Source organism: Deinococcus arcticus (assembly GCF_003028415.1).
GTDB classification, from domain to species: domain Bacteria; phylum Deinococcota; class Deinococci; order Deinococcales; family Deinococcaceae; genus Deinococcus; species Deinococcus arcticus.
The window spans coordinates 1-50097 of sequence record NZ_PYSV01000021.1 but is presented as its reverse complement, the minus strand read 5'-3'; the positions used below and the strand labels follow the sequence as shown (position 1 = coordinate 50097).

Genomic DNA, 50097 nt, shown 5'->3' with positions numbered 1-50097 from the left:
AGCGTGGTGAAGATGGGTTTGCGGGAACTGGTACGGTCGCTCGGCCGGGAGTCAGCCCGCCTGGGCGACTTGATTGACCTCTTGACGCCGTTCCACACGCACTCCCCAGAAAGTGTCGGGTACTGAGCACGCCCACACTGTTGAGGAGCTGATCACCAACCGGAAGCGCCAGACGTTATATGACTACGCCAGTCGACGTCCTTTTCACTTCGGTGAGCTCAATGATTGGTTCACTGAGGTACAGAAGGCGCACAACATCGAAGCAACAAGAGCGGCCATCGCATTCAATACGACTCTGAATCTTGAAAAATTCAAAGAACGTCGAAATTTCAAGAGACAGCAGTTCCAATGGCTGATGGCCGCCCTGCTGGGCGTCATTGCGGCGGGGACATCCGGCGGCAAACTGGTGAGCCTGTTCTGGGAAGGCGCGGGAGGCCTGCCTCAATCGGAACTCCGGTATGCCCTCGTGGCCATGACGGTTGTTGCCATGGTGTTCCTTGCTGCGTACAAGGGATTTGTGGAGCCAATCGGGGCAGAGACCTGAGCCGGATTCCGGATCATCCGTTCCGGCACCGAAGTTTCGGTGCCTTCACGCCGCTCCGTCCCCGTTTTTCCTTCTGTCTTCGGTGGGGTACACCCGTTCTTCCATCACGGGTGTACCCGAATCCTGATGAGCCGTGCAGGGTGGATGGGCGGCGGCGGAACTGGTGAACGTCCTTGCCCCCGCCCCTGGCCTGCGCCGGGTTGTCGTCCTCAGGTGACCTTCAGAGCGCCGGTTTACTCGTGGGGGGGCGGTTGATCCGGGTCGCAGTAATCAATGGCCGCGCTTTGAAACGTGCCAGTCACAATTTCCCGTTTGAAGGGGTAGCCAACCCGCACGCCTTCCGCCGCACATTCGAGGGTGAAGCGCTCCCCCGGCGCCACCGACGTGTCGCCCAGCCGCAGTGGCCGCTTGGCCTCGTAAATGGCGCAGTAGGGTGTGCAGAAGTAAAAGCCGACGGGCGTGCCACTGCTGGTCTGGGCGATGGCGGCGCCACCCGTCTCCACGGCGCGCCGGATGTCATCCCACAGGGCCACACTTGCGGCTGGATCGGGGTCCAGGGCCCACATCTCGGCAATCACGCGCGCTGCATCCGGGTTGCGTTTCAGGGACGCGGTGGACGCTGGATCGGTCATGGCCCAGGGGTCAAACCCCTTCTCGCCGGGCAGCGGCGTGCGCAGGAAGGGCCCACCTCCCCGTGGGCGCTTGGGCGCGCCTGTGCCCGGCGGGCGCTCATTCATCAGGGCCGGGTAGCTGATCAGTTGGCCGGCCCGGTACAGGGCTTCAATGGCGGCTTTGGCCTGGGTTTCAATCTGCTCATGCAGTTCGGCGGAGGCGTTCGGCCGGTACATGCCCGCGGCGTACTGGGCTTTGGACATGGCTTCGGCAAACTGACCTCGAAGCTTGGCGAGTCTGGCCTGATCGCTGGGGGGCGTGGCCTCCTCCAGGCCGTGCATCGCCGCTTCGGCATGCAGGCGCATGGCCTCCAGCGCCGCCATCATGGCCTCCAGGTGGGGCCGGGGACAGGGCTCCACGGGCGACCAGGCCGGCAGGGCAGCGGGCAGGGTGCCCTGGGGCAGGTCAAAGTCGGGATCATGGGTCGCCTGGCTGGCGTGACCCAGCCAGCGCTGCACCTGCTGGTAATAGGCCTCCACCTGATCAAATGTTACGGGCGGCACGAAGCCCACGGTGCCTGGATCGGCCGTTTCATCGGCCGCCAGCATCTTGTCCCCCAGGGTTTGCAGGGCGAAAGCGTTCCAGGCGCAGGCCAGTTCCAGCCCCACATGGCGCTTGAGGGCAAAGGGACTGACGCCGCCCACCAGCAGGTCGAAGCGGCGGCGTTCCGCCGCGTCCAGCAGGGGATGCACCGCCGCACCCGCCTGCCGGTAGGCGTAGAGGGTCTGCGCGTCGCGCTCGCCACGGGTAAAGGCGCGCATCCGCGCCCAGATGCCTGGAGTCTCCATAACACCTACTGTACGGGGGGCGAGACGGACGCGCGGCAGAAGTTGAAGGCACACCGTGCAGGACCAGGTTTCAGCAACGGCCTTCAGGGCCATTCGCAGCCTGTTTTGCGTCGGTCCCAGACAGACGCCAGGTCGGCCGATGCCTCCTTCCTGCAAAAAGGGGCAGTGGTTTTCCGATACATTGCCCTGCGCCACGGACGTGACCTCCGGTGCTCAGCCGGCGCCTGCCACCTGCCTGGCGATCAAGCGTAGGCGGGGAGAACTTCTTGAGTAGACTGGACCACCTTCCATGACGGCAGATGACCTTTCCCCCAATGCCTCATCACATGGGCTGTCGGCCGAGCTGCTCAACGTCACGCACGCGCTTCGTGTACGCTTTCCCAGACGGCCAGCCGAGATTCGACAACCCACCGAGAATCTGCAAGAAGCCTATGCCCAGGCGCAGGACCTGAGCAACGAATTCCTCTCTCAACTCACGCTCTTCGGCACCCTCTCTGGCGCGCGGGCCACCCCCCGGCCGAACGGCATCAAAAGCTGGGCCCGCACGGAAGAGAAAGGTAACCTGTTCGGTCTGGTGCCACTCGACATCCTGGGGGGCAAATACGTGTTTGGGCAACTCGCCCCCCTATACGCGGCGGCGGCGCGCGTGCATGAGGGCTTTGACGTGCTGGCCTTTCAAGACCGGTTCCTCAAGCCTCAGGCCAGTGGCTACCGCGACCTGCAGTTTGTGGTCTCTGTGCAGGGGCACGCGGCGGAAATTAAGTTCTGTCACGCGGCATTTGATGAGCTGGACGCCTATGAGCACCGCCTGTACGAAATGCGGCGGGTCCTCGAACGCAAGGCAGAACTGTCCGCCATTGAGCGGATTGTCTTGGATACACTCATTGATGCGAGTACACTGATGTACCAGCAGGTCTGGGCCAGCGTCAGTGCAGAGGGAGGCGGTGAGTAGATGACCAAGTTTTATCTGGTGGGCACCGTGCCCGTCAAAATCGAGAAGCGTCCCGACGGTGCGACGGTGGTTCAGGCCTTTAATGTCCAGCTGGGCCGCCTGGAGAACAACTCCCGCTACTACACCATGATCCGCCGCGATGACACCGGACTGGTGCGGGTGATCACAGAAGCGGAGTTTGACGCCCAGGTGGCGGCCCTGCGGCTCAAAGCGTCCTGATCAGCGAACCTTGCGCGGGGGTGGCCTCAGGCCACCCCCGCGTTTACGCCTCACTGAAGGCCAGCACGTCGGCCATGGCGCGCTGAGCGGTCAGCACCAGCCCAGGCTCCGCAATCTTTTCTGCCATGAGGCGCGCCCGCATCAGCCGTTCCGGGGCAGATGGATCCTGAATGCGGGCCAGTTCCCGGCTGTAGTACAGCGTGGCGAGCGTTTCGTATTCCCACAGCGACCGGGCGCGCGCCGCCGCGATGGCCTGTTCATAGCGCGCGCGCCCCAGTTCTTCGTTGCCACGGCGAAATGCGATCAGGCCCTGGGTGGCGCTGAGCGTGAGGCCCAGTTCCGTGTCAGGGGGCAGCGGCTGGGTCCGCGCGAGGTACTGCTGGGCCAGGTCGAGCTGCCCGGCTTCAGCGAGGTAGAAGGCCATGTTGTTCAGCAGCAGGTCCTCGTCCGGGGAGGCGGCCAGCGCCATGCGCGTGAGGTCAATGGCCCGGCTGGGGGTGGGATCAAGCAGGTGCGAGAGATACCCCGCCAGGATCGCGGGTTCTGCGGAAAACGGTTCATCCTGGAACCATGCGAGGTAAGCGGCGCGCGCCGCCTGAAACTGCTGGGCTTCATAGCTGGCCCATCCGGCCGCCTCAAAGTTGCGCGGCACGTCGGGCCACTGGCGCTCATCCAGGTTCAGACGCACTTGAGGGGCCGCCCACTGCACCTGCGCCAGGGCGTTCTCGGTGGGTTGCTCCAGCGCTTGTTGGAGCCGCCGCCGCACGGTTTTGGGTTTGGCGTCCTGGAGTTCCAGGGTGCCGAGGGCCGCGGCCAGCTCACTGATGTGGTGGGGCCGAAATTCCCGGCGGTCCAGCACTTCGCGCGCCCGTTTGATGCTTCGGGGCACCAGGCCCGCCACCATGGCAGCGCTGATCTCGGCGGCCATCAGCCAGGGGTCGTGGGGGGTACGAGGTTGACGCCGGAGCAGATCAACCGCTTCGTCTGGCGCCTGAACGTGCACGTAAAACCGCACGGCCGCCCGGAGCACCAGCCGGTGGTGCGGCGCCAGGCCCACGGCGACCCGCAGGTGCCGCTCGGCCTTGCGGGTCGCGCCCAGGGCGGCGTACATGCGGGCCAGGTCCACGTGGGCCAGTGGGTCGCGGCCAAACGCGTTCAGGTTCGCGCGCAGCCGGCGCACTTCACTGTGCATGTCGTCTGGGGCCAGTTCATCCAGGTTGGCTGTGGGGAGGGAACGCAACCCGGCCAACGGCTGGCCCAGGATGTGCCGGGCGGCCTGCAAGACCCGCGCTGTGGTGTCGTGAGGGTGGCGCAGCAAAAAGGCGGCGGCGGCCTGCGCGCCCTCAACCTGGCGCAGGAGGGTGGCCGCGCCGGTGAGTTCAGCGGCCCGCCCCACGGAAGGGTGTAGGGCAAATGCCGTCTGTAACTCCAACAGGCGGACGCTGGCCTGCGCCCGGACACGCTGCGCTTCCTTGGGCGGCGCAGCGTTCAGGCTGTTGGCTTCGCCCAGCTGGACGGCGGTGGCGGTCTCCCGCCAGCGCGGAAGGACGCGCCGGTCTTCCTGCCGCGGCAACTGGGTCACCGCGCACGCCGCTGGGCCAGCAGGGCCCGCTGCCGCAGCCGGTCAAACAGACTCACGTACCGCTGCACGCCCGTGGGGTCAAGGGTGCCGACGTTGCTCGGGTGCCCGCGCCGGGCAGGCTCTGGAAAGCAGAGTTCCCGGATACAGCGGGCCAGGTCGGGAGTCAGCTCCGGCCCGACCCGGGCCAGCAGATCACGCTCGACCGCCTGCATCGCCCGGCCAAAGGCGCTCAGCAGGTGCGGCACCAGATCCGCAAAGCTGCCTTCCCACTCCCCGCAGAAGATGATGGGCTGAAGGGGCTCGTCCAGCTCAGCGTACAAATACGTATTGAAGTGCTGATGGGTAAACAGGAAGGTGACCAGCCCGCCCAGCATGTAGAGGTCAGCCCATTTGCGCTCCCGCCAGACTTCGGTGGACGGCGCGAAATACAGCACTTCGGGCGGGGCGTACTCCATGGTGCCGGAGAACAGATGCTCGTGGTGGGGGGAGGTGCCGCGGGCGTCCACGGCCCGGCCCAGGTCGCCAATCTTCCAGCCGTCCCCGGGAAACACCAGGACGTTGGCGGGTTTCAGGTCATTGTGGGCGTACCGGGCCCCGTGCAACTGCTGCAGCCCCACCGTGACGTGGTGAACGCAGTGCAGCAGCCAGACCGAATCGATGGTCGTCATGGCCAAGTGGTCGCGGATGTCCCCGGCCGCGCGGTCAAACACGATGTAGGGCACCGGGACGATGCTGCCAGGCAGCCGCTCCTCGCCGTGATCCATCGCCCGCACGACGCGGTGCATGCGCAGGTCCCGGCAAATGTCGAGCAGTTTGACTTCGAAATTGAACTGCGCGGACACGAGTTGCAGCTCGAGCATGACGTTGGGGGCCTGGTAGACGTCAGACAGGTCAATGGCTTTCAGGAACCCTTCGCGCCCGTCGCGGTGCCGCACGAAGTAGCCGACCGAATGCTGCCCTTCATGAACGGGCGCCGCGGTGCCCAGGGGCGTCAGCACGTCCCAGCCGCTGGCCAGGGTCAGGCCGGCCAGGAAGTGGGCGGGGTGGGTGTGTGGCGCGCGTGGCGGGGGGTGGGCCATAAGGGTGAGAGGTACCGGTACCGTAGCACGAGTCGCATTCATGATCGCGCGCAACAACCCGTGAAAAGGCATTCTGTGCGGCTCTGGCAGTTACAGGAGGTGGCGGTCAATCAGCCGCTGGGCGTCCTGCCCAACCCCGCCCAGCAGAGCGGAATTCCGCGTGCGTTGCCAGGGAAGGCCCAGGAAGAAGACGCCTGGAACGCGGGTGACACCGCCGTCGTGCATGGGCTGGCCCTGGTCATTGAGCACGTCCACCGCCAGCCAGCGGTAGTTCGGGCGGAAGCCGGTGGCCCAGAGTACGCTCTCGGTTTCCAGGTGCCCTCCGTCCTCGGTGATGAGCGCCCGGCCGGCCGTGCCCACGATCCGCGGCGCGAGCCGGAGCTGCCTGGTCCGGCTTAGGTACCTGAGGTTCGTGCCAATCACAGGGTCCCGGCGCTGCAAGACGCGGCCGAGGGGTGAAGCGGCCTTGACCTCCAGCAGGCCCAGGGCGCTGAGCCCATCAAAGATGTCGCGCCCGAGCAGGCGCTGGGGCAGGGCGGGCTGAGGGCGGCCCTGCGCGACCGTGACCGTGTGGGTGCGGCTGAGTTCCTGGGCAATTTGGGCGCCGGAGTTGCCGGAACCCACCACCACCACGCGGCCGGGGGGCAGGTCGGTGGGCCGCCGGTACGCGCTGCTGTGCAACTGGACCACGTCGGGTGCGAGGGTGCGGGCGAAGGCAGGCGTGTGCGGCGTCTGGAAGGGGCCAGTGGCCACCACGACCGCGCGGGCCGTCCAGTGGCCCTGCGGCGTGTCAGCGGTGAATCCGGTGGGTGTGGCCTGGAGGTGCAGGACGGGGGACGCGTGCGCGACTGGAAGCTCAAACGCCTGGACGTAAGCGTGCAGGTAGTCGGCCACCTCGTCCTTGGTGGGGTAGTGCTCAGGGTCGCCGGGGAAGGGCAACCCCGGCAGGGCGCTGCGTTTGGCCGGGGTGAACAGCACGAGGGAGTCGTAGCGCGCGCGCCAGCTGTCGCCGGTGCGGGCGTTGGCATCGAGGATGCAGAAAGTCCGCCCGGCGCGCTGGAGGTGGTAGCCGGCCGCGAGGCCCGCCTGGCCCCCACCAATCACGAGGACGTCGAGGGGTGCGGCAGACTGGTCATCAGGAGGCACACGCATACCGTCATTATGTATGAATATGTGTTCAGATGTAAAACTGAGATAGACCCAGCATGAGGGAAGTGATGCAGGCCATAGACCTGCGCTGCCCCCGAGGCGCGGAAGGCCATGCCAGCGGCTGGCTCAGGCCACCTGTTCCAACTGGTCTGCGCACGCCAGATCAACCTATTACATTTCCGCATTCTCAAAATGCTCTTCTGAAGTCACTGGTGGTCTTGCCAGTCGAGCGGCCCCTGGACCGCTCGCCAGCGGTGCCGGTCACCTGACCTGGCGTCAGGGTTCGGGGGCTCTGGAAGCCCACGAACAGGCCGCGAGCCCACAGTGCCCCGCCAGGGTTGGCACTGTCACCACGTCCCTGTTCTGGTCACACGGATCTGGTTCGCTTCCCGGCAGGTCAATCTCCGTCTAGCGGGGGTTTGCTCGCAGGGGAGACCAGCGCCGCCTGGAGCGGCTTGCGCTCTCCTCGCCCTGAAGGCTGACAACATGACCCAGACGTTTACGCCCACCCGCACCCCCCCTGTCCTGCCCGGAACCGCACTGCTCGGGCTGAAGGCCACCACCCTCCTGGATCTTGGTGAAGCGGTGCATGCTGGCTTGAGTCCAGCCACTGTCGAGCGGCTGGGCACGCACCTCGGGTTGAGCCTGGCCGAGACCCTGTCACTGCTGAAACTGAGCAGCAGTACGTACCACCGCTACCGGCGCACCGGCCGCGCACTCAGCGCGGACGTCAGCACGCACCTGTACCACCTGGCCCGGGTGACGGAAGCTGCGGAGCGGTACTTCGAGCACAAGGACGCCGCCCACGTCTGGTTGCAGACGCCGCGCGCCACCTTTGGCCACCGCACCCCCCTTCAGTTTGCCCTTCCGCCCGAAGGCGCCGAGTACGTGACGACCGTGCTGAGCAGGCTTGAGCACGGCGTCTACACGTGACCCTGACCCTCCACCGCGTCAGTAAACTGCAGTACGCCACCCAACCCCTCCTCACCGACCATGGCTTCGGCGCCGCAAAGTTTGGCGGTCGCTGGAACAGTGCCGATCGCGCGCTCGAGTTTGACCGCCGCATCATCTACGCCAGTGACACCCTGGGGCAAGCCCTGCTGGAGGTGATTGTTCAAGTGGGCAGCGGCGCGCTGCACCGGGTGCCCCACGGGCATGTCACGCTCGCGGTGGATCCAGATGCCATCGCCGAATTGCCCGCCTCGGCGCTGCCTCCCAACTGGAACGACCCTCCCCTGAGCCCAGCCACCCAAATCATTGGAGACGAGTGGTATGACCTGGGCAGTTCACCCGTCCTGCGCGTCCCGTCTGTGATTCTGCCGCTGACGGTGTATGGCCCTGGACAGGCCAATTACCTGATCAATGCGGGTCATCCCAATATCCGCACGGCGGTTCAACTGGTGATTCTGTCGTTTTATTCCAAGAGGCCAAGTTCGGCGGCTCCAAGTTGTGTGCCGGTCTTTGCGGCATAGCTGCTGACGAACCAGGCGGCGATGCCTCCCAGGCCACCCAACAGCATCAAGGACAGGCCATAGCCTGAGGTCCAGGTGAACAACCCACTCATCACCAGCGGCGTGACGGCCTGCGCCAGATTGACAGGCCGGGTCAGCCAGCCATTGACTGCTCCATACACGGCTGCCGGATACCCACGGACCAACAACTCTGACCGGGCCAGGGTGAGGGCGCCGCTGGCTAACCCAAACAGCACAATGCCCGTCACTTTGCCCCCGGTATGCGCATTCAGAAGCAGCCATGATCCGACAGCCAACAGGCCAAGCAGCATCACAGTCAGTGGTGCCGGTCCCACCCACTTCACACAGGGAACGAACAGCACCCGTCCGGGCAGGGCGCTGAGGCCCAGCAGGCCGGTCAATGCGGCGGCCTCTCCCGGGCTGGAGCCCGATGCCAACAGCAGCGGCGCGAGTTGCAGGCCCACGCCCACCGTGACGATCCGGGCCAGCGTCAGCCCGGCGGCCAACTGCAGGGCGGCGGGGTCAGGGGTGAACGACGCATGGCTTCGCATCCTCCTGGCCTGGCCATGCTCTGGGATCACCCGCCACACCAGCGCCGCCATGACCAGTAGCAGGCCAGCCCATCCCAGCAGGGTGACCCGAAGCCCAGCCCCGTGCAACAACACCGTCGTGAGCGGCACGAAGATCGTGCTGGCCAGTCCAGCGACCAAGGTGACCGTGAGGGTGGCCCGGGTCCGGAAGGCCTCTGAGACCTGCTGCCCCAAGACGGTGAACACCGCCTCATAGAAGGTCAGGGTCATGGCGAACCCAGCGAGCAGCCACCCCAACAGGAACAGCAGGTAGTGGTCCGTCAGGCTCAGCACAAGAAAGGCCACGGCGCCACTCAGGGCACCCCCACTCAACAGCAGCCGTCCACCCTGCCGGTCCAGAACACGGCCAAACCAGGGTGCCAGGACGGCACTCACGAGGAGCGCCGCCGTAAACGCGAAGCCGGTCTGCACCCGGGTCCAGCCGTAAGCCTGTTCCGTGGCGACGGCGAGCAGCGGCTGAGCGTAATACAGGGCGCCGTAGCTCACCGTGCACAAAAGAGCCAGCGTCCACACGACGGGACGCGTGGACGCTGGCGAGGCCATCATCAGCCCAGCGAAATGGGGGCCTGAGGGGCGCAGCAGCCAGAGTCCGGTGCGCAGCCATCGGACGTCGCCTCGGCCGGTGTGCCGCAGCTGTCGCCCGCCTTGCACTGCACGCCAGGGGTCCGCAGGTGCACCGTGATCTGTTCAGACGCGATATCAACGTGCGTCACGTGGTACTGCATCGCGGGGGTCGTGGCATTCCCGTACTCGAAGCGCACCTCGGCTTCATCACGCACGGGAATGTGCTTGACCACGCGGTCGTAGATCGCCAGGAACTTCCGGTTGGTCATGAACCCAGCCTTCGCTTCCTCCGCAGAGCCATCCATCAGCTGAATGACCGTCTCGCGCCAGGAGGAGGCTTTCCCGCCGCAGTCCATCGCTTCGATGGTCACGGCTTTGACTTCCGTGACGTGGTATCCAGCGGGCACCAGGACTTCGCCGTGGAGATGGAATTGCAGCGGCCGCTGGGGCAAGGTTCTCAGGGCTGTCATCAGCTCCTGAGTCGTGGTGAGGTCGCTCAGGCCGGGAATCGGGGCAGTCAGGGTCTGGGTCATCGCAGGGCTCCTTATAGACGTTCTTCGATGAGTAAAGGTAAAAAATTAGCAGGTGGCGCAGGAGGGAGCCGCAGGGGCAGTGACGTTCAATGGCCAGGGCCACTTGAAGGTGAACGGCCGGGCCAGGTGAGCGCAGCGCTGCTGCCGGGCGACCCAGAGCAGGTGCTGATGATGCTCACGGGCGAGGATCTCCAGGGTCATGGGATTCATACGGCCTCCTTTTGCTGCTGCGGCACGGCTGCCAGCAATCCATCCAGAGCGGTGCGGGCGATCAGCATGCCTTTGGCGCTGAGCGTGTAGTACGTCCATTTCCCGCGTTTCTCGGTTTCGACCAGACCAGCCTCAACCAGCAACTTCATGTGATGGCTGGTGGTGGGCTGGGTCAGGCCGAGCATCTGCTGGACGTCGCAGGTACACACGCCCTGCCCGGTGGAGCAGCAGCCGGCATCCACGGTGGCGAGGAAGTGAAGGGCCCTGAGGCGGTGTACGTCCCCCAACGCCTTGAATACCACCGCTGTTCCATCGAAGTCCATGGATGTAATGTACAGAACGCATAGAGGATTGTCAATGGGAGCAAGCATGATTGAGCTGCTCTCGCCCTTGCTTGCCCGACATTGGAGGCGAATAGCAACGGTTCGTGTGCTCGAATGACCCATGGCCCGCGCCACTCGAACGCTCAACCCTCTGCACTTTGAAGACCTGGAGCCGCACCGTTTTGAAGATCTGGTGCGCCAACTCGCTTATGATTTCCGGTCATGGGCCAGTATTGAGGCAACTGGCCGGGGCGGCGCAGATGACGGCATCGACATTCGGGCGTTCGAGCAGGGCCGCACGCCCCTGCCTGAGGAATCCGATGACGATGACCCGCCCCTTGTGAGTCCTGGGCGCCAGTGGATCATTCAGTGCAAGCGCGAGAAGCGCATTGGCCCCACGCAGGTCCGGCGCTACGTGGAGGAGAGCGTGCAGGGCCCGGATATGCCCTACGGCTTCATCCTCGCGGCCGCCTGTGACTTCAGCAAGAAAGCCTATGACGCCTTCCGCCTGGCCCTGATCGGGACAGGCGTGCAGGAGTTCCAGCTGTGGGGCAAGGCCGAGCTGGAAGACATGCTCTTCCAGCCCAAGAATGACCATCTGCTGTTCGCGTATTTTGGGATCAGCTTGCAAACACGCAAACGCACCAAGCAGAGTGAGTTGAAGTCCATGCTGGCACTGCGAAAACGGGTGGGTCGCGTGATCGGAGGGCCAACCAAACGCGTCAGAACAGAGGTGCTCCTGCGGATCGCTGATGATGATCGTTACCCTGACATTGCCGCTGTTCCAGACTTTGACGTCAATCCCCCTTGGGCCATTCATCAGGTGCAGTGTCTGAACATGCGTGACAACCTGGTCCTTGAACTGCGGCGTCACTTCGCCTATCTCGATTCAGAATCAGGTGAGTGGGACGCTCTTGATCACTCCTGGCCGACAAGGTCACATCGCACCCTGTATGGTCAGGACCGAACCTTCGACCCAACCTACGCCGCCTACCATGCCGCTTGGCAGCAGCGAGTTCCACAAGAGAATCAGGCGGAACTCGTGATCCTGACCATTCTTCCACTCAGTCGGGTGCTGGGCGTCGATGAAGAGGGAGATCTTGGGCACCCTCTGCCCATCTTGTATGTGGACGCCACGTCATCAGGGACGTTGCTTGATCCTTTGGAGGAGCGGCTGTATCTGGAACAGCGTCCGCTCCTCGGCCGGAATACTGAACACGAAGCCCTGCCTGAACAACGCATCCCCTTCTTCAAGGACTTCAAACTTGAAGAAGGGGAAACGCCAGACGCCTGATCAGTCTGCGGCAGTTTCGGCTTCGACTTCCAGGGCGGCCAGGGCGCGCTCGGCGCTCATGGCGGCGCGTGTGCCCGCCCCGACGCTGGTGCCCAGTTGGCGGTAGATGTAATCACTCACGTCGCCGGCCGCAAACAGCATGGGCACGCTGGTGTAGATCTCGTCGGTCACGTCCACGTAGCCGTCGGGGCGCAGCTTCACGGTGTCCTTCACGAAGTCGGTGTTCGGCACATGACCGATGAAGATAAACACGCCGTCGGTGGCCATCTCGCTGACCTCGCCGGTCTTGAGGTTTTTCAGGCGCACGCCGGTTACGCTCTCCTCGCCTTCGATTTCCTCGACCGCCGTGTCCCAGATGAACTTCATCTTGGGATTGGAAAACGCCCGGGCCTGGGCCACCTTGTTGGCGCGCAGGGTATCGCGGCGGTGAATCAGGGTCACCTCGTCAGCAAACTTGGTCAGGAACAGGCCCTCTTCCACGGCGGCGTCGCCGCCGCCCACCACGACCACCTTCTTGCCCCGGTAAAAGAAACCGTCGCAGGTGGCGCAGGTGCTGACGCCCTTGCCCCAGAAGTGCTCCTCGCCGGGCACGTTCAGGCGCTTGGGGTTGGCCCCGGTGGCCAGAATCACGGCCTTGGCGCGGTAGGTGCCGCCGTACCCCGTCACCGTGAAGGGATACTCGTGGTCGTGCTCGTCGCGCACGATGGCCTGCACCTCGTCCATTTCGATCACGCCGCCGAATTTCTCGGCCTGCTGCTGCATGCGGCCCGCCAGTTCCATGCCGCTGATGGGCTCGGGGAAACCGGGGTAGTTCTCGACTTCTTCTGTCTGAGCAATCTGGCCGCCGGGCAGGCCCTTTTCCAGAATCAGGGTCTTCAGGCTGGCGCGGCCGGTGTAAATCGCAGCGGTCAGGCCGGCGGGGCCGCCGCCGACGATCACCACGTCGTAGTGCTGGGTCATTTTGAGTCCTTTCCAGTCCGGAGCTGCGTGGCTTCTTTTGTGCCGTGATAGGCGTGTTGGTCGGCCCATTGAGCCGCCGCCTCAATGTTGTAGGGCACACGCCGGAAGGTGACGTTCCATGCGCCCCCTTCACCCTCCAGCAGCACCCAGCGGGCGAGGGGCGAGCCGTCTTTCTGCCGGGAGACCGCACCCGCGTTCACCACGGTCAAGGCACCTATCTGGCGAAGGTGTTCCAGGTGGGAGTGGCCCACGATGACGACACGGGCGTTCCCGGGGTTGCTCAGCCGTTCCTGCACCAAGTCGTCATGTGCCCAGGCGTTGCCATCGCGCAGCAGGTAGGTCCAGGCGGAGTCTGGGGTCCCGTGGGCGGCCAGGACTTGACCGTCGGCCAAGGAGACGGAGGTGGGCAGGCCAGCCACGTACGCTCCAGCACCCTCGGGGAGCTGCTCATGGAGCCAGGCCAGCATCTCGCGCTTTTCGGTGGTCTCGGTGAGCGGCTGCCCCAGGCGCTCATCGGTATTCCCCCGCACTTCCAGGACGCCGTACTCGGCTTTGAGCTGTTGTTGAAGCTGCCACGCCCCAGCGGGGTCGGCACCACCAAAGAGCTGGTCCCCCAGATTGACCCAGGCGTCCGGTTGGTGGGCCTTGATGTCTTCAACGACCGCCTCCAGAGCGAAACGGTTGCCATGTACGTCTCCATAGACCGCAATCTTCATGCGCGCTCCGCGACCCAGGCCTGCACGCGGGCGTCAATCTCATCCCGCACGCGGCGGAACACCTGCAGGCGCTCGTCTTCAGTACCTGTGGCCGCAGCTGGATCATCGAACGACCACGACAATCGGTAGGTCGCATTCGGGAAGCTGGGGCAATTTGCTTCTGCACGGTCACAGACGGTGATCACGTAGGTGAAGTGCTCCGCGATCAAGGGCCGCACACCCTTGGCCTGGAGGTGCTCCGTTGGGAAGCCCTGCTCTTTGAGGACCTGCACCGTGAGGGGATTCACCTCACCTGGTTCCAGGCCAGCAGAGGTGACCTGAAACCTGTCCCCCCCGTGGTGTTCAAGCAGCACCTGGGCCATCTGGGACCGGGCGGTGTTGCCGGTGCAGAGGAAGAGCACACGGATGGGGCGGGGAGCGTCGGTCATGCAGTTTCTCCTTCAGGAACAAATTCCTGGGCCCTGCGGGGCTGGGTTTCGACTGGTTCAGTGGGGGCCAGGAGGTGGTTGGCCGCGACCGCAAGCGCCGCACCAAGCAAAGGGGCAACCCAGTACAGCCAGTGGGCCGTCCAGATGCCGCTGGCCAAGGCCGGACCAAAGGAGCGGGCCGGGTTCATGCTTGCGCCCGTGATGGGGCCGCCCATGGCGGCTTCCAGGGCCACCACACCGCCCACAACCCAAGGCAATCCCGACCGCAGGGCGACCAGGAGGAGGAAGAAGGTCAGGATCAGTTCCAGAACGAACGCCTGCATAACGCTGCCAGCCGGCACGGTGACGCCCAGATTGCCCTTCATGCCGAACAGAGCGAGCAGGACAAAGGCCGCCAGAGTCGCCCCGATCAACTGAGCGGCCACGTAGGGCACCACACGCGCCTTCGGGAACTTTCCAGCCAGCGTCAGCGCAAACGTAGCGGCTGGGTTGATGTGTGCGCCGCTGATGGGGGCGAGGGCGGCAATGACGGCCGTCACCGTGAGACCGAAGACCACCGCGACCCCGAGGTGCCCGAGAGCCCCCGTCTGTGCCTGAACAACTGCCGCACCAGGCCCGAAGAACACCAGGGCAAAGGTGCCTATGCCTTCAGCGGTGACGGCGCGAGACAGGGGCACCGTCATCTCAGGCCACCGTGACGGCAGGACTGTCTTCGTAGGTGGGGGGCGCGTCCTCGCCATCTTTCAGCGCCTGCACGAAGGCATCGAACTGGACTTTAAGCTGGTCGCGTACGGTGCGCCAGCGGTCCAGGCTGCCGCCACTGGGGTCCGTGAACGGGTAGTGACGCCGGTTGGTTTTGCCGGGGTACACCGGGCACGCTTCAGCGGCACTGTCACAAACGGTGACGACGTAGTCGAAGTTCTGTGCGTCAGGCACATCCCAGAGGGTCTTGCTGATATGGGTCGACAGGTCAATGCCCAGTTCGGCCATCACGGTTTTAGCGTCATCTTTGACCCGCGTGGCTTCGGTTCCGGCGGAATGCACCTCCAGGTCCACGCCCAGGCGCTGGGCCGCGTTACGGGTGAGGGCTTCGGCCATTTGGGAGCGGGCGGAATTGTGGGTGCAGAGAATCAGGACACGGGGCACCCGGCCACGTTAACACACCGATTTCGGTTGATGTGTCAAGCCGACGTGATCTGGGAAGAGATCCACGAGCAGGTGACCACCAATGCGGAACAGGGGTTCGCGGCGCAGCGTGTAGTACGTATTCTTTCCGCGCTGTTCTGCCGTCACGAGGCCCGCTTCTTTGAGGATGCCCAGGTGGTAAGAGACTTTGGATTGAGGTAAGCCTAGCAGGGCTTCGAGGTCGCAAACACAGTGTTCGCCCTGAGCCAGATGACGCACCAGGTCGTATCGGGTGTCTTGTGCAAGCGCCTTAAGCTGGTCAAGCACCGGAGGCGCAGTCAGAGTGGTCACCCATCTATTCTATTCAGTGATGTGCCGTTGGGTGTGAGTCTGACAGATGGTGGGGCACACTCAATCATGCTGCGTCCAACCAATTCCCTCTCCCTTCCCGAAGACACGGCACGCATCGCCCACATGGCCTTTCCTCAGGGCAACCTGTATCTCAGCCTTCGAGACGAGTTTGGCGAACTCTTCGATGATGGTGCCTTCCAGGACTTGTTTTCGAGACGGGGTCGGCCCGCGTTGCCGCCGTGGCGCCTGGCCCTCATCACTGTGGTGCAATTTCTGGAAGGTGTGACCGACCGGCAGGCTGCCGATCAGGTGCGGGCTCGCATCGACCTGAAGTATCTCCTGGGCCTGCCCCTAGACGATCCTGGCTTTCACTTCAGCGTGCTGAGCGAGTTTCGGTCCAGGCTCATTGCCGGAAGCGCTGAAGGGCAGTTGCTGGATGGTCTCCTGAGCAAGTTTCGAGACCGGGGTCTGATCAAGAGGCGTGGCCGGCAACGGACAGACTCAACCCATGTCCTGGCCCGCGTCCGGTCCCTGACTCGCCTGGAATCGGTGGGGGAAACGTTGAGGGCTGCGCTAAACGCGATTGCGACCATCCAACCAACGTGGTTGGCCTGGTGCCCACCGGAGTGGTTTTCAAGGTACGGCGAACGGCTGGAGAGTGCACGGCTGCCGAAAGGCCAGGAAGAGGGCCACGCGTATGCCTGTCAAATTGGCCAGGATGGCTTTGCACTCCTGACTCAGATCGACGGCACAGCCCACGTGCAGCTCGGCGACTTGCCAGCCGTGCAGACCTTACGGCGGATGTGGGCCCTGCAGTTCACGCAGGTGGACGGAGACGTGCGGTGGCAGGACGGGATGGTGACCAATGCGCGTGAGCGGTTCAACTCACCCTATGACCCGGAAGCGGGGTACGGGGCGAGAGGGGGCCTCAAGTGGTCGGGCTATAAGGTGCATTTCACCGAAAGCTGCGAGGAGGACACGCCTCATGTCATGACTGCTGTGCGCACCACGGAAGCCGCCCTCACGGACTATCAGGTGATCGACGACATCCATCAGTCATTGGCAGAACGCCAGCTGCTCCCAGAGGAACATTTGCTGGATGGCGGCTACATCAGTGGCGATCTGGTGGTTCGGGCGAAAGAGCACCATGGGGTCCGGGTGATTGGGCCAGCACGGCAGAACGCCAGCTGGCAGGCACGGTCAGGAGGCTACGATGTGACGGCGTTTCAGATTGACTGGGCCAAGGAGCGAACCGTGTGTCCACAGGGACACACCTCGTACTATTGGAAAAACCTGCGGGAAAAGCGCGGGTATGACCTGATTGAAGTGCGATTTCGAGAACGGGACTGTCAGAAGTGTCCGGTCAAAGCGCGCTGCACCAGAGTGAAATCGGCTGGGCGGAAACTGTCGTTACGGGGGCAGGCGCAGCATGAGGCGATTCAGGAAGGCCGGGCATTGGAGACCAGCGTCCAGTGGGGCAAGGTCTATACACGCCGTGCCGGCATTGAGGGGACACACTCATTGGGCGTGCGGACCATGGGTTTGCGCCGGTCAAGGTATCGGGGACAAGCGAAAACCCATGTGCAACATGTGGCGACTGCGGCGGCAATCAACCTCATGCGTGTCGCAGCCTGGCTTGAGCATGTCCCCCGGCGAGGCACTCGCATATCACGCTTTGCTGCTCTGAAACCCCAATAAACCGACAGAATCAACTGGTTCGCTGTGAGGCCCTCCCCGCCTGAAAGGCCAGTCACGCGTCGCGGGCACCGGACGGTTTCCTGGCCGTCCGGTGCTTCGTGGTGCGGGCACGCTGCTTCTCAGCCGTTATGTCAGGGTGACACCAATGCGGCGGGCCACGGTTTCAGCCAGGACCACGGGCTGGCCTGCGCCCTCTGCCTGAACGGTCAGGGTGCCCAGGCCTGGACAGCGTGCCCGCACCGTGACCCTGACGCCTGGCCTCAGGGCGTGGACTTGAAGGGCCTGCGCCGCCTGAGGCTGATGGGGAAGCTGAATGATGCGGGCCAGGGTGGCCAGGGGCACGTCCGTGAGGCGAAGTCCAGACCCGGTCGCTGGGTGGCCGTCACTGCCCGGGATGGCGTCACCGTGCGGATCAATGACGGGATGGCCCAGCCACGCGGTCACCCGCGCTTCAAGCCCCTCACTCATCACGTGCTCCAGGCGCTCGGCCTCCTCATGCACGTCGCTCATGGGGTAGCCCAGGGCTTCATGCAGGTACAGTTCCAGCAGGGTGTGGCGCCGCAACACGTTCAGGGCGGCGCGCACGCCTGCGGGCGTGAGGTGCGCGCCGCGGTAGGGCACGTGCCGGACCAGGCCCCGCTCGGTGAGGCGGCGCAGCATGGCGGTCACGCTGGCCGGGTTGACGCCGTGCGCGTCGGCCAGGGCCTGGGTGGAGACGCGCCCGCCCTGCCCGAGCAGGTACATCTGTTTGAGATAGTCCTCCACGGACGGGGAGAAGGTGTGCCCGGGCATGCGAAAAGTATGGCACGCCTTGACAATATTTTAGGCAAGACTAATACTCAATTATGTTGAACATAAAATTCAGATTGGTCGGTCATCCAGCGGTGACGCGGTGAGCTGGTGGCGGTCCCTGCTGTCCCGGCGTGACGTGCTGCGCGTGGGGGCAGGCGGCGCTGCGGCGCTGGCAGGCAGCGCGGCACTGGGGCAGGGTGGGACCCACCCTGCCGGGCACACGGGAACAGCCCCAGTCAGCCCAGTACCCTCCACCACGGCCCACGCTGGGCACGGCAACAACCTGATGGTGGGCGCCGTGAACCACAAGCGCAACGGCTTTGACCCCATGGCGATGCTCACCGACTGGGACTGGGGCAAGGTCAGCACCCTCCCGAACGGCCAGACCCTGCGCGAGTACACCATGATCGCGCAGGACAAGGAGATTGAGATTGCCCCCGGCATCTTCTTCCCCGCCTGGACCTACAACGGCCGCGTGCCGGGGCCGACCCTGCGCTGCACGGAAGGCGACCGGCTGCGCATCACGTTCATCAACGCGACCATTCACGCGCACACCATCCACTTTCACGGCGTGCATTCGGCCGAAATGGACGGGGTGCCGGGCGCCGGGCCCGGTGAAATCCAGCCGGGCGGGCGCTTCGTGTACGAATTCGACGCTGAGCCCTTCGGCTGTCACCTGTACCACTGCCACGCCACCAGTCTAAAGCGGCACATTCACAAGGGCATGTACGGCGCGTTCATCGTGGACCCCAAGGAGGGGCGGCCACCCGCGCGCGAGTTCGTGATGGTGCAAAACGCCTTCGACACCAACTTTGACGGGGCCAATGAGATCTACGCGGTGAACACGGTGGGCTTCGAGTTCGCGCGCCGGCCCATTCCCGTGCAGAAGGGGGAACTCATTCGCATCTACCTGATCAACATCCTGGAGTTTGATCTGATCAATTCGTTCCACCTGCACGCGAACTTTTTCAACTATTACGACACCGGCACCACCCTGGAACCTACCAGCCGCATCGTGGACACCATCATGCAGGCGCAGGGCCAGCGCGGGATCCTGGAATTCAAGTACAAATTCACGGGCAATTTCATGTTCCACCCGCACATCAGCGAGTTCACCGAACTCGGCTGGATGGGCTCGTTTCAGGTGGTGGAGCCAGATGCCTATCCCGCCGCGTTGAAAGCGGCGGGCGTGGATGCCGGGTGGGACCAGCGCAGTCGGCAAGGCGCTGCCGGGGGCCGCTCGTGAGTGCGCCGGCCGTGGGGGGCGGCCGCTGGGCCAGTCTCTGGGGCCTGGCCCTGGTGCCGCTGTTGCTGCTGGGCGCGGTGCTTGCGTATCTGGTGGCGACCGGCGGCGGGCTCAAGACGCTTCAGGGGCCGCCCGTCGAGCAGGTCAAGGTGGGCCGCGTGACCCTCCCCGAGCGCGGCGTCATTCAGGTGCAGGTGATCAACGACGGCCCGCAGGCCGTCACGATTCCGCAGGTGATGGTGGATGACGCGTTCTGGTCGTTCACGGCCCGGCCCGCTGGGGCCATTCCCCGCCTGGGCACCGCAACGCTGACGATTCCTTATCCCTGGGTGGAGGGCGAGGCCCACAACGTGGCGCTGCTGACCTCACTGGGCACGGTGTTCGAAGCAGAGATTCCGGTCGCCACCCTGACCCCGCAGCCGGGCCGCGATCTGTTCGTGCGCTTCGGCCTGGTCGGGTTGTATGTGGGCGTGGTGCCGGTGCTGCTGGGCATGCTCTGGTTTCCCTGGATGCGCCGCCTGAGTGCCCCGGCCATGAACTTCATTCTGGCCCTGACGGTGGGCCTGCTCGTCTACCTCGCGGTGGGCACCTACCTGGACGCGCAGGCGTTCGCGGCCGCGCTGCCCGCCTTCTGGCAGGGCACCCCAGCCGTGCTGCTGATCGCCCTGTTGACCTTGGGGGTCCTGCTGGCCCTGGGGGGCAAGCGCAAGCCCGAGGACGCGCCGCTGGGCCTGTCCTACCGCATCGCCACGGGGATCGGGCTGCACAACCTTGGCGAGGGCCTGGCGATTGGGGCGGCGTTTGCGCTGGGCGAAGCGGCGCTGGGCACCTTCCTGATTCTGGGCTTCACCCTGCACAACATCACGGAGGGGGTGGGCATCGTGGCCCCCGTCGTGCGCCACAGGCCCAGGCTCACTCAGTTTGCCCTGCTGGCGCTGATCGCTGGTGGACCCGCCATCCTGGGCACCTGGCTGGGCGGCTTCGCCTTCAATCCGGTGCTGGCGACCGTGTTCCTGGCGGTGGGGGTGGGCGCCATCGTGCAGGTGGTCTGGGAAGTCAGCCGCCTGGTGGCGCGCAACACGGCGGCCTTGGGCGCGCCCCTGGTGGGCTGGTCCACCCTGGGCGGCTTTACCGTCGGCGTCGCCCTGATGTACTTCACCGCCTTCTTCGTCAAGTTTTAAAGGACCGGCCCAGGGAGACGCGCTCTGGGCCCCTTGCTTGGCTCTATATATGAATGTATGCTCAGATATGGAATCTCAAGTATTGTATCCAGCGCTGTTTGCCCTCACCCTGCTTTACCTGCTGCTCGCGTTCGTCTGGCGCTCAGTGCTGGTCTGGCGACGCACCGGGATCAATCCATACGTGTTGCCCCAGGATGACAGTCCGCAGGGGTATGTGGGCGCGGCCATGCGCCTGCTGATGGCCGCTGTCCTGCTGACCACGGGGGGACTCGCCGCCGTACCTCAAGCGGCAGAGCTGGTGGGGACGTTGCCCTGGTTGGTCAGCCCCGCGCTTCAGGGTGGGGGCTGGCTCCTGATGGCCGCTGCCCTGGGGCTGACCCTGGTGGCCCAGGCCCAGATGGGCGCGTCCTGGCGAATCGGACTGGATGCGCGGGCGCGGACCGCTTTGGTGCAAAGCGGCGTGTTTGCCCGCTCGCGCAATCCGATCTTCCTGGCCATGCGCCTGATGTTGCTGGGTCTGTTTTTGGCCGCGCCACAGGCGGTGACCCTGACGCTGCTGGTGGCGGGGGAGGTGCTGATGCAGGTTCAGGTCCGGCTCGAGGAGGCCTACCTGCACGGCGTGCATGGGGAGGCGTATGTCGCGTACCGCGCGCGGGTGCCGCGTTGGCTGTGAGCTGCCTCCGACGAGACCGTGGCGGCCCTCTGGTGAAGGCAGACAGCCGCCGCACACGCACGCCGCTGTGTCGTCAGCCCGCGTTGGCCAACGTCCCCATGAACGGGCGGGTGAACCCCCGATTCTCCGGCTCATTGCTACTGCAATGCCGGCTCATATTGAAACTGCTGGGCTGGTACTTGAACAGTTCAGGGTGCCCTTCAAAAGGCACCCGGACAGTGACGCGCACACCTGGGTAGCTGGCGCGTCCTGGCCAGAGCGCCAGCGAAAACGCCTCAGGCATCCGCTGCACATCGTCGGCAGAGAGCGTGACTGCTTTCGGCGCGTCTACACTTGGTTTTCCGAAACGTGGCGTGTCCAAGCGGTGTCTCGCCGCTAATTGCATGGCGATCTCGTTGAGGTCGCCGTACATCAGGTCTTGGTCTTTGACTTGATTGGCTTCTTTCAGGGCCGCTTGACGCCGCTCGTCAATGAACTGTCGAAGGGATGGCTGCAAGAAGAGGGTCCGGGGCGGCATCCCCTATGCTACAGAGACGAACGCCGCAGCCACACGGCAACCTGCGGTGCGGGAGAAACGGAAAGCGGCCGTCACCACGGGCGCCGGCGCTGATGCTGGACCAGAAGCCTATGGGTTCACGCTTACGGGCCGCATTTCACTTAACGGGTTCGGCGTGCGATGCCGCCGTAATCTGCTTCGGACTGATGGCCGCGTGAGTCTCGGTGCTGACCCGTGTCCGCGCGGAGCATGTCTGGAACCGGGGCGCCTGACGCCTCAGCCCAGCGGGCCATTGCTTCAATGTTGGAAGAAACGTGGCGGAACTTGACGAGTCAAACCTCCCCTTCGGGGTTCAACCCCCCCACCGGGGCTGGCCCTACTCCCTCGGCCGCCGGCGGGGCCCCCCCCTGGCGGGCCCCGCGCCTGCTGCCGATGGTGTCAGAGCGGCTGAGCGGTGACGGGAGCGCCCTGCACAGGACGGTTACAGCCGAGGGTCAAACGTGAGGGGCACAGCGCCCAGGAGGCGCACCATGGCCGCCGCCTGCGGGTGGCGCGCGTTGATCAGGTAATTGGCCTGGCCGGGCGCGAAAACCGAGAGAGGGAGCACTGCGGACGGAATCCGCAGGACTGGTGAGGCCTGAAGGTCATACCACTCGTCCCCGATCACCTGCGTGGCCGGGGTTTCCGGTTGGGCATTCCAGGTGGCGGGTAGATCGCCGGGCGCGAGGTCCAGAATGCCGGCTGGGTCCACCTCCAGGGTGACGTGCCCATGGGCCACGGTGTGCAGCACCTGACTGTCCACGTGCACGATGACTTCCAGGGTCGCCTGGGCGAGGGTATCACTGGCGTAGATGATGCGCCGGTCATGCTCCAGCGCGGGGTCGGGGCTGTTCCAGCGGCCGCCGTACTGCGCGGCGCCCAGGCCGTGCGCGTCGAGAGTTTGTAGGGTGGCGTACTTGAGTTTGCTGATGCGGTGGAGGGTCAGGCTCACGTGTAGACTCCGTGCTCAAGTCTGCTCAGCACGGTCGTCACGTACTCGGCACCTCCAGGCAGGAGGGCGAACTGAAGGGGGGTCCGGTGGCCAAACGTGGGTCGGGCGGTCTGCAGCCAGGCGTGGGCTGCCGGCGCGTTCTCGAAGTACGCTTCGGCCGCTTCGGTCACGCGCGCCAGTTGGTACAGGTGGGTGCTCACGTCTGGGCTCAGCGCGCGTCCATTGCGGCGGTAGCTGTGGTACGTGCTGTCACTGAGCCCGATCAGGGCGAGTGTTTCACCGATGGACAGGCCGATGTGCTGCGCGAGGCGCTGCAGGGTGGTGGGCTTGAAGCCCGCGTGAACCGCGTCGCCCAGGTCGAGCAGGGTGGTTGCCTTCAGGCCGAGCAGCGACGTGCCGGGCAGGGCAGGAACGGTCCGGGTGGGGGAAAACGTCTGCGTCATGTCTCACAGCCTTCTGGGCAGGTCCGGCGGGCGCTCACCCTTGGTGTGCGCACCGGTCTGCTGGGTCACGTCCATCCCTGATGGGCCGTGGCCTGCCGGGAAGCAGCCCACGTTGCGGTGCCTTGCACTGCCTCGTGGGGACCACGCCGCCTGGTCGGCGCGGTGGGCGGGCGATCTGCGCCCATGTCCCCTGGACATGAGCGCCTTGACCCCTGGTCAAGTGATCGGCGGCGCTGGCGGCTGGGTCCAGGGCCCAGGCCGGTAGGGAGGCACTCCCAACGGCTCTACTTTAGCAGTTTTAAACTCCAGAAATGAAGTGAAGCTCGCAGGTGACAGGACGAAGAGTCAGCACTCCAGCCCAGAAGCGTGGCCCAGGGAGGAACAGGGGTCAGTCTCTTTGCATAAGAGGCGAGCAGGTAGAGGTAGCCTTAAGCCCGTCGTGAACCAGGAACTGGCGTGTTCGTGGCAGCAATGTTCAGGCACGCCCTCTTCCTGTTTGCCCCACTCTTCAACGTCTTGGGAGACAGGCGAATCTGCTCCTGAGCACCCGTTCACGCAGCTGAGGACCGGGTCGGCGACCTTCATTAAAGCTTTACAAGAGCTTTACATGCCGCCGCTAAGGTCCTTTTTTGTGAGCCTCCCCCAACCGACGTCCCGCAGTGAGACTTCCGTCCGCCGTCAGCTGCTGCTGCCGTTTTTTGCGTACTTTCTCCTGCTGGCCTCCACGAGTTTCATCGCCGGCGGCATCGTGCACCTCGGCTTGGGGGAGAACACCGCGTACTACCTGGCGCTCGCGGTGCTGGGCGTCGTGTGTTTCACGGTGGGCAACTACCTGCAGGAATTCGTGCTGCGCAAGAACACCCGCCCCACGAACCTGGGCGCGTTCCTGCTGGTGTCGTTTGTCCTCTCCGTGGGCATGGGCATGATGACCGGCGGCGTGCAGCACTACCTGGATAACCCGGCTTATTCCTCCGTGCTGATTCCGGTGGGTCTGATCCTGGCGGTGCTGGCCTTCCTGAGCCGTGAAGGGGTGACGCTTGGCCCCAAGCTGCCGGCCCTGATGGGCGGCACGGTGGCGGTCGCCGCCCTTCTGTTTGGCGGCCTGTCCACCATCGGCCGGGCCATCACCGTGCCCGGCACGGCTGGACATGCCCACGGCTCCGCCACGTCTGAGCCCACGCCCGTGGCTGGGCACAGCGCGCCCGCTGAATCTGTCGTCTCTGCGGCCCAGGTCACGGAGACGGCTGTGCCTGCCGCCCAGACCCCCGAGGCGGCCCCCGCCCACGCCGAGCCTCACACGGACGCCCACCCGGAAGGCGGCGAGGACGGCCACGACGACCACTGAGGTCACCCAGAGGTGGCCTGCCCCAGTCGCCCCCGGTTAAGCAGGAGCGCGTTCCCCGTAACGATCAGGGTGCTGACGCTCATCAGCAGCGCCGCCCACTCCGGGCGCAGCAGCACCCCGTACGCCGGGTACAGCACGCCCGCCGCGAACGGAATGGCGAGCACGTTGTAGATCACGGCCCAGAACAGGTTCTGGCGGATCTTGCGCTGCACGCGCCGCGCCAGACGGAGGCTGGCCGCGACCGCTGCCGGGTCACTGTTCACCAGCACCACGTCCGCCGTCTCCACCGCCACGTCCGTGCCGGCCCCAATCGCGATGCCCACCTCGGCCTGCGCGAGGGCCGGCGCGTCATTCACCCCGTCCCCCACCATGGCCACCCGCTGCCCCTGGCCCTGCAGGGCCTGCACCTGCGTAGCCTTCTGCTCAGGCAGGACGTCCGCAATCACCGTGTCCAGGCCCAGCTGCCGCGCCACCGCCTGCGCGGTGCGCTCGGTGTCGCCGGTGAGCATGACGGTGCGCACACCGAGGGCCTGGAGTTCGGCCACCGCCGCGCGGGCCGATTCACGGACGCGGTCCGCCACCGCCACGAGTCCCAGGAACTGCCCATCTGCGGCCACGAACATGGCGGTTTTGCCGTCTGACGCCAGTTGCGCCGCCTGGTCTTCCGCGGCCGCGACACTCACCCCGGCCTGCGTCATCAGCGCCCGGTTGCCAATCCAGACCTGCCGCCCATCCACCGTCGCCTGCACCCCCCGCCCCGGCACGGCCTCGAAGGTCTCTGGTGCGGTCACCGTCAAGCCCCGGTCCCGGGCGCCGCGCACGATCGCGTCGGCCAGCGGATGCTGGGAGGGCTGATCGGCGGACGCGGCCAGGCGCAGCAGCTCATGCTCGGCGACCCCCGCTGCAGGCACCACATCCGTCAGGGCCGGCTTGCCTTCCGTCAAGGTGCCCGTCTTATCGAACACCACCGTGGTCACGCCCGCTGCCGCTTCCAGTGCTGAGGCGTTCTTGAACAGCACCCCCGCCTGTGCGCCCCGCCCCACCCCCACCGTGATGGCGGTCGGCGTGGCCAGCGCCAGGGCGTCCGGGCAGGCAATCACGATGGCGGACACGGCGGCTGTCAGGGCGAACACCAGGTTCTCCCCCAGCAGTGTCCACGCGAGGAAGGCCAGCAGGCCACTGCCCAGCGCCACGAACACCAGGTACTTCCCGGCCGTGTCCGCCAGACGCTGCGCGGGCGCTTTGCTCGCCTGCGCGTCCTGCACGAGCTGCACGATGCGCGCCAGGGCGGTGTCCACGCCCACGGCCGTGGCCCGGAACTGAAACGCCCCGTTCTGGTTCACGGTGCCCGCAGCGACCCTCGCCCCCGGCGTTTTCTCAACCGGCACCGGCTCCCCGGTCAGCATGCTCTCGTCCACGAAGGACGTGCCGCTCATCACCTCGCCGTCCACCGGTACGCGGTCACCCGGGCGTATAGCCACGAGGTCACCCGTCACCACCTGTTCGACCGGCAGTTCCATTTCAGCGCCGTTCCGGATCACCCGAGCGGTCGCAGGTGCCAGGCGCAGCAGGGCCTCCACCGCCCGGCCCGTGGCAAACCGGGAGCGCATCTCCAGCCAGTGGCCCAGCAGGGAGAAGGTGGTCAGCATCGCGGCCGCCTCGAAAAACACCTCCTGCGAGCCCAGCGCCAGGGTGGCCCACACCGAGTACGCGTACGACACCAGGATGCCCAGCGCGATCAGGGTCATCATGTTCGCTTCGCCCCGCCGCAGGGCGCGCCAAGCGGCGGAGATGAAGGGCCACCCGCCCCACCACACGACGGGCGTGGTGAGCAGCAGCCCGAAGACATTCATGCCCAGGCCGAAAGGCGGCATGGCCGTAAAACCGATGGCTTCTCCGATCGGGGAGTACAGCACCGCTGGAATGGTGAGCAGCAGTGACACCGTGAAGCGTCGCAGCATGTCGGTGACCATCGCTTCCCCATGCCCGGCATGTGCGTCCCCGTGTCCGGCATGGTCCGCGTGCCCGCCCGGCGCTGGGGCAGGTCCGGCGTGTGAGGTCTGCGGGTGGTGTGCGTGCCCTGACGCGGCGGCCGACGCGCGTTCACAGGTGCAGAGGTACCCAGCGGCCTCCAGCTGGGTCCGGAGGCGCGTTTCATCCGTCACCGCCGGGTCAATCTGCACGTGTGCCACACTGCGGGTGCGGTCCAGGTGGACCTGCGTCACGCCTGGCCGCTGACGAATCAAGGTGTCTGCGCCTTGCAGGTCGGTGCCGCTGTGGCAGGTGCGCAGCGCCACCTCCAGCCTGGCCGCGTCGGATGAATGATGCGCGTGGGTCATGGTGGCCTCCTGAGGAATGGTCAGTGGGGAAAATTGACGTGCTCGGCACACCAGTGTCGGGAGTCAGCGCTCAGAAGCCCAGTGCTGTGTAACGCGGCCTGCCCTGTTGCTGGTTCCACGTCCTTGCCGCTCCACGGTTGTACTGTGAAACGCCCGTGTTAAGTTCGAGTAAAGCGCAGGGCGTGCGGCTGGGGCCCGAAGTCGCCCCTCAGCTTCAGGAGCGCTCAGCCCCCCTGTCGGTCCACCCTTCGTTTGACCTTCAGTCCCGACACTGTGAAAGGTTTGTCCAGGGCTGCATGTCATCAACGCCGTTGAACCTCTGACCTTTCCAGCTGGAATCACACCAGCGCACCAAGGGAAACACCCAGGAGAAACGAAGGCGGGTGGGACAGAGAGACGGTAGCCAGCTTTGAGGCATGGAAGGTGGCCTTGATGTAAACGCAGCGCCGCACTCATGCTGCCTGTCCCCCGAGTCCATAACGAGACTCAAACAAGAGGTCCAGAAATGCCCGGTGGACATGAAGGTTGGCCTGTGCCCGGAGGAGTTGGTGCCCTCTGGTGGCTCTGCCTGACGAAACCACCGTGGGTGGCCATAGTCTTGCGCGCCTATTCGGTGCGCAGTGTCTCTTCAGACCGCGCCTAACAGCGACGGCAGCGGCAGCACAGCAGCCACGCGGCAGTACACGGCGCAGAAGGTCAGCGTCCAGGACTAACCCAACAACAGCGAAGGACACGGGCTTGAACCTTGTGCCTGCACCGGCAGACACCTTGGCGGCAGGTGCTGCAGCCGCCTGGTACAGCAGGTCCAGGTTGGACGCCAGGCGCTGAACGCAAAAAGAGCGGCAGCTCGGCCTGACTGACTGCGGAACGGTCACGCCGGGATGGCCAGGAGAACGTGGTCAGGGTCGGGCCTAGGATGGCCAGCGCTGATCAGGGGCGCCCGCGCGGAAGACGGTGGGAGAGGTTCTGCGGTCCCGCTGGCACTCCGGCGGTGCACCTTTACAGAAACGCAATACGTGACCTCTAGACTGATCGGGTTCATGAGGTTTCCCCACTTGTTTCAAGGTTCACATCAAGCCCGGCAGCGCCGCCGGGTTCGCCTGATGTGGACGGCTGCCTTCCTTGCGTTCACGTCACTCCTCCCAGCATTCTTCAAACTGTCCTGGGCCGGGGAACCGCGCGTAAATGCGGTGACGCCCACCCGCGGCGCCATTCGCTTGATGGACGGCACCCTGGTGGCCGTCCACACCGCCCAGGGCCGGCAGTATCCCCTGGGCCCGATGGCGGCGAACGTGGTTGGGTTTCTGGGCGCAGATGGAGGTCTGGAAGGACTGGAGCGAACGCTGAATGCTGAGCTTGCGCAGGGCAAGTCCCAGACCCTGACGCTGAACGGCACCATCCAGGCGGCGGCCGAGCAGGTGTTGGAAGAGGCGGTCAAGCGGGTGGAAGCAGCGTCAGGGTCTGTGGTGGTAATGGACCGCCACACCGGGCACCTCCTGGCGGTTGCCAACTGGCCCACCTTTGATCCTGGTGCCTGGGCAGGAACCGTTCCAGCGCAGTGGCGCAACCGGGCATTTGTGGACGAGTACGAGCCGGGCAGTGTGATCAAGGCACTGACGGTGGCCGCGCTCCTGGAAGAGAACCTGACGTCACCGGCGCAGGTGTATGAGACGCCGATGCGCCGGCCGTACGCCGGCACGGTCATCAATGACCTGGTCCCGCACCCCTCGGTCCTGCGGACGTGGGAGATCCTGCGGTACTCCAGCAATGTTGGGATGACGCGCTTAATCGAAAACGTGCCGCCCATGACCCTTCACCGCGCGTTTCAGGCCTTCGGACTGGGCCTGGCAGTTGAGCTTCCCGGCCCCACTGCAAACGGGAGCCTCGCCGCTCCAGACAGATGGACGCCCTTGACGCAAGCCACCATGTCGTTCGGGCAGGGCCTGAGCGTGACCAACCTCCAGATGGCCGCTGCGTTCAATGTGATTGCGAATGATGGCGTGTATATCGCCCCCCGACTTTCTCCCGACCAACCGCGGCGCACGCGCCGCGTGCTGCGCCCAGATGTCGCCCGCACCATGCAGCGGCTCCTTCACGCGGTCATTGATGAAGGCATTCAAAGCCGCGCAGAATTGCCGGGGTATCATGTGGGCGGAAAAACTGGTACAGCGCAGGTCGCTATCGGCGGCCGGTACAGCAGCGAAGTGTTTACCAGTACGTTCGCTGGCTTCTTTCCAGCCGAACAGCCGCGTTATACCGTGACGGTGATGGTGCGCGGCGCAAAACGTGAATATCAGGGCTCGCAGCTGGCCGCCCCGATTTTCCGTGACATCACCGCCTACATCCTCTCCATGAATGGCGCGCTGCCTGCACTGATCCCGCCGCCCACCACCCACGAGGCGGATGAGGTCGGAGCCCAGTCGGACCGTGCTGCAGAGCGCTCCGCGAGGGCTTCCAGAGAGGCAGCCGGGCCGGAGGCAGGCCCCGTACATGGACCATGACACGTGCTGCAGCTACTCGTCAGCGACTTCTTTAAAGCGGTACCCGACGCCGCGAACGGTTTCGATAAAGCGCGGTGTGTCCATGGTATCCCCTAGTTTACGGCGCAAGGCCGTCATGTGGACATCCACGACACGTTCCGTGCCCGGAAAGTCCAGACCCCAGATGCGTTCCAGCAGCCGTGTCCGGGTCCAGGCAAGTCCAGCGTGCTGCGCCATGGTGGCAAGCAGTTCAAACTCCAGTTTGGTGAGGTCGAGCCGTTCGCCCGACAGTCGCGCTTCCCGGCCGCGAACATCTATCAGGAGCTCACCCGCGCTCAGGATGTTCTGGATGCCTGCGCGGCGGAGCAGCACCCGGATACGGGCCGTCACTTCACGCGGACTGAAGGGCTTGACCACATAATCATCCATCCCACTGTCCAAACCGTGCAGTTTGTCAGCTTCTTCGCCGCGGCCGGTTAACATCAGGATCGGCAGGGTCAGCCCTGCGGCCCGGGCGGCGCGGGCCAGGTCCAAGCCCGAGCGGCCAGGCAACATCCAGTCCAGCACGGCCACGTCCACTTGTGTTAGCAGAGGCCACGCGCTCAACCCATCTTCCGCGTCCAGCACGGTATAACCCGCGGCGCCCAGATAGGCACGCAGCACCTCCAGGATGGCTGGGTCATCATCCACGATCAGCACCTGCGTCACGGCGAATGGCCCCGGTCAGCTGGGCACCGGCTGATGGGGGTTACCTTCCTGAGATGAGGCGTAGGTGCCCAGCGGCAGGACACATGACCGTGCGGCATACGCACCACTGTGCTGGGTTCCTGTTAAGTTCCTGTCAAGACGTGAGAGGACAAGCAGGGTCAGCAGGCCCACTGCCGCCGACTACTCCACGCACTGCAGAATTTGAGGCGAGCCTTGTCTGACCTTGCGCCTGAACACAGTGTGCTCCTGTTCAGCGACCGGGGCACGGGCGTGATCAAAGGGTGCGGCGCCGAAGCACGCTGGACCAGTCGCCGCCGGTCAGAAGACCCCGCGACAATTCGAAGTCCACACAGATGGGCCCTGGCGGACCGCACTGCCGCCGGCCGTCCCCTTGATGCCCGCCGCCACGACGTTCTGTCCACACCGCGCCTGGCGCCGTTGATGCCGCGTCGCCCAGGACAGCCTGTTGTGGTGTTCATGTGGTTCCGCCGGGCGCAATGTGGCGCGCGGTCTGGCCCTCCTACCCCTGAGCCCTGTGCGCACGGCGCTCTCACCCTCCCGACTTCGGGTTGCATCTGACCGTGGACCACGGCGGAGAAGAGAGGTTCAGTTGCCCGCTCAGACCGTATCGTCGGACGCGCCCGTGCAGGAAGCGCCAACCTCAGGGGCTTCACCGGCCTGCTCGTACTTCTGGATGAACTGCGCGATGCGTGCATCCCCGGCGTCCTGCACTTCAAGTTGTTTGTTCCAGGCTGTCACAATGATCGGCGCCGACTGAGACTCATGAGGAGAGAGGAGGGTGGAGGAACGCCCATCCACCAGCCCTTTGAGCTGCTGCACCTGACTGGCGCCCAAGTCCGGCTGATACGACACCCATACGGCGCCGTGCTCCAGGCTGTGGACGGCGTATTCATCGTAGATGGGTCGGTCGTACACCCCGCAATTCTGCCAGGTACTGTTGTGCGCCCCGCCCGCCGGTGAGCGCTGGGCATAGTCCAGTCGCCCAGCTTGGTGCAGCCCACCTTCATTCTTGAAGCTCTTCACGCCCTCAATTTCACCGCCGTTTTGGGCACAGGCAGCGAGCAGGACGGCGAGCGGCAGAAGACGTTTCATGGCACTCCTTTCACAGATTGACCTTGCGACGGTCGAATTGAGCGAACTGAGGTGGAGTCGGACACGAGCCTTTCCCTGAGGGCGTTCGATATCACAGCGTGGGCACCCCGATCTTTTGAAGGCCGATATTCAAGCGTTCCCGGCTCAGGCCGCCCCGGTCCACATGCTGAACCACGCCATCAGCGCTGATGAAGAAGGTCTCTGGTACGCCAGCCACCCCGTAGTTAATGCCCGTCCGCGTGCCAGGATCACGAAGGTTGGGGTAGGCCAAGCTGTACTCGCGGATAAAGTCGCGGGCGTTCTGCTCACTGGGCTCCAGATACAGCACGCCGAGGACCACAAGCCCCTCCTGACCCGTCTGACGCGTACTCAGTTCCCGGAAAAGGGGCGCTTCCTCACGGCAAGGCCCACACCAGGACGCCCAGAAATTGAGGATGACCGGCCGTCCCTGGAGTGAGACGAGGCTGATGGTAGAACCGTCGAGGGTCTGCAAGGTGAGCGGAGGCGCTGATTTCCCCACAAGAGGACCGCCATCAGTGGCGTTGCGCGCGGGACTCAGGAGGGTGGCCGCCAGAAGAGCAACCAGACCAGCAGCCAGGAGGGGGGGCAAGAGCTGGCGCCACAGGGGCGGACGTGGTGAAGCGGAGAAGAATGGTGTCATGTGTGGCTCCAGGACCACGACCATTTGGGCGTGGGCGTTTGATGCTCAGGGGGCCGGGAAAGTCCAGCAAGACAGTTGCGACGCATCTGCAGCCGGGGGTGAGGCCTTTCCGACGGTCAGACATGGCGAACACGGAGGGCCACGCCTCGATCTCTCCGCGCACGCGGTGACCTCAGCCGTCGTGCCCGACTGCTCCTTCAAGGGCGCGGCGCCATCACGTAGGCCATGCCGCCCGCATGGTTCAGCCACAGCCGTTCGAACACGGCCCGGGGGTACGTGCGTTTAACGGTCGCGTCGGACGGCGCGGCCGGGTCGTTCACGACCGGGTTCCCTCGGGCGTCAAAGCCAGCCAGGACCAGCAGATGCCCATTCGACCACGACAGGGGCGCGCCAGGGAGTTCGCCCGCTTGAAACCGAATGCTGACGGCCAACGGTATGCTGCGCTGCACGAACACCTCCGCGTCCCGCAAGCTTCCCAGGCGGGTGACATACGCCTGGAGGCCCTGTCCCCCGGCGTAAGCGGTATTAAACGACCAATTGCCATACCCGTCGTACGCCTGATCAAAGGTGGCTGCGGCGGCGACCGGCACCGGTACAGGCCGGTTCCAGAAGCCGAGCAGCATGCTGACGCTGGTGGGACTGCACCAGACCTCCCCACCACCCGGGTAGATCATCTGCGACCGGCGGGGAACGTCGAGCACGCGGTTCCAGGCATTGTGCTGGCCGGCTTTGCCCTGATCTCTCAGGCGCAGCGCGGTGTCAGACGTATTGACGGACAGCAGGTGAACTTGGAGACCCGCGCCCAGGGTCACGCGCGTCTGAAAGGCGGTGCTGCGGAAGCCCAGCGTCAGGGTGTCGGTGTTGACCGTGCCGTCAGCTGTGCGTGTGACGGGCGCGCTGCGCCGCGCGCCACTGGCCCGCCAGGTGCCGAATCCGAAGTACGGCGTCCAGCGGCCATCGGGCCTGCGCACCCGCACCTCGAGCTGCAGGGCGCTGCCCGCTGGGCCCGTCACGTTCCAGCTGGGAATCAGCTCATTGAATGGCGCGACTTCCATGACGGGGGTCTCCAGCCGGCCCCCTGCCGTGGCTGGCAGGACCTGCCAGGTGGACGGCACACTGGTCTCGGCCTGTGCCGCCTGAATCAGAGGGGAGGGAACGCCAAAACTGGTCTGCTGAGCGTAGGGTGCGGCGGCCCCCACAGACAACAGGCCTGTTCCGAACAAGGTCGTGCGTGCAAGCTTCACAGTCCTGACCTTAAGTGCGCCCTGTTTTGTTCGTGTTAAGGCGAACGTGGGGCCCGCACGCCGCCTGGGCCTCGCCAGCTTCACCCCATGTGGAAGGCACCCGCGCTGGGTGCCTTCGGCCGGTTCTTGTGGTGAGGTGTGGCCTGGACGCGGCGGATCTTATCCGCTGCTGGCCCCTCCGCCTGGGGCGCCGCGCCTTACAGGCCGCGCTTCTTGAGCCACGTGCGGTAGTCGAGCATTTCTTTCGCCTGCGCCGTGATGATGGTTTTGGCAAGGCTCAGCACACGGGCGTCCTGCCCCTGCTGCAAGGCGAGGTTGGCCATGTCGATGGCGGACGCATGGTGGGGCAGCATGCCCTGCACGAACGCCACATCCGGGGTCTTGGACTTCTTCACCATGTCGGCCATACCGCTCATGCTGCTTTTCATCTGGTTGGCCATGGCGGTGTTCACACCGCCCATGCTTTTGAGGAGGGTGTTCATCTGGGTAATCTCGCGGGTCTGATCCTTGATCACGGCGTTCGCCCAGGCTTTCACGGTGGCGTCCTTGCTCACCGGGAGCGCGGCCTTGGCCATATCCACCGCCATCTGGTGATGGGGCACCATCATGCTCAGGAACGCGCGGTCAAAGGCTTTTCCCTCGAGTTTGGTCAGGGCGCTCAGGTCCATTTTGTCCATCTTCATGGCGCTGGACGCGTTGCCCATGCCCGGCATATTGCTGTGGTCCATCCCGGCCATGCCCTGGGCAAGGGCCGCGCCGGTCAGCAGGGCTCCTGCCGTCAGGAGGGTGATCAGGCCAGCAGGTTTGGGAGTGCGTCGTGTGGTCGTCATACCTTCACCCTAGAGAAGACATGTAAAGTTCCTGTAAAGCCCGCCCCGCGCGGTAGGCTCAGGGGGCGTATGCGCCTGTTTCCCCGACTGCTGCTCAACCACCTGGCCGTGATGGCGGTGCTCAGCGTGGTGCTGCTGGTGGCCGCAGAACTGGCGGCGCATCCGTTCATTCAGCACCACGTCAACGAGATGGTGCAGCTGCTGGGGGACGCGGGGGCCGCCATGCGCGGTGACCTGAACGAGGGCATGCGCGCCACCCTGACCCGCGCGCTGTTCAGTGCCCTGCCGCCCGCGCTGCTGGTGGCGGCCGTGACCGCGTGGGTGGCCGCGCGCCGGGTGACGGCGTCGGTGCGCACCCTGCAGGCGGGCAGCGCCGCCCTGGCCCGGGGGGAGTACCGCCGCCGCCTGCCGGAAGGCGGGCAGGATGAACTGGCGGAGCTCGCGCACAGCTTCAACACCATGGCCAGCACCCTGGCCAGCGTGGAGCAGTCGCGGGTGGAACTGATCGGGAACGTCGCGCATGAGTTGCGCGCGCCGGTCGCGGCGGTGCGCGGGTACGTGGAGGCCGCGCAGGACGGCGTGATGGCGCATGACCAGGCCTTGAGCGCCATTCAACGGGAACTGGCGGGCCTGGAGCGCCTGGCGGGGGACCTGAGTCTGGTCAGCCGGGTGGAGGCCGGGCAGGTGGAGTTGACGCTGCAGGACGTGCTGGTGGCGGCGTTGCTCGCCCAGGTGCAGGACCGGTACGCGCTGGCGTTCGAGGACAAAGGCGTGACACTCCAGGTAGACGCAGGCCGGGCAGGACTGCAGGTGCGGGCGGATCCGGCGCGATCAGCGCAGATTCTCGCGAATCTGCTGAGCAACGCGCTGCGGCACACCGCGCCGGGCGGTGCGGTGCGGGTGGGCGCGCAGGACGCCGGCGGTGGGGTGCGCCTCGTGGTGCAGGACACCGGCACCGGCATCGCGCCCGAGCACCTGCACCGGGTGTTCGAGCGCTTCTTCCGGGCGGACGCGGCCCGCACGCGGGGGGAGGGCTGTGGCGTGGGCCTGACGGTCGCGCGGGGCCTGACGCGGGCGATGGGGGGCGAGTTGAGCGTAACCTCCACGCCCGGTGTGGGGAGCGTGTTTCAGGTGGAGTTGCCGGCCAGCAGGGACCGGCTGGACCCGCCCGCCTTTACAGAAACGTAACGTCCGACCCGTACGGTGGCCGGGATGAGACGGATGGTCGGCTGGGGGGTGGGGGCGGCGCTGGTGCTGGCGCTCGTGGGGTGTGGGCGGGCGCCGCAGGCGCAGACCTTGAGTGGGGACTTTCACGCGCTGCAGGTGCTGGGCAGCGGTACGGTGCTGTACGGGGAGCATGCGGGCGTGCGCCGCAGCGTGGACGGGGGGCGGACGTGGGCCGCGCCGGACGGGGCAGGCGACGCCATGGCGCTCGCCCGGGCCCGGGATGTCACGGTCCTGGCGGGGCATGAGGTCCTGAAGGTCAGCCGGGATGACGGCCAGACCTGGACGGATCAGGGGTTCGGGAACCTGCCGGGCCGGGACCTGCACGGGTTCGCGGTGGACCCGGGCCGGCCGGAGGTGTGGTACGCGAACGTGATGGGGCGGGGGCTGTTCCGCACGGCGGACGGAAAGGACTGGACGCATCTGTCGGACGCGACCGCTGGTGCGTCGGTGCTCGCGGCAGGCCCGCAGCCCGCGCTGTACGCGCTGGACGCCCAGGGTCTGCTGGTGTCGCCGGACGGCGTGACCTGGACCCGGCGCCCGGCCGCGCCGCGCGGCGTGCATCTGGATGTGCACCCGGACAGTGGGGTGCTGTTCCTGGCGGGGCCGGACGGCGCGTTCCGGTCCACCAATCAGGGGCGGACGTGGACGTCCCTCGCGTTGCCGGAAGGCGCGCGGCTCATCGCGGTGTCGCCTCAGAATGGGGATCAGTTGATCGCGGTGGGGCTCAGTGGCGCGGTGTACCGCTCGGCGAATGGTGGAGGCCGGTGGCAGTAAGGGAAGGGGGTGCACCGGGGTTCGTGCCTTGACCCCCGTCACGCCCTGACCTGCCGGACCGGCTCCATCACCTGTCTGACAGAAGCTTAACGAGCTTTGGTTACGGTAAGCAGCGTTCCAATCGTAAGGAGGACAGATGGATCCGGTGTTTGTGCAGATTGGCAATTTCACGATTGCCTGGTACGGCGTGCTGATCACGCTGGGGATTGTCGCGGGCGTGTGGCTGGGCACAAAGATGGCGCGGGAGCGTGGCCTGAACGTGGACCTGTTCAACGACATGATTCTGTGGATGATCGTCTGGGGCCTGGTGGGCGCCCGGCTGGTGTTTGTGGCCACCTCCTGGCACCAGTTCGAGAACATTCCCTTCCCCCGCGTGCTGCTGGACATCGTCAACCTGCGCCAGGGCGGCATTTCCATCCACGGCGGCCTGATTGGCGGCATTCTCGTCATGCTGTACTACGCGCGCCGCAAGGGCATGGACTTCTACCGCTACGCCGACCTGTGCGTCCCGGGCGTGGCCTTCGGCATCATCGGTGGGCGCATCGGCAACATCATGAACGGCACCGACACGGTGGGCCGCGTGACCGGTTGGCCCGTGGGCTTCCGCTGGCCGGACAGCGCCCGCGCCTTCCACGACGGCATGTGCATCAAGAATGCCAACCCTGACATGGACCTGTCGCAGTACTGCCAGCGCATTGGCGATCAGCTCGTCATGACCGCGCCGGTGCACTTCACCCAGCTGTACGGCGTGATTATCGGCATCATCCTGTCGGTCGCCGCCTTTTTCTGGCTGCGGTCGCGCATTCCCGGCTGGGCCTTCTGGCAGTTCTGGCTGTGGTACTCGATTCTGCGCGCCGGCTGGGAAGAAACCTTCCGCCTCAACCCCCTGTCGCCCAGGGCCTACCTGAACCAGGGCCTGGACGCCCCCGGCATCGGCTTCTTTACCGACACGCACCTGATCAGCATTCCCCTGATTCTGGTCAGCATCTGGATGCTGCTGCGGTTGAGAAGAAGGACAGCGGCCGTGCCGGTGTAGCGCCTGATCCGCAGTGCTCCCATGGCCATTCTGGTGGAACCGCGCCTCCCTGTTGAGCCTGGGCCCGCCTCGGAAGGTCCTGGGGGATGAGGGTGGTCCACCGCAGTGGAAGTGAGGTGGGCGGTCTCCAGATGGTCAGCCCGGTATGGCCCGGGGCGCGTCCTCATCGCGGAAGCGGTACCCGACGCCACGCACCGTCTCCAGAAAGCGGGGGGCGTCCGGGGGATCACCGAGTTTGCGGCGCAGGGCGGTGATGTGCACGTCCACCACGCGTTCGGTGCCCGGGAAGTCCGGGCCCCAGACGCGTTCGAGCAGGCGTTCGCGGGACCAGGCCATGCCGGGGTGCTGCGCCATGGTGCTGAGCAGGTCGAACTCCAGTTTCGAGAGTTCGACCCGCACGCCGGCCAGGTGGACGTCGCGGGCGCGCAGGTTGATGGTGAGGTCGCCCAGCGTGAGGGTGTGGTGCACGCCGGCGCGGCGCAGCAGGGCGCGGATGCGGGCGGTGACTTCGCGGGGGCTGAACGGTTTGACCACGTAGTCGTCCACGCCGCCGTCCAGGCCCAGCAGTTTGTCGTCCTCTTCCCCGCGGCCGGTAAGCATCAGGATGGGCAGGCTCAGCCCGGCGGCGCGGGCGCCCCGGGCGAGCTGCACGCCGGTCATGCCGGGCAGCATCCAGTCGAGCACGGCGAGGTCCGCGCGGGGCAGCAGGGCCCAGGCGTCCGGGCCGGTCTGCGCTTCGAGCACCGTGTGCCCTTCCGCCCGGAGGTACACGCGCAGGACCTCCAGGATGGCGGGGTCGTCATCGACAATCAGGACGGTGGGCATGACCGGCCTTCAGGGTGACAGGGTGAGGGGAGGGCGTGGTGAGGGAACAGGCGCAGGCTCAGGGGCGCTGGGTGTGCCGGGACAGCGGCCGGTGGGCGGCGAGGACCAGGGTGGTGCGTGCCCCCGGCAGGGGGGTGGTCATGTTGACCTGACGGCGGGCCACGGCGCTGGGTAGGCTGACCCATGACCCCAAACACCTGGTGGGCCACGCGGCACGTGGTCAGTTTCGCGGCCCTGTCGGTGCTGTTCCTGCTCGCGGCGCCGGCGCAGGCGCACCGGGACGGCTGTCACCGCTGGCACTCCTGCCCCAGTGACACTGGCTCGTACGTGTGCGGGGATCTGGGATACACCACGGAGTGCGGGGGGACGGCCGCGTCCGCAGCAGCGCCGCGAGCGGCCTCCGCGCCGCCGGTGGGTGAATCCAATGTGCGGTACACGACCACAGGCGTGAATTTGCGCGCTGGGCCCAGCGCGCAGACGCTGAAGCTGGCCACGCTGGCGAAAGGGGCGCGGGTCAGCCTGCTGGGCTGCGCGGCCAATTGGTGCCGGGTGACGTGGCGGGGTCAGACTGGGTACGTGGCCCAAGCGTACCTGCGGCGGTAAGGGACAAGTCGCGTCGGCCACCGGACTGGCCCCTTTTGTCTCGATCAGGCGTGAAGCGCTCGCTAAGACTGTGCGTGTTGAGGCCGCAGACTGAGACAATGTGGTTTCGATACGACTTCCGGTCAGTCCGGGTTCGGAGATGAATCTGCTGTAGAGTTCATCCGAAAATTTAAGGCAGACTCGACAAATCAGACCGGAATCGGTCTAGGAAGTTCGCCGGATTTTCCGGTGTGACATAGAAGGTGTCCCGACCATGAATCAGCAACAGGGCCTGCTGTGGGCGAGCGGTCGTGGCCAACGCATGCACCTCACTGCCATTCACAATGAATCGGCCGGTCACGGTACCTGGCGCCGCTGTCCCCCACATTCGTGCCCCCAGGGGTTGCGAGGTCAAGCAGGCAGTGGTCGAGGCATAGGGGAAGAGGTGTTTCCGAAACCCTGCCTGAACGTGAAGTGCGTCCGTCCCCCAATGATAGGTGACGCCTGCCTTCCGACTGACCAGGTAGAGCAGCGGGGGCAGGAGAAGGAGAATCAGCAAGGGAACGACCGCATCCATGGCCTTCAAGCTACCGTCTCCTTCGTCTGCAGGCGAAGGAGGATGACGATGCAGGCCAGCTGAACCATCCCCAAAAAGTTCTCTGCTTTAACTTCGTCCCGCGTGCGGACACGCCGGAAGCTCTGCAGCCAGGCGATGGTACGCTCCACCTTCCAGCGCCGCCGATAGCGGCGCAGCGGCCGACCATCCTGCGTCTTGCGGCGATTACGCCGATTCGGCGCGATCATTTCGATGCCGAGCACCGCCAGGTCCGCATCCAGGCCGTCACTGTCATAGGCCTTGTCCCCGATCAGGCGTTCGGGAAAATCCATTCCGAATGAGGCGTCCAACGTGTCCTGGACGAGCGTCACCTCGGCCGGACTGGCGCTACTGGTATGAACCGCGAGCGGCACGCCGCTCGCATCCACCATGATCATGATCTTAGAGGCTGTCTGGAAAGGGGAGAATCAGGGGGAAGCCGCGTTCTGCTGAGCAAAAGCGGCGAGTCTACGAATTCAACCGGCATGGGGTCCTGAGGTAAGTGCCGTTATCTCAGGAAACAGACGCTTCTCAGCAGGCGGATAGCTTCTTTCCCAGAGGTGGGGCATGGGGGAGTTTGAAACTTATCACAGGATGGAGGAATTCCATGGACGCGGCCCGTTTACAGACCTGTGCCACACGCTTCCTCGCTGAGCTTCAACGGAGCCCGCAGACGATCCGCGCGTACCGTGCAGATCTGAACCATCTTCAGACGTGGCTGGCCACCCATGAACAGGTCCTGGATGCCCAGAGTCTGGGTCAGTACCTCGCCGCTCACCCCACCTGGGCGGCCGCCACCCGCAGCCGGAAGCATACCACCTTCGAGCGGTTCGCTCACTGGGCCATGAGACATGAGCTGCTTGACCGTGATCCGACGCTGCATTTGGACCGTCCCCGCTTGCCATCTCCCCATCCCAAAGGCCTGCGACGTTCGGACATCGAGCGCATTTTTGCCGCTATTCCTGGAGTTCAGCGGCGCGACGCGCTGCTGTTTCGTCTGGTCTACGAGACAGGACTCCGCATCGGCGAAGCCCTGGGCCTGTACTTGAGCGATCTTGACTTGACCCCAGGAGACGAACACCTCACCGTGCTGGGGAAAGGGGAGCGCAAGCGTACCGTACTCCTGGACGACCCCAAGCTGGTGGGCACCTTGAAACGCTACCTGCGCAACCTGCCGTACACGCACGGTCCCCTGTTTCAGGCGACCCGCAATAGCCGGGGGGGCCCACTACGTTATCAGAGCGTGCAAGAACGCTGGCAGAGCTACGCCCAGCAGGCGGGGGTCGCCTGCACGTTGCATCAATTACGGCACAGCCACGCCACCGAGCTGGTCAATGGGGGCGTCAGCCTGGCGACCATCCGCAAGCGGCTGGGCCACCAGCACATTCAGACCACCCTGCGGTATGCCGAGATCAGTGATGGCATAGCAGACGACGAAGTGCGGCGCTGGCGGCGGCAGCAGCGGTCATAGACCGCTGCGAACACATTCGGCCAGTGGAATAGATGCGTGACCACCCTCGCTGTCCCTACGCTGCTGGACGCTGTCGCATGAATATAAGCATCACCTTCTAGGACAGAAAACGCGGGCAGGCCGGTGTTTATGAACCCATCAATCTCTCCGAACTGTCGTTCACCGCTGCGGCCGTGACGGTCAGTTGGTGGATCCCATCTCCTCATCAACGAGCATCCTGAGTCCTCAGGAGCCCTGTCTCCGAAGACGGTCACGCCGCGCACCCAGCACCACCAGGACGAGCATGGCAAGGGTTCCGGTCAGCAGCGTACCGGTGATCCATCCCCCTGCGGGAGCCAGCAGGCTGGCGAGGAGCACCAGGAGGCCGAGCCCCAACCATGCCTGGCCCAGACGGCGAAGAGTGGCCCGGCTCAGCTGTGGACCATTGAGCGCAGAGGGTTCCGAGGCGGCCAGGGCTGGCCCCATCAGCATGAACAGCAGCCCGAGGCTGCCCATCGTCACCCTGAAGCTGTCCCATCCGAAGGCCTGCGCGGCCACGTCCCCCAAGGCCATCAGCCCCAGACCCAGCACCACCGTGTTCAGCAGGGGCCGACTGGTGGCCTGGGCCTGGCCCGCCGCAAGCACGATCAGCGCCCCGAAGAGCAGAGCACCCGGCAAAAAGAACAGGGCTTCAGCTGGACTGCCCCAGCGGTCTGGCTGCCCCGCCGCGTTCCAGTGCACAGGAACACGGGCAGGTTGATGAGGGAGGGCCCACGCGGCCAGCGCAAGACTCGAAGCAAAAGGCAGAAAAAGGATCCAGTTGGGAAAGCGAGCAATCAGGGCGTGCAAGGACGGCTTGGACGGCGTCATACAGGATTCCTCCAGCGGAAGGGTGTGCTCATTAACACTCCGACTAAGCCTTGGACGGCGCTTGTGGGCGGGCTTGCCGGCTGATCCACCACAGCCAGCCCAGGCCAAGCACCGCTGCCAGGACCGAAGCCATCAGTACGCCCAACTTGGCCTGAGTCAGTAGCGCGCCTTCTTCGAACGCCAGATTCGACACGAACAGGCTCATGGTGAAGCCGATGCCCGCCAGTAAGCCGGCCCCGATCATGTGGCCCCAGGTCACGCGCCGCGGCAGTGAGGCCACGCCGAACCGGACGGCCAGCCATGCACCCCCCACCACCCCGAGCGGCTTGCCCAGCAGCAGACCCAGCATGATGCCAAACGACACGGTGCCTACCCCCCCAGCAACCACCGAAACCCCAGCATTGACCAGCGCAAACACGGGCAAGACCACAAAGGTCACGAAAGGATGAAGGGCATGCTCCAGACGGTGCAGTGGACTCTGAGCGCGCTCCAGCAGGTCCTCGAGATCCCGCAGCCGCGCGCCAACCTGCTCCCCACGCCCTGGTCGGGCGGCGGCCGTGAGCGATGAGAGATAGCCTGCCGGATCAGGTTTACGAATGGGCACAGCCAGGGCGAGCAGGACGCCCGCGATGGTGGCGTGCAGCCCAGAGCGAAGGACGAAGAACCACAGCAGCGCCCCCAGCACGCCGTACACTTTCAGGCTGCGCGCACCTCTCCAGCCGGCATACAGGGCGGCGCTCCAGGTCAGGGCCGCGAGACCAAGGAAAGCCAGGTCGAGATTCGACGTGTAGAACAGGGCAATCACGAGGACCGCGCCCAGGTCGTCCACGATGGCCAGGGCCGTCAGAAACACCTTGAGCCCGATGGGAATGCGTGACCCCAGGAGGGCCAGCACGCCAAGGGCGAAGGCGATATCGGTGGCCATGGGCACGCCCCAACCGCCCGCGCCGGGGCCACCTGCGTTGAGCAGCGCGTACATGAGGCCGGGCAGCAACATCCCCCCTGCTGCGGCGGCGCCAGCGAGGCTGGCCCGCCGGCGAGAGGACAGTTCGCCGATCAACAGTTCACGCTTGATTTCTAGACCGACAAGAAGGAAGAACACAGCCATCAAGCCGTCGTTGACCCAGTGCTGGACAGACAGATCCAAAGTGGCACTACCAAGCGTCAGGGCAAAGTGCAGGTGTTGAAAGGTGGCGTAAGCCTCACGCCAGGGTGAGTTGGCCCAGAGAAAGGCCAACAGAGCGGTGCAGATGAGCAGCAGGCCGGCAAAGGCCTCACTGTGAACGAACCGGGCAAAAGGCGTTTGGGGCGACGTGGGGGGGGACATGGAACCTCCTCGGCAAAACAAAAGGGAGGCCGCAATTGCGGACTCCACCAAGTCAACGTATGGCCGTTGGGACCTGCCGCAGTGGCGGCGGGTTATGTCCTCAAGGTACCAAAGAAAGAGGCCAACCTTCGTTCATCTGGCCCAAAGGTCAGGACCTGGCCGGTTGGAGCAGCGCTGATCCTAAGTTGCCCTGGACCAGAAGCCCTGATGCTGTCCGCCTCCTTGTTGGCCATGTCCTGTACACTGACGTGACAACCTTGTTTCTCGGAATCAGGTGCCGGCGACCATACGCCGAACTGGAGGAGTCTGCTACCGCAGGCTCCTCCGTTGTCGTTTCGCTCTCTCGCTCCTGCCTGGAGGTGCCACATGTCCCCTGACGAACCCGAGTCCGGAAAACCGCTGACCACAAGGGAAATTGCACTCCTCATCGGCAGCTTCGCACTTACCGCCCTGGGCGCCGGGCTGGTCGTTCTGCTGCTGACCCTCCTCTTCATCTGATCGCCTGTTCCCTGGATGGACCATGACTGACCCACATACCGCTGACCACCCTGCCCTGCTCGAGACTCTCGGCCTTTCGCTCAGCGACGGCACCATGACCATTCTCGCCATTGCCCTCTTTGTCGGCACGTACGCGCTGATTCTGATGGAGAAGTACGTCCACCGCACGGTGGCCGCCCTCCTGGGGGCCTGCGCTGTGATGGTCGTGGGCCTGCTATCTCCGGAACAGGCCTGGGGCAGCATCGACTTCAACACCATCTTTTTGCTGTTCGGCATGATGAATATCGTCAATGTGCTGAGCCGCAGCGGCTTTTTCGATCTGGTGGCCCGGCACGCCATGGTCTTCACCCGGGGCGAGCCGGTGCGGGTCCTCTGGACCTTCAGCGTGCTCACGGCTGTGTTCAGTGCCTTTCTCGACAACGTGACCACGGTGCTGTTCATGGCTCCAGTGGTCGTGACCGTGGTCACCCGCCTGGGCCTGAAGCCCATTCCTTATCTCATTGCCGTCATTCTGGCCAGCAATACCGGCGGCACCGCCACGCTGGTCGGTGATCCGCCCAATATCATCATCGGCTCCGTCGCGGGGAAGGGCTTCGGGGATTTCCTGACCAATGTGGCCCCCTACGCAGTCGTAGCAACGGTGGTCGGAATCGCCCTGATGCACCTGCTCATGCGCTGGCGTGGACACCTGAATGCCGAGGGGTCGGCCCATCGACTCCAGCAGATTCTGAGCGACAACACGCCCGTCAAGACCAATCCCAAGCTGATGAAGCAGGCGCTGGGGGTCTTTGGCTTGACACTTGTGCTGTTCATGGTGGGCCATCCCATCGGCCTGGAAGCCGGTCTGGTTGCCCTGACCACCAGCACGTTCCTGCTGCTGATCGCCGACCTGTCGCCAGTGGAGCTGTTTGAACAGGTCGAGTGGGCCACCCTGCTGTTCTTCATGGGGCTCTTCATCGTGGTGGGCGCTCTGGAGCATGTTGGTGTCTTTGAGCAGGTCGCGACGGCCCTGACGAACACCATTGATGGCAACATTGGCCTGGGCATCCTGCTGGTGGGTTTTTCCAGCGCCATCATCAGTGGTTTTGTCGACAACATTCCGTTCACCATCAGTATGGCGAGCGTCTTGCGGGAACTGGAGGGAACCCTCGGCCCCGCCATGGACCCGTTGTGGTGGGCCCTCTCGCTTGGGGCCTGCCTGGGCGGCAACCTGACTCTGATTGGGGCGTCGGCCAACATCGTGGTATCCGATATCGCGGCGCGTGAAGGGCATCCCCTCAGCTTCGGGCGGTTCATGAAGTACGCCACGCCGATTGCGCTGGTCACCACAACCCTGGCTCTGGGCCTGTATTACCTGGTGTTCATGCTCACGGGAGCTGGTCAATGAGCCTGCTGGACCTGTCCACCCTGCTGGTGTGTGTCACTGCCGGACTGGCCTTCGTCAACGCCCGGTTCCTCAAGCTCCCCGCCTCCATCGGCGTCACGGTAGGTGGGCTGTTGCTGAGCCTGATGCTGCTCGGACTGGTGGCGTTGCGTGTGCCGTTTGCCTTATCCGCTGTGGAGACGGTGCGGGGCATTGAATTTGACGACTTCGTCTTCCAGGGCGTGCTGTCGTTCCTGTTGTTCGCGGGGGCACTGGGCGTGAACTCACATGCCCTGTGGGGTCTGCGCGGGCCAGTGATGTCGTTCGCGCTCCTGTCCACCGCCCTGTCCATTGCCCTGGTGGGTGGAGCGCTGTACGGCCTGCTGGGGCTGTTCAACCTGGACGTTCCTTTGGTGTACTGCCTGCTGTTTGGTGCCCTGATTTCCCCCACCGACCCGGTGGCCGTCCTGGGCATGCTCAAGCAGGCCAAAGTGCCCAAACGCATTGAAACGCTGGTGGCGGGGGAAAGTCTGTTCAACGACGGGGTGGGCGTGGTGGCCTTTGCCGTCCTGGCAGGTATTGCGGCGGCAGGAAGTGGGCACGGACATGGCCCAGACCTGAACGCTGTTGGCGTCCTGGGGTTCTTTGCGCAGGAAGCGGTTGGCGGACTGGTGTTGGGCGGGGTTCTGGGCTACCTGGCGTACCTGACGCTGCGGGCGGTGAGTGACTTCGTGGTGGAGATGCTCGTCACCCTCGGCCTGGTGCTGGCCTGCACGGCCGTGGCGCTGCACCTGCATGTTTCGGCGCCCCTCGCCGCGGTGGCGGCGGGCCTGCTGGTGGGTTCCCTGACGGACCGGATGCCCACGGCCCTCTCCAGCCGGGAGAAGTTCGACAGCTTCTGGCACCTGATCGATGAGCTGCTCAACATCTTCCTCTTTGCCCTGCTGGCACTGGAACTGATGGTCGTGCGCTTTACCGCTCAGGCCCTGCTGCTGGGTATGCTGACCATTCCGCTGCTGCTGTTGATCCGGACCGTCAGTGTGCAGGTGCCGGTCTTTCTGCTGGGCAAGCGGCATGAATTCTCGCCGTACACCCGCCGACTGATGATTTGGGGTGGCCTGCGTGGGGCGATCAGTGTGGCGCTGGCCTTTACGGTGCCAGCCGGCCCAGTCCGTGATCTGTTCCTGGTGATGACCTATGTCGTGGTGGTCTTCAGCATCATCGTGCAGGGTTTAACCGTCGGCCGTCTGGCTGCGCGGGCGGGGAGACAGGAGCCACAAGCAGCGGCTTGAGGGCACATCAATCAGCCCGCATCAACGCTCGACTTCTTGGTCGAGCGTTGATCACATGCGCTTAGCGTCAGTCTCCGCTCCAACTCTAGTGCGACCCCTTGTACAAGCGCGAGGGACCGCACACCTGTTGTGATTCATGGCAGATTCTGATTGATGGGGCACAGGTGCGCGACCTCCCCAGTGGATTCAGCTCGGGGTAAGGGGCCGGTGCCACGCGGCATGCCGGTACGGGGGTGTAAAACCGCCCCAATCCGCGCCCCGGGGGATGGGCAGGCGCCGCTCCGCTTGAATGACTTCCAAGGTGTAGGGCACGCCCAGCGGTACGCGGCGCACCGACCAGCCACGCACACGGACGCGCCCAATGAAGGTGATGTGCCGCAGCAGCGTGCGCAGTTCGCCCTGATGACCGAGGCACAGGGCGTCAAGTTGCCCGGCCTCCTCCGCAATGAGCGGCGTGGTGGCCCAGAGGGGAAGGCAGGCTGGGTCGGGTTCAGCCAGCACGGGAAACGTCACGGTGTCCAGCAGCGCCAGTGGAAGCGGCACGACAGACGGCGCAGGCCGTGCCGGATCGAACGGCCAGAACTGGCGGTACTCACGCTGCACGGCCACTGCAAGCAGCTCATCCAGCGGCAGGCCGCGGCGGACAGGGGAGACGGTCCGGACCTGCACCAGGAGCGGCGTTTTGGGGAGGGTAAAGTACTGACCCCAGAGACGATCTGCGCCTGGAGGCAAGGGGTGAAGCGCCGGCACGGCCCGCGCTTGGCTGGGATTGGACATCCTGGTCATGCTGCGTGATAGGGCCTGCCAGGGGCAAGAGGGCCCGGCAAGTCTCGCGCCGTCAGACTGCGGCGCATGATGCTGCCCGACCGGCCGCCACCGTTGCCCGAGACGCTCCTGGACTGGCCTGCGCCGCAAGGTCAGAAGCACCAGCCGGCCCGCTGGCTGGAGAGCGCGGCGTCCTCCCGCGAGTTCTTCGAATCCGTGGTGGCAGAGAAAAGGGAAGACGCCCTGGCCAGCATCTGGAATGACGCGCCACGTGGTCCTGGTGCCCGGCTGACCCGGTGGTTCTGTCCTGGCGTGCCGATGCACGCCACCGGAGAGCAAACGCTGGGCCCCACTGGACGGACGCGACACCGCTTCCTGGTGCCGGCACGGGCAGCCCTGCTGGCGCTGGAGCGGGGCCTGGTCACGTGCCAGCACCAACCGGAGGAAGCATGACCGACTTGGATGATGCACACGAGGTTCATCCGCTGCTGGAGGGTGGGCCGTACGATTTTGAGGGGACGTGTATCGGGTGTGGCGGCAATTCCACGGCTCTGAACCGCTGGACGCTGTGCCGGTTCTGCACCACGAATCCAGACGCGCAGACCTACCCACCTGAGCCCGAGTGACCGCGACCAAGAAGAAAGGCGACCTCTCCGGGTCGCCTTTGATGTTGCACACGATACCCTGGTATGCACGTTCACGCCAGGACATGCAGCACAATTGCGTTCAGAAGTCCTCGACCTCGTTCTGGACGTCGTTTTCTTCCAGGGCAACATGGCACCGGGTTGTATCCACCGACGAGTGACCGAGAAAAAGACCCACCCGGGTGAAATCTATCGTGGCGCGGTATAGGCGAGTGCCCGAGTGTTTTCTGGCGGCGTGAAACCCGCGCCCGCCAGCACGAAGCGCGAGGCTCATGCGGTACTTGGCCTAGTGGTAGGACCAGTCGAAAAGCCGACCAGCGGCTTGGACCGGCGGGAGGCCGGCCAGGGCGGTGCGAACCCGTTTTCAAAGCGGAACCCGGCGCACCTTGCCACCCTTACCGTGCACCGTCAGCTGCGCACCCTGAATGTCAGAGATGTTCACGCTCAGGGCCTCATTCACCCGCAGGCCTGCATGGGCACAGAGGAGTAACAACGCCGCGAGTCAGACGTCGCAGTGCTTCAGCATCTCGTCGATCTCGCACATATAGGGCGGGGGTAGGTCCGGTGGCACGTGGGCATCCTCAAGGGGTTGCGCTTCCGTGGGGCCGGCTCACTGTAAGGCCCGGTACAGGGCGCTGCGCCACCGTCGAGGCCGACAGCGTGCCCGTTTTTCCGCGTCCTTGTGAGGGCCTCGTTTGCAGTTGGGCCACGTAGCGGCCGCCGTCTCGCCGCCCGGGGCACAGCAACTGCACGCCGTGATGCTGTGCCCAGGGCACGAATTCACGCATGAGCAGGAGGCACCTTTCTTTTTGGCGACAAGGGGGGAGTCAGAACCTCAGCAGACGTACGGCACCGCCAGGGCTAATTGCCTGAATTCAACGATTCAATGAAGCGAACAATCGCCTGGATCTCCTGGTCATCCAGCGTAATGGGCGCTCCGGTCTGGGCAGACCGGTAGGCGAGTTCCTGGCGAACCGCCGCGTCCAGGGTCTGTGTGCTGCCGTCGTGGAAGTAGGGTGCGGTTCGGGCCGCGTCCCGGAGACTGGGCGTCTTCATGGCGCCAATGTCGTGCTTGTCCTGCGTGACCAGGAAGCGGCCCAGCACTGCAAGCTCAGGCTGCTGCGTCACCACCTCGTCGAGGTCTGCAGGTTGAATCTGCCTGGCCTGTTTGAGACGTGCGGCCAGGTCAAGTGGGGCAATCACGGACAGTTGGTGCGTGTAGTGGTACTGCCCATCCGTGAAGGTGGCGTACCCCGCTTGGGTGGCATGGCAGGCGATACAGCCTGTCTTTTTGAAGAGCTCAAATCCTCTTTTTTGCTCGGGCGTTAATGCACCTGCCTGCCCGGCGTACATCATTCGGTCAAAGGCGCTGTTGCCCCGGGCGAGTGAGGTGATGAATGCCGTCAGCGCCGTTTTGACCTCCATCTCGTTGAGTGCTCGCTGCGCCACCCGTTGTACGGCAGGATCACTGTTCAGGGCTTCGATCGCCTGCGCCGTAGACGTCATGCCGTGCTCCCGGGCTGTCGTGAAGGGGTGCATGACCTGGTCTTCCAGTGTGGCCCGCCGACCATCCCACATGAGTGGCTGCGTCCATGCCGCGTTTTTGAGGCTCGGTGAATTCCGGGTGCCCAGAAGTCCCTGAACACCACGGGCCACTGGCCGGCCATCGGCGAACGCCTGCTGTGGATCGTGACAGGACGCGCAACTGATGCGGGCGTCTGCGCTGGCCGACGGCGAAAAGAAAATGGCCTGTCCGAGTTGAACCTGCGCCTGGCTAATGGGTCGCAACGGTGGTAAGCCCAATTGAGGCGCGTTGACTGTCACGAAGGGCGCGGTGATCACGCCTGTGAGCAGGAGCATTTGAGCTTTCATGCGGGTTGCTTACCGCGTGCCCTGCTGACCATGTGGAAAGCCTTAGATGCCGTGGTGACCAGGGGTCGTACTGCCTCATAGTTCTCATGCCCAGGAATGACTGACCGCTGAAGGGCAAGCGGGAGATGAGTCGGGGCCTTCCCACCATCCACCCACCTCTCCCTGTCGTGATTGTCATTCTCTGTCGCGTGAGGCCTCATACCTGACCAGTTACTGTACTACCTCCTTTTGGTTCTCGGGGCCGCATGTGCGGTAGCAGCATGAGGAGATCCTTAATAAAATTTCAGGGTTGTCCCTGAGCTTTGGCGCTGTACTTTGCCACTTTTCGCGGTGAGGAAAGCCTATCTGACCGGACACGCTGCTCCATGCCAGCCGCATCTCGCCCCTTCATCTCACGCCACTCAAGGAGGACAGTGTGGCTTACAAACCAACAGGTCGGTCATTCCGGCTGCTGGGCATTATGACGCTGTTTCTGGGGCTTGCCCAAGCACAGGTGACCTACACCTATGACACTCTGGGCCGGCTGATCTCTGTGACCGACCCTTCCGGTGCCACAGCGCGGTATCAGTACGACGCTGTGGGGAATATTCTCTCGATCACGCGCTATGGGGCTGGCCAACTCGCCATCTTTGATCTGACGCCGAAGAAGGAAATGGCCGGCCTGACCGTGACGCTTCAGGGCACTGGTTTCAGCGGGACGCCCAGTCAGAACATGGTGAAGTTCGGTGGGGTTCAGGGCACGGTCGAATCTGCCAGCCCGAATAGACTTGTGGTCAGAATTCCTGCTGGAGCAATCACGGGTGAGTTGACTGTCCAGGTGGGCACAACCACCGCTTCGGCAGGAGTGTTCACAGTGATTCCCCGCCAAGATGCGACGCTCTCCACGATGGCAGCCAAGCCAGGTGAGCTGATCACCCTGACCGCCGTCAATGCGACCTTCAGTGAGCCGGACCTGCAGGTTCGCTTTAACGGGGGCCAGCCTATCGCACCGGTCAGCGTGACGGAAACGACGCTGCAAGTGAAGGTGCCAGCTGCCTTTACGGACGGTCCAGTCACAATTAGACCTCTTGCGAAAGTCGTGAGCTAAGCTGGCAAGGTGGAGCGAGACCGTCTGACACGCACGCGGAAGATGAATCGCAAGCAGTTCCGTCGACGCACTGGGGTCTACCCGGAAACCTTCGCTGAG

The 50097-nt window shown here is 64.9% G+C and carries 53 protein-coding genes and 1 pseudogene; 23 read left to right on the top strand and 31 right to left on the bottom strand.

Features of this window, described 5'->3' with window-relative positions:
• The first annotated feature begins 112 nt into the window (after positions 1–112).
• Positions 113–544: a hypothetical protein gene (locus tag C8263_RS16585; RefSeq protein WP_107139245.1), complete on the top strand. Its 432-nt coding sequence runs from the start codon at positions 113–115 to the stop codon at positions 542–544.
• A gap of 233 nt (positions 545–777) precedes the next feature.
• Here C8263_RS16585 and C8263_RS16580 read toward each other — a convergent pair whose 3' ends face one another.
• Entirely contained in the window at positions 778–2004 is a 1227-nt protein-coding gene (locus C8263_RS16580; protein ID WP_107139244.1) for a hypothetical protein, read from the bottom strand.
• Positions 2005–2293: 289 nt separating this feature from the next.
• On the opposite strand from C8263_RS16580, the gene C8263_RS16575 reads away from it, so the two are divergent.
• Positions 2294–2956 carry a hypothetical protein gene (locus C8263_RS16575; RefSeq protein WP_107139243.1) on the top strand — a complete coding sequence of 221 codons (663 nt, stop codon included), beginning with the start codon at positions 2294–2296 and terminating at the stop codon, positions 2954–2956.
• Entirely contained in the window at positions 2957–3175 is a 219-nt protein-coding gene (locus tag C8263_RS16570) for a hypothetical protein (protein ID WP_107139242.1), read from the top strand.
• A 43-nt stretch (positions 3176–3218) separates the two neighbouring features.
• On the opposite strand, the gene C8263_RS16565 is transcribed toward C8263_RS16570, so the two are convergent.
• From C8263_RS16565 to C8263_RS16555, 3 genes are all read right to left on the bottom strand, one after another.
• On the bottom strand, positions 3219–4757 hold the full coding sequence (locus tag C8263_RS16565; protein ID WP_107139241.1) for a tetratricopeptide repeat protein: 1539 nt from the start codon (positions 4755–4757) through the stop codon (positions 3219–3221).
• Positions 4754–5836 carry a protein kinase domain-containing protein gene (locus C8263_RS16560; RefSeq protein WP_146160737.1) on the bottom strand — a complete coding sequence of 361 codons (1083 nt, stop codon included), beginning with the start codon at positions 5834–5836 and terminating at the stop codon, positions 4754–4756. Before C8263_RS16560 ends, C8263_RS16565 begins: the two co-directional genes overlap by 4 nt.
• A 90-nt stretch (positions 5837–5926) precedes the next feature.
• Complete coding sequence (locus C8263_RS16555) at positions 5927–6988, bottom strand: flavin-containing monooxygenase (RefSeq protein WP_107139239.1); 1062 nt, start codon at positions 6986–6988, stop codon at positions 5927–5929.
• 483 nt (positions 6989–7471) lie between these two features.
• On the opposite strand from C8263_RS16555, the gene C8263_RS16550 reads away from it, so the two are divergent.
• Both C8263_RS16550 and C8263_RS16545 read left to right on the top strand, forming a co-directional pair.
• Complete coding sequence (locus C8263_RS16550; protein WP_107139238.1) at positions 7472–7918, top strand: Xre family toxin-antitoxin system antitoxin; 447 nt, start codon at positions 7472–7474, stop codon at positions 7916–7918.
• Positions 7915–8457, top strand: coding sequence for an RES family NAD+ phosphorylase (locus tag C8263_RS16545; RefSeq protein ID WP_107139237.1), 543 nt, complete (start codon positions 7915–7917; stop codon positions 8455–8457). The genes C8263_RS16550 and C8263_RS16545 overlap by 4 nt, the downstream gene beginning before the upstream one ends.
• On the opposite strand, the gene C8263_RS16540 is transcribed toward C8263_RS16545, so the two are convergent.
• The 4 genes from C8263_RS16540 to C8263_RS16530 are packed head-to-tail and all read right to left on the bottom strand — an operon-like array spanning position 8400 to position 10677.
• Positions 8400–9590 (bottom strand): MFS transporter, encoded by a 1191-nt coding sequence (locus C8263_RS16540; protein ID WP_233218874.1) that lies wholly within the window; start codon positions 9588–9590, stop codon positions 8400–8402. The two genes, C8263_RS16545 and C8263_RS16540, sit on opposite strands and share 58 nt — an antisense overlap.
• 2 nt (positions 9591–9592) lie before the next feature.
• Positions 9593–10144 carry a DUF6428 family protein gene (locus C8263_RS16535; RefSeq protein WP_107139235.1) on the bottom strand — a complete coding sequence of 184 codons (552 nt, stop codon included), beginning with the start codon at positions 10142–10144 and terminating at the stop codon, positions 9593–9595.
• Positions 10145–10189: 45 nt separating this feature from the next.
• The gene (locus tag C8263_RS19380; protein ID WP_158263839.1) at positions 10190–10345 is read right to left on the bottom strand and encodes a hypothetical protein; all 156 of its coding nucleotides are present in this window, start codon (positions 10343–10345) and stop codon (positions 10190–10192) included.
• A 5-nt stretch (positions 10346–10350) separates the two neighbouring features.
• Positions 10351–10677, bottom strand: coding sequence for an ArsR/SmtB family transcription factor (locus C8263_RS16530; RefSeq protein WP_107139234.1), 327 nt, complete (start codon positions 10675–10677; stop codon positions 10351–10353).
• Between the two features lie 121 nt (positions 10678–10798).
• On the opposite strand from C8263_RS16530, the gene C8263_RS16525 reads away from it, so the two are divergent.
• Entirely contained in the window at positions 10799–11971 is a 1173-nt protein-coding gene (locus C8263_RS16525; RefSeq protein ID WP_107139233.1) for a restriction endonuclease, read from the top strand.
• Here C8263_RS16525 and trxB read toward each other — a convergent pair whose 3' ends face one another.
• The 6 genes from trxB to C8263_RS16495 are packed head-to-tail and all read right to left on the bottom strand — an operon-like array spanning position 11972 to position 15551.
• Entirely contained in the window at positions 11972–12931 is a 960-nt protein-coding gene (trxB, locus tag C8263_RS16520; RefSeq protein WP_107139232.1) for a thioredoxin-disulfide reductase, read from the bottom strand.
• Positions 12928–13647, bottom strand: coding sequence for a metallophosphoesterase family protein (locus tag C8263_RS16515; protein ID WP_107139231.1), 720 nt, complete (start codon positions 13645–13647; stop codon positions 12928–12930). The genes trxB and C8263_RS16515 overlap by 4 nt, the downstream gene beginning before the upstream one ends.
• Entirely contained in the window at positions 13644–14075 is a 432-nt protein-coding gene (locus C8263_RS16510; protein WP_107139230.1) for an arsenate reductase ArsC, read from the bottom strand. Before C8263_RS16510 ends, C8263_RS16515 begins: the two co-directional genes overlap by 4 nt.
• Complete coding sequence (locus tag C8263_RS16505) at positions 14072–14758, bottom strand: MIP/aquaporin family protein (protein ID WP_107139229.1); 687 nt, start codon at positions 14756–14758, stop codon at positions 14072–14074. The genes C8263_RS16510 and C8263_RS16505 overlap by 4 nt, the downstream gene beginning before the upstream one ends.
• A 1-nt stretch (position 14759) precedes the next feature.
• Entirely contained in the window at positions 14760–15221 is a 462-nt protein-coding gene (locus C8263_RS16500) for an arsenate reductase ArsC (RefSeq protein ID WP_107139228.1), read from the bottom strand.
• A gap of 9 nt (positions 15222–15230) precedes the next feature.
• Positions 15231–15551, bottom strand: a complete 321-nt coding sequence (locus C8263_RS16495) for an ArsR/SmtB family transcription factor (RefSeq protein WP_107139227.1) — start codon at positions 15549–15551, stop codon at positions 15231–15233.
• A gap of 63 nt (positions 15552–15614) precedes the next feature.
• Here C8263_RS16495 and C8263_RS16490 point away from each other — a divergent pair, with 63 nt between their 5' ends.
• Positions 15615–17249, top strand: a complete 1635-nt coding sequence (locus C8263_RS16490) for an IS1182 family transposase (RefSeq protein WP_107139250.1) — start codon at positions 15615–15617, stop codon at positions 17247–17249.
• Between the two features lie 126 nt (positions 17250–17375).
• Here C8263_RS16490 and C8263_RS16485 read toward each other — a convergent pair whose 3' ends face one another.
• On the bottom strand, positions 17376–18041 hold the full coding sequence (locus C8263_RS16485; protein WP_107139226.1) for a metal-dependent transcriptional regulator: 666 nt from the start codon (positions 18039–18041) through the stop codon (positions 17376–17378).
• 100 nt (positions 18042–18141) lie between these two features.
• Between C8263_RS16485 and C8263_RS16480 the strand changes: the two genes are divergently transcribed.
• The 3 genes from C8263_RS16480 (at position 18142) to C8263_RS16470 (ending at position 21141) form a co-directional block, all read left to right on the top strand.
• Positions 18142–19287: a multicopper oxidase domain-containing protein gene (locus tag C8263_RS16480; protein ID WP_107139225.1), complete on the top strand. Its 1146-nt coding sequence runs from the start codon at positions 18142–18144 to the stop codon at positions 19285–19287.
• Positions 19284–20468, top strand: coding sequence for a ZIP family metal transporter (locus C8263_RS16475; protein WP_199188435.1), 1185 nt, complete (start codon positions 19284–19286; stop codon positions 20466–20468). The genes C8263_RS16480 and C8263_RS16475 overlap by 4 nt, the downstream gene beginning before the upstream one ends.
• Before the next feature lie 67 nt (positions 20469–20535).
• The gene (locus C8263_RS16470) at positions 20536–21141 is read left to right on the top strand and encodes a methyltransferase family protein (protein WP_107139224.1); all 606 of its coding nucleotides are present in this window, start codon (positions 20536–20538) and stop codon (positions 21139–21141) included.
• Positions 21142–21214: 73 nt separating this feature from the next.
• Here C8263_RS16470 and C8263_RS16465 read toward each other — a convergent pair whose 3' ends face one another.
• From C8263_RS16465 to C8263_RS16455, 3 genes are all read right to left on the bottom strand, one after another.
• On the bottom strand, positions 21215–21637 hold the full coding sequence (locus C8263_RS16465; RefSeq protein ID WP_158263838.1) for a hypothetical protein: 423 nt from the start codon (positions 21635–21637) through the stop codon (positions 21215–21217).
• A 481-nt stretch (positions 21638–22118) separates the two neighbouring features.
• A complete protein-coding gene (locus C8263_RS16460; RefSeq protein WP_107139222.1) occupies positions 22119–22628 on the bottom strand; it encodes an RES family NAD+ phosphorylase in 510 nt (169 codons plus the stop codon).
• Entirely contained in the window at positions 22625–23071 is a 447-nt protein-coding gene (locus tag C8263_RS16455) for an Xre family toxin-antitoxin system antitoxin (RefSeq protein WP_058979633.1), read from the bottom strand. The genes C8263_RS16460 and C8263_RS16455 overlap by 4 nt, the downstream gene beginning before the upstream one ends.
• A 631-nt stretch (positions 23072–23702) precedes the next feature.
• Here C8263_RS16455 and C8263_RS16450 point away from each other — a divergent pair.
• Positions 23703–24416 carry a hypothetical protein gene (locus C8263_RS16450; protein WP_107139221.1) on the top strand — a complete coding sequence of 238 codons (714 nt, stop codon included), beginning with the start codon at positions 23703–23705 and terminating at the stop codon, positions 24414–24416.
• A 2-nt stretch (positions 24417–24418) separates the two neighbouring features.
• On the opposite strand, the gene C8263_RS16445 is transcribed toward C8263_RS16450, so the two are convergent.
• Entirely contained in the window at positions 24419–26755 is a 2337-nt protein-coding gene (locus tag C8263_RS16445; RefSeq protein WP_107139220.1) for a heavy metal translocating P-type ATPase, read from the bottom strand.
• A gap of 1040 nt (positions 26756–27795) precedes the next feature.
• Here C8263_RS16445 and C8263_RS16440 point away from each other — a divergent pair.
• Positions 27796–29256: a peptidoglycan D,D-transpeptidase FtsI family protein gene (locus tag C8263_RS16440; protein WP_158263837.1), complete on the top strand. Its 1461-nt coding sequence runs from the start codon at positions 27796–27798 to the stop codon at positions 29254–29256.
• A 12-nt stretch (positions 29257–29268) separates the two neighbouring features.
• On the opposite strand, the gene C8263_RS16435 is transcribed toward C8263_RS16440, so the two are convergent.
• The 5 genes from C8263_RS16435 to C8263_RS16415 all read right to left on the bottom strand — a co-directional run bounded on the left by C8263_RS16435 (position 29269) and on the right by C8263_RS16415 (position 33791).
• The gene (locus C8263_RS16435; protein ID WP_107139218.1) at positions 29269–29943 is read right to left on the bottom strand and encodes a response regulator transcription factor; all 675 of its coding nucleotides are present in this window, start codon (positions 29941–29943) and stop codon (positions 29269–29271) included.
• A gap of 618 nt (positions 29944–30561) precedes the next feature.
• Positions 30562–31056 carry a thioredoxin-like domain-containing protein gene (locus C8263_RS16430; protein WP_058979644.1) on the bottom strand — a complete coding sequence of 165 codons (495 nt, stop codon included), beginning with the start codon at positions 31054–31056 and terminating at the stop codon, positions 30562–30564.
• A 91-nt stretch (positions 31057–31147) separates the two neighbouring features.
• Positions 31148–31717, bottom strand: coding sequence for a TlpA disulfide reductase family protein (locus C8263_RS16425; RefSeq protein ID WP_058979813.1), 570 nt, complete (start codon positions 31715–31717; stop codon positions 31148–31150).
• A 197-nt stretch (positions 31718–31914) separates the two neighbouring features.
• Positions 31915–32961 (bottom strand): C39 family peptidase, encoded by a 1047-nt coding sequence (locus tag C8263_RS16420; RefSeq protein ID WP_058979646.1) that lies wholly within the window; start codon positions 32959–32961, stop codon positions 31915–31917.
• Between the two features lie 197 nt (positions 32962–33158).
• The gene (locus C8263_RS16415; protein ID WP_058979647.1) at positions 33159–33791 is read right to left on the bottom strand and encodes a DUF305 domain-containing protein; all 633 of its coding nucleotides are present in this window, start codon (positions 33789–33791) and stop codon (positions 33159–33161) included.
• 69 nt (positions 33792–33860) lie between these two features.
• On the opposite strand from C8263_RS16415, the gene C8263_RS16410 reads away from it, so the two are divergent.
• The 3 genes from C8263_RS16410 to C8263_RS16400 all read left to right on the top strand — a co-directional run bounded on the left by C8263_RS16410 (position 33861) and on the right by C8263_RS16400 (position 36828).
• Entirely contained in the window at positions 33861–34979 is a 1119-nt protein-coding gene (locus tag C8263_RS16410; RefSeq protein WP_107139217.1) for a sensor histidine kinase, read from the top strand.
• 24 nt (positions 34980–35003) lie between these two features.
• A complete protein-coding gene (locus C8263_RS16405; RefSeq protein ID WP_107139248.1) occupies positions 35004–35792 on the top strand; it encodes a WD40/YVTN/BNR-like repeat-containing protein in 789 nt (262 codons plus the stop codon).
• Positions 35793–35928: 136 nt separating this feature from the next.
• A complete protein-coding gene (locus tag C8263_RS16400) occupies positions 35929–36828 on the top strand; it encodes a prolipoprotein diacylglyceryl transferase (RefSeq protein WP_058979653.1) in 900 nt (299 codons plus the stop codon).
• 135 nt (positions 36829–36963) lie between these two features.
• On the opposite strand, the gene C8263_RS16395 is transcribed toward C8263_RS16400, so the two are convergent.
• Positions 36964–37653: a response regulator transcription factor gene (locus C8263_RS16395; protein ID WP_107139216.1), complete on the bottom strand. Its 690-nt coding sequence runs from the start codon at positions 37651–37653 to the stop codon at positions 36964–36966.
• Between the two features lie 183 nt (positions 37654–37836).
• Between C8263_RS16395 and C8263_RS16390 the strand changes: the two genes are divergently transcribed.
• The gene (locus C8263_RS16390; protein ID WP_107139215.1) at positions 37837–38256 is read left to right on the top strand and encodes an SH3 domain-containing protein; all 420 of its coding nucleotides are present in this window, start codon (positions 37837–37839) and stop codon (positions 38254–38256) included.
• A 169-nt stretch (positions 38257–38425) separates the two neighbouring features.
• Here the strand turns inward: C8263_RS16390 and C8263_RS16385 are convergent, their stop codons facing one another.
• Together C8263_RS16385 and C8263_RS16380 are read right to left on the bottom strand one after the other, a co-directional pair.
• Positions 38426–38812, bottom strand: coding sequence for a PH domain-containing protein (locus C8263_RS16385; RefSeq protein WP_107139214.1), 387 nt, complete (start codon positions 38810–38812; stop codon positions 38426–38428).
• Between the two features lie 5 nt (positions 38813–38817).
• Positions 38818–39237: pseudogene (locus C8263_RS16380) on the bottom strand (IS5 family transposase); the annotation flags it as partial.
• Between the two features lie 200 nt (positions 39238–39437).
• Between C8263_RS16380 and C8263_RS16375 the strand changes: the two are divergent.
• Positions 39438–40301, top strand: coding sequence for a tyrosine-type recombinase/integrase (locus C8263_RS16375; protein WP_107139213.1), 864 nt, complete (start codon positions 39438–39440; stop codon positions 40299–40301).
• Positions 40302–40526: 225 nt separating this feature from the next.
• Here C8263_RS16375 and C8263_RS16370 read toward each other — a convergent pair whose 3' ends face one another.
• Together C8263_RS16370 and nhaA are read right to left on the bottom strand one after the other, a co-directional pair.
• Positions 40527–41129: a DUF1648 domain-containing protein gene (locus C8263_RS16370; protein ID WP_233218873.1), complete on the bottom strand. Its 603-nt coding sequence runs from the start codon at positions 41127–41129 to the stop codon at positions 40527–40529.
• A gap of 64 nt (positions 41130–41193) precedes the next feature.
• A complete protein-coding gene (gene nhaA, locus C8263_RS16365; RefSeq protein ID WP_107139212.1) occupies positions 41194–42477 on the bottom strand; it encodes a Na+/H+ antiporter NhaA in 1284 nt (427 codons plus the stop codon).
• Positions 42478–42843: 366 nt separating this feature from the next.
• On the opposite strand from nhaA, the gene C8263_RS19850 reads away from it, so the two are divergent.
• The 3 genes from C8263_RS19850 to C8263_RS16355 are packed head-to-tail and all read left to right on the top strand — an operon-like array spanning position 42844 to position 45630.
• Positions 42844–42975 (top strand): hypothetical protein, encoded by a 132-nt coding sequence (locus tag C8263_RS19850; RefSeq protein ID WP_269845146.1) that lies wholly within the window; start codon positions 42844–42846, stop codon positions 42973–42975.
• Between the two features lie 22 nt (positions 42976–42997).
• Complete coding sequence (locus C8263_RS16360; RefSeq protein ID WP_233218872.1) at positions 42998–44362, top strand: ArsB/NhaD family transporter; 1365 nt, start codon at positions 42998–43000, stop codon at positions 44360–44362.
• The gene (locus C8263_RS16355; protein ID WP_107139211.1) at positions 44359–45630 is read left to right on the top strand and encodes a cation:proton antiporter; all 1272 of its coding nucleotides are present in this window, start codon (positions 44359–44361) and stop codon (positions 45628–45630) included. The genes C8263_RS16360 and C8263_RS16355 overlap by 4 nt, the downstream gene beginning before the upstream one ends.
• Before the next feature lie 186 nt (positions 45631–45816).
• Here the strand turns inward: C8263_RS16355 and C8263_RS16350 are convergent, their stop codons facing one another.
• The gene (locus tag C8263_RS16350; RefSeq protein ID WP_146160736.1) at positions 45817–46407 is read right to left on the bottom strand and encodes a hypothetical protein; all 591 of its coding nucleotides are present in this window, start codon (positions 46405–46407) and stop codon (positions 45817–45819) included.
• Positions 46408–46482: 75 nt separating this feature from the next.
• Between C8263_RS16350 and C8263_RS16345 the strand changes: the two genes are divergently transcribed.
• Positions 46483–46848, top strand: a complete 366-nt coding sequence (locus C8263_RS16345; RefSeq protein WP_107139209.1) for a hypothetical protein — start codon at positions 46483–46485, stop codon at positions 46846–46848.
• A complete protein-coding gene (locus C8263_RS19375; protein WP_158263836.1) occupies positions 46845–47021 on the top strand; it encodes a hypothetical protein in 177 nt (58 codons plus the stop codon). Before C8263_RS16345 ends, C8263_RS19375 begins: the two co-directional genes overlap by 4 nt.
• A gap of 879 nt (positions 47022–47900) precedes the next feature.
• Here C8263_RS19375 and C8263_RS16335 read toward each other — a convergent pair.
• Positions 47901–48881 (bottom strand): cytochrome-c peroxidase, encoded by a 981-nt coding sequence (locus C8263_RS16335; RefSeq protein ID WP_158263835.1) that lies wholly within the window; start codon positions 48879–48881, stop codon positions 47901–47903.
• 445 nt (positions 48882–49326) lie between these two features.
• On the opposite strand from C8263_RS16335, the gene C8263_RS16330 reads away from it, so the two are divergent.
• Positions 49327–49998 (top strand): IPT/TIG domain-containing protein, encoded by a 672-nt coding sequence (locus tag C8263_RS16330; RefSeq protein ID WP_146160735.1) that lies wholly within the window; start codon positions 49327–49329, stop codon positions 49996–49998.
• The last annotated feature ends 99 nt before the right edge of the window (positions 49999–50097 follow it).

Excerpts from the sequence above, each read along its gene's own strand:
- C8263_RS16580 (WP_107139244.1), bottom strand. The coding sequence starts at position 2,004 with ATGGAGACTCCAGGCATCTGGGCGCGGATGCGCGCCTTTACCCGTGGC.
- C8263_RS16575 (WP_107139243.1), top strand. The coding sequence starts at position 2,294 with ATGACGGCAGATGACCTTTCCCCCAATGCCTCATCACATGGGCTGTCG.
- C8263_RS16570 (WP_107139242.1), top strand. The coding sequence starts at position 2,957 with ATGACCAAGTTTTATCTGGTGGGCACCGTGCCCGTCAAAATCGAGAAG.
- C8263_RS16560 (WP_146160737.1), bottom strand. The coding sequence starts at position 5,836 with ATGGCCCACCCCCCGCCACGCGCGCCACACACCCACCCCGCCCACTTC.
- C8263_RS16555 (WP_107139239.1), bottom strand. The coding sequence starts at position 6,988 with ATGCGTGTGCCTCCTGATGACCAGTCTGCCGCACCCCTCGACGTCCTC.
- C8263_RS16550 (WP_107139238.1), top strand. The coding sequence starts at position 7,472 with ATGACCCAGACGTTTACGCCCACCCGCACCCCCCCTGTCCTGCCCGGA.
- C8263_RS16540 (WP_233218874.1), bottom strand. The coding sequence starts at position 9,590 with ATGGCCTCGCCAGCGTCCACGCGTCCCGTCGTGTGGACGCTGGCTCTT.
- C8263_RS16535 (WP_107139235.1), bottom strand. The coding sequence starts at position 10,144 with ATGACCCAGACCCTGACTGCCCCGATTCCCGGCCTGAGCGACCTCACC.
- C8263_RS19380 (WP_158263839.1), bottom strand. The coding sequence starts at position 10,345 with ATGACCCTGGAGATCCTCGCCCGTGAGCATCATCAGCACCTGCTCTGG.
- C8263_RS16530 (WP_107139234.1), bottom strand. The coding sequence starts at position 10,677 with ATGGACTTCGATGGAACAGCGGTGGTATTCAAGGCGTTGGGGGACGTA.
- C8263_RS16525 (WP_107139233.1), top strand. The coding sequence starts at position 10,799 with ATGGCCCGCGCCACTCGAACGCTCAACCCTCTGCACTTTGAAGACCTG.
- trxB (WP_107139232.1), bottom strand. The coding sequence starts at position 12,931 with ATGACCCAGCACTACGACGTGGTGATCGTCGGCGGCGGCCCCGCCGGC.
- C8263_RS16515 (WP_107139231.1), bottom strand. The coding sequence starts at position 13,647 with ATGAAGATTGCGGTCTATGGAGACGTACATGGCAACCGTTTCGCTCTG.
- C8263_RS16510 (WP_107139230.1), bottom strand. The coding sequence starts at position 14,075 with ATGACCGACGCTCCCCGCCCCATCCGTGTGCTCTTCCTCTGCACCGGC.
- C8263_RS16505 (WP_107139229.1), bottom strand. The coding sequence starts at position 14,758 with ATGACGGTGCCCCTGTCTCGCGCCGTCACCGCTGAAGGCATAGGCACC.
- C8263_RS16485 (WP_107139226.1), bottom strand. The coding sequence starts at position 18,041 with ATGCCCGGGCACACCTTCTCCCCGTCCGTGGAGGACTATCTCAAACAG.
- C8263_RS16470 (WP_107139224.1), top strand. The coding sequence starts at position 20,536 with ATGGAATCTCAAGTATTGTATCCAGCGCTGTTTGCCCTCACCCTGCTT.
- C8263_RS16455 (WP_058979633.1), bottom strand. The coding sequence starts at position 23,071 with ATGACGCAGACGTTTTCCCCCACCCGGACCGTTCCTGCCCTGCCCGGC.
- C8263_RS16445 (WP_107139220.1), bottom strand. The coding sequence starts at position 26,755 with ATGACCCACGCGCATCATTCATCCGACGCGGCCAGGCTGGAGGTGGCG.
- C8263_RS16440 (WP_158263837.1), top strand. The coding sequence starts at position 27,796 with ATGAGGTTTCCCCACTTGTTTCAAGGTTCACATCAAGCCCGGCAGCGC.
- C8263_RS16430 (WP_058979644.1), bottom strand. The coding sequence starts at position 31,056 with ATGAAACGTCTTCTGCCGCTCGCCGTCCTGCTCGCTGCCTGTGCCCAA.
- C8263_RS16425 (WP_058979813.1), bottom strand. The coding sequence starts at position 31,717 with ATGACACCATTCTTCTCCGCTTCACCACGTCCGCCCCTGTGGCGCCAG.
- C8263_RS16415 (WP_058979647.1), bottom strand. The coding sequence starts at position 33,791 with ATGACGACCACACGACGCACTCCCAAACCTGCTGGCCTGATCACCCTC.
- C8263_RS16410 (WP_107139217.1), top strand. The coding sequence starts at position 33,861 with ATGCGCCTGTTTCCCCGACTGCTGCTCAACCACCTGGCCGTGATGGCG.
- C8263_RS16405 (WP_107139248.1), top strand. The coding sequence starts at position 35,004 with ATGAGACGGATGGTCGGCTGGGGGGTGGGGGCGGCGCTGGTGCTGGCG.
- C8263_RS16400 (WP_058979653.1), top strand. The coding sequence starts at position 35,929 with ATGGATCCGGTGTTTGTGCAGATTGGCAATTTCACGATTGCCTGGTAC.
- C8263_RS16395 (WP_107139216.1), bottom strand. The coding sequence starts at position 37,653 with ATGCCCACCGTCCTGATTGTCGATGACGACCCCGCCATCCTGGAGGTC.
- C8263_RS16390 (WP_107139215.1), top strand. The coding sequence starts at position 37,837 with ATGACCCCAAACACCTGGTGGGCCACGCGGCACGTGGTCAGTTTCGCG.
- C8263_RS16385 (WP_107139214.1), bottom strand. The coding sequence starts at position 38,812 with ATGGATGCGGTCGTTCCCTTGCTGATTCTCCTTCTCCTGCCCCCGCTG.
- C8263_RS16375 (WP_107139213.1), top strand. The coding sequence starts at position 39,438 with ATGGACGCGGCCCGTTTACAGACCTGTGCCACACGCTTCCTCGCTGAG.
- nhaA (WP_107139212.1), bottom strand. The coding sequence starts at position 42,477 with ATGTCCCCCCCCACGTCGCCCCAAACGCCTTTTGCCCGGTTCGTTCAC.
- C8263_RS19850 (WP_269845146.1), top strand. The coding sequence starts at position 42,844 with ATGTCCCCTGACGAACCCGAGTCCGGAAAACCGCTGACCACAAGGGAA.
- C8263_RS16360 (WP_233218872.1), top strand. The coding sequence starts at position 42,998 with ATGACTGACCCACATACCGCTGACCACCCTGCCCTGCTCGAGACTCTC.
- C8263_RS16355 (WP_107139211.1), top strand. The coding sequence starts at position 44,359 with ATGAGCCTGCTGGACCTGTCCACCCTGCTGGTGTGTGTCACTGCCGGA.
- C8263_RS16350 (WP_146160736.1), bottom strand. The coding sequence starts at position 46,407 with ATGTCCAATCCCAGCCAAGCGCGGGCCGTGCCGGCGCTTCACCCCTTG.
- C8263_RS16345 (WP_107139209.1), top strand. The coding sequence starts at position 46,483 with ATGATGCTGCCCGACCGGCCGCCACCGTTGCCCGAGACGCTCCTGGAC.
- C8263_RS19375 (WP_158263836.1), top strand. The coding sequence starts at position 46,845 with ATGACCGACTTGGATGATGCACACGAGGTTCATCCGCTGCTGGAGGGT.